Origin of the sequence: Thiofilum flexile DSM 14609, from assembly GCF_000380185.1 — a bacterium.
Classification (GTDB): Bacteria; Pseudomonadota; Gammaproteobacteria; order Thiotrichales; family Thiotrichaceae; genus Thiofilum; species Thiofilum flexile.
Genome location: NZ_KB904746.1, coordinates 115343 through 173013, shown reverse-complemented (window position 1 = coordinate 173013; position 57671 = coordinate 115343). Strand labels below are relative to the sequence as shown.

The 57671-nt window shown below is 44.8% G+C and carries 58 protein-coding genes (2 of these 58 running past the window's edge); 23 read left to right on the top strand and 35 right to left on the bottom strand.

Annotated elements, in window-relative coordinates; genetic code table 11:
- Positions 1-756: the 3' portion of a tRNA dihydrouridine(20/20a) synthase DusA gene (dusA, locus tag A3IK_RS0100790; protein WP_020558050.1), read on the top strand. It extends 210 nt beyond the left edge of the window; 756 of the gene's 966 nt are visible here — the last part of the coding sequence; its start codon lies beyond the left edge, outside the window; it ends in the stop codon at positions 754-756.
- Between the two features lie 159 nt (positions 757-915).
- On the opposite strand, the gene A3IK_RS0100785 is transcribed toward dusA, so the two are convergent.
- The 3 genes from A3IK_RS0100785 to A3IK_RS0100775 form a co-directional block, all read right to left on the bottom strand.
- Complete coding sequence (locus tag A3IK_RS0100785) at positions 916-1110, bottom strand: hypothetical protein (protein WP_020558049.1); 195 nt, start codon at positions 1108-1110, stop codon at positions 916-918.
- A gap of 105 nt (positions 1111-1215) precedes the next feature.
- The gene (gene cas6 / locus A3IK_RS0100780; protein WP_020558048.1) at positions 1216-1899 is read right to left on the bottom strand and encodes a type I-MYXAN CRISPR-associated protein Cas6/Cmx6; all 684 of its coding nucleotides are present in this window, start codon (positions 1897-1899) and stop codon (positions 1216-1218) included.
- 2 nt (positions 1900-1901) lie between these two features.
- A complete protein-coding gene (locus A3IK_RS0100775; protein WP_020558047.1) occupies positions 1902-2102 on the bottom strand; it encodes a hypothetical protein in 201 nt (66 codons plus the stop codon).
- A gap of 103 nt (positions 2103-2205) precedes the next feature.
- Here A3IK_RS0100775 and A3IK_RS0100770 point away from each other — a divergent pair, with 103 nt between their 5' ends.
- Complete coding sequence (locus A3IK_RS0100770) at positions 2206-3537, top strand: polysaccharide deacetylase family protein (protein WP_020558046.1); 1332 nt, start codon at positions 2206-2208, stop codon at positions 3535-3537.
- A gap of 114 nt (positions 3538-3651) precedes the next feature.
- On the opposite strand, the gene A3IK_RS0100765 is transcribed toward A3IK_RS0100770, so the two are convergent.
- The 4 genes from A3IK_RS0100765 to A3IK_RS0100750 form a co-directional block, all read right to left on the bottom strand.
- Positions 3652-4617 (bottom strand): calcium/sodium antiporter, encoded by a 966-nt coding sequence (locus tag A3IK_RS0100765; RefSeq protein ID WP_020558045.1) that lies wholly within the window; start codon positions 4615-4617, stop codon positions 3652-3654.
- 115 nt (positions 4618-4732) lie between these two features.
- A complete protein-coding gene (locus A3IK_RS18105; protein ID WP_020558044.1) occupies positions 4733-5371 on the bottom strand; it encodes a hypothetical protein in 639 nt (212 codons plus the stop codon).
- Entirely contained in the window at positions 5343-5825 is a 483-nt protein-coding gene (locus tag A3IK_RS0100755; RefSeq protein ID WP_020558043.1) for a hypothetical protein, read from the bottom strand. The genes A3IK_RS18105 and A3IK_RS0100755 overlap by 29 nt, the downstream gene beginning before the upstream one ends.
- 135 nt (positions 5826-5960) lie before the next feature.
- Entirely contained in the window at positions 5961-7817 is a 1857-nt protein-coding gene (locus tag A3IK_RS0100750) for a sodium:solute symporter family protein (protein WP_020558042.1), read from the bottom strand.
- Between the two features lie 366 nt (positions 7818-8183).
- Between A3IK_RS0100750 and glnL the strand changes: the two genes are divergently transcribed.
- The 3 genes from glnL (at position 8184) to A3IK_RS0100735 (ending at position 12235) form a co-directional block, all read left to right on the top strand.
- On the top strand, positions 8184-9254 hold the full coding sequence (gene glnL / locus A3IK_RS0100745) for a nitrogen regulation protein NR(II) (protein WP_020558041.1): 1071 nt from the start codon (positions 8184-8186) through the stop codon (positions 9252-9254).
- Complete coding sequence (gene ntrC / locus A3IK_RS0100740; protein ID WP_020558040.1) at positions 9239-10648, top strand: nitrogen regulation protein NR(I); 1410 nt, start codon at positions 9239-9241, stop codon at positions 10646-10648. Before glnL ends, ntrC begins: the two co-directional genes overlap by 16 nt.
- Before the next feature lie 213 nt (positions 10649-10861).
- Positions 10862-12235 carry a hypothetical protein gene (locus A3IK_RS0100735; RefSeq protein ID WP_020558039.1) on the top strand — a complete coding sequence of 458 codons (1374 nt, stop codon included), beginning with the start codon at positions 10862-10864 and terminating at the stop codon, positions 12233-12235.
- A gap of 95 nt (positions 12236-12330) precedes the next feature.
- Here A3IK_RS0100735 and glnA read toward each other — a convergent pair whose 3' ends face one another.
- The 6 genes from glnA to A3IK_RS0100705 form a co-directional block, all read right to left on the bottom strand.
- Positions 12331-13746 carry a glutamate--ammonia ligase gene (gene glnA, locus A3IK_RS0100730; protein ID WP_020558038.1) on the bottom strand — a complete coding sequence of 472 codons (1416 nt, stop codon included), beginning with the start codon at positions 13744-13746 and terminating at the stop codon, positions 12331-12333.
- 305 nt (positions 13747-14051) lie between these two features.
- Positions 14052-14294 carry a sulfurtransferase TusA family protein gene (locus tag A3IK_RS0100725; protein ID WP_020558037.1) on the bottom strand — a complete coding sequence of 81 codons (243 nt, stop codon included), beginning with the start codon at positions 14292-14294 and terminating at the stop codon, positions 14052-14054.
- Positions 14295-14315: 21 nt separating this feature from the next.
- Entirely contained in the window at positions 14316-15269 is a 954-nt protein-coding gene (locus A3IK_RS18100) for a homoserine kinase (protein ID WP_020558036.1), read from the bottom strand.
- A gap of 4 nt (positions 15270-15273) precedes the next feature.
- Positions 15274-15651 (bottom strand): hypothetical protein, encoded by a 378-nt coding sequence (locus A3IK_RS18095; RefSeq protein WP_020558035.1) that lies wholly within the window; start codon positions 15649-15651, stop codon positions 15274-15276.
- 3 nt (positions 15652-15654) lie between these two features.
- Positions 15655-16380: an LOG family protein gene (locus tag A3IK_RS0100710; RefSeq protein WP_020558034.1), complete on the bottom strand. Its 726-nt coding sequence runs from the start codon at positions 16378-16380 to the stop codon at positions 15655-15657.
- A gap of 33 nt (positions 16381-16413) precedes the next feature.
- Entirely contained in the window at positions 16414-16656 is a 243-nt protein-coding gene (locus tag A3IK_RS0100705) for a BolA family protein (protein ID WP_020558033.1), read from the bottom strand.
- A gap of 221 nt (positions 16657-16877) precedes the next feature.
- Here A3IK_RS0100705 and A3IK_RS18090 point away from each other — a divergent pair, with 221 nt between their 5' ends.
- Together A3IK_RS18090 and A3IK_RS0100695 are read left to right on the top strand one after the other, a co-directional pair.
- A complete protein-coding gene (locus A3IK_RS18090) occupies positions 16878-17297 on the top strand; it encodes a Crp/Fnr family transcriptional regulator (protein ID WP_245539438.1) in 420 nt (139 codons plus the stop codon).
- An 84-nt stretch (positions 17298-17381) separates the two neighbouring features.
- Complete coding sequence (locus A3IK_RS0100695; protein WP_020558031.1) at positions 17382-17774, top strand: PD-(D/E)XK nuclease family transposase; 393 nt, start codon at positions 17382-17384, stop codon at positions 17772-17774.
- Positions 17775-17831: 57 nt separating this feature from the next.
- Here the strand turns inward: A3IK_RS0100695 and pip are convergent, their stop codons facing one another.
- Both pip and A3IK_RS0100685 read right to left on the bottom strand, forming a co-directional pair.
- Entirely contained in the window at positions 17832-18794 is a 963-nt protein-coding gene (pip, locus tag A3IK_RS0100690) for a prolyl aminopeptidase (protein WP_020558030.1), read from the bottom strand.
- Positions 18794-19678, bottom strand: a complete 885-nt coding sequence (locus A3IK_RS0100685) for a PPK2 family polyphosphate kinase (RefSeq protein ID WP_020558029.1) — start codon at positions 19676-19678, stop codon at positions 18794-18796. Before A3IK_RS0100685 ends, pip begins: the two co-directional genes overlap by 1 nt.
- A gap of 158 nt (positions 19679-19836) precedes the next feature.
- On the opposite strand from A3IK_RS0100685, the gene A3IK_RS18085 reads away from it, so the two are divergent.
- The gene (locus A3IK_RS18085) at positions 19837-20610 is read left to right on the top strand and encodes a tRNA 2-thiocytidine(32) synthetase TtcA (protein WP_020558028.1); all 774 of its coding nucleotides are present in this window, start codon (positions 19837-19839) and stop codon (positions 20608-20610) included.
- 158 nt (positions 20611-20768) lie between these two features.
- Positions 20769-22706, top strand: a complete 1938-nt coding sequence (acs, locus tag A3IK_RS0100675) for an acetate--CoA ligase (protein ID WP_020558027.1) — start codon at positions 20769-20771, stop codon at positions 22704-22706.
- A 73-nt stretch (positions 22707-22779) separates the two neighbouring features.
- Here acs and A3IK_RS0100670 read toward each other — a convergent pair whose 3' ends face one another.
- Positions 22780-23082, bottom strand: a complete 303-nt coding sequence (locus tag A3IK_RS0100670; protein ID WP_026220757.1) for a DUF2288 domain-containing protein — start codon at positions 23080-23082, stop codon at positions 22780-22782.
- Between the two features lie 93 nt (positions 23083-23175).
- Complete coding sequence (locus tag A3IK_RS0100665; protein ID WP_020558025.1) at positions 23176-24471, bottom strand: NAD(P)/FAD-dependent oxidoreductase; 1296 nt, start codon at positions 24469-24471, stop codon at positions 23176-23178.
- 129 nt (positions 24472-24600) lie between these two features.
- On the opposite strand from A3IK_RS0100665, the gene A3IK_RS0100660 reads away from it, so the two are divergent.
- Entirely contained in the window at positions 24601-25938 is a 1338-nt protein-coding gene (locus A3IK_RS0100660) for a glutamine synthetase family protein (RefSeq protein ID WP_020558024.1), read from the top strand.
- Positions 25939-26000: 62 nt separating this feature from the next.
- Here the strand turns inward: A3IK_RS0100660 and A3IK_RS0100655 are convergent, their stop codons facing one another.
- The 4 genes from A3IK_RS0100655 to ubiE form a co-directional block, all read right to left on the bottom strand.
- Positions 26001-26810, bottom strand: a complete 810-nt coding sequence (locus tag A3IK_RS0100655) for a DUF6174 domain-containing protein (RefSeq protein ID WP_020558023.1) — start codon at positions 26808-26810, stop codon at positions 26001-26003.
- Positions 26811-26968: 158 nt separating this feature from the next.
- The gene (locus A3IK_RS0100650; RefSeq protein ID WP_020558022.1) at positions 26969-27529 is read right to left on the bottom strand and encodes a ProQ/FINO family protein; all 561 of its coding nucleotides are present in this window, start codon (positions 27527-27529) and stop codon (positions 26969-26971) included.
- A 475-nt stretch (positions 27530-28004) separates the two neighbouring features.
- Entirely contained in the window at positions 28005-28796 is a 792-nt protein-coding gene (locus A3IK_RS0100645; RefSeq protein ID WP_020558021.1) for an enoyl-ACP reductase FabI, read from the bottom strand.
- Positions 28797-28859: 63 nt separating this feature from the next.
- A complete protein-coding gene (ubiE, locus tag A3IK_RS0100640) occupies positions 28860-29609 on the bottom strand; it encodes a bifunctional demethylmenaquinone methyltransferase/2-methoxy-6-polyprenyl-1,4-benzoquinol methylase UbiE (protein ID WP_020558020.1) in 750 nt (249 codons plus the stop codon).
- Between the two features lie 195 nt (positions 29610-29804).
- Between ubiE and A3IK_RS21230 the strand changes: the two genes are divergently transcribed.
- Positions 29805-30278, top strand: coding sequence for a hypothetical protein (locus A3IK_RS21230; protein ID WP_020558019.1), 474 nt, complete (start codon positions 29805-29807; stop codon positions 30276-30278).
- A 5-nt stretch (positions 30279-30283) separates the two neighbouring features.
- Here the strand turns inward: A3IK_RS21230 and A3IK_RS0100630 are convergent, their stop codons facing one another.
- From A3IK_RS0100630 to pilB, 3 genes are all read right to left on the bottom strand, one after another.
- Positions 30284-31156: a prepilin peptidase gene (locus A3IK_RS0100630; RefSeq protein WP_020558018.1), complete on the bottom strand. Its 873-nt coding sequence runs from the start codon at positions 31154-31156 to the stop codon at positions 30284-30286.
- 41 nt (positions 31157-31197) lie between these two features.
- Positions 31198-32421, bottom strand: coding sequence for a type II secretion system F family protein (locus A3IK_RS0100625; RefSeq protein WP_020558017.1), 1224 nt, complete (start codon positions 32419-32421; stop codon positions 31198-31200).
- 100 nt (positions 32422-32521) lie between these two features.
- Positions 32522-34276 (bottom strand): type IV-A pilus assembly ATPase PilB, encoded by a 1755-nt coding sequence (gene pilB, locus A3IK_RS0100620; RefSeq protein ID WP_020558016.1) that lies wholly within the window; start codon positions 34274-34276, stop codon positions 32522-32524.
- 192 nt (positions 34277-34468) lie between these two features.
- On the opposite strand from pilB, the gene A3IK_RS0100615 reads away from it, so the two are divergent.
- Positions 34469-34702 carry an antitoxin gene (locus A3IK_RS0100615; RefSeq protein WP_020558015.1) on the top strand — a complete coding sequence of 78 codons (234 nt, stop codon included), beginning with the start codon at positions 34469-34471 and terminating at the stop codon, positions 34700-34702.
- Complete coding sequence (vapC, locus tag A3IK_RS0100610) at positions 34699-35121, top strand: type II toxin-antitoxin system tRNA(fMet)-specific endonuclease VapC (protein WP_020558014.1); 423 nt, start codon at positions 34699-34701, stop codon at positions 35119-35121. Before A3IK_RS0100615 ends, vapC begins: the two co-directional genes overlap by 4 nt.
- 63 nt (positions 35122-35184) lie before the next feature.
- On the opposite strand, the gene A3IK_RS0100605 is transcribed toward vapC, so the two are convergent.
- From A3IK_RS0100605 to A3IK_RS21870, 4 genes are all read right to left on the bottom strand, one after another.
- Positions 35185-35643 (bottom strand): pilin, encoded by a 459-nt coding sequence (locus A3IK_RS0100605; protein WP_020558013.1) that lies wholly within the window; start codon positions 35641-35643, stop codon positions 35185-35187.
- 216 nt (positions 35644-35859) lie between these two features.
- Positions 35860-37338: a sigma-54-dependent transcriptional regulator gene (locus tag A3IK_RS0100600; RefSeq protein ID WP_026220756.1), complete on the bottom strand. Its 1479-nt coding sequence runs from the start codon at positions 37336-37338 to the stop codon at positions 35860-35862.
- Between the two features lie 18 nt (positions 37339-37356).
- Entirely contained in the window at positions 37357-39003 is a 1647-nt protein-coding gene (locus A3IK_RS0100595) for a two-component system sensor histidine kinase NtrB (RefSeq protein WP_020558011.1), read from the bottom strand.
- A complete protein-coding gene (locus A3IK_RS21870) occupies positions 38961-39215 on the bottom strand; it encodes a PP0621 family protein (RefSeq protein WP_425425397.1) in 255 nt (84 codons plus the stop codon). Before A3IK_RS21870 ends, A3IK_RS0100595 begins: the two co-directional genes overlap by 43 nt.
- 60 nt (positions 39216-39275) lie before the next feature.
- On the opposite strand from A3IK_RS21870, the gene A3IK_RS0100590 reads away from it, so the two are divergent.
- Genes A3IK_RS0100590 through A3IK_RS18080 form a run of 3 tightly spaced genes read left to right on the top strand, consistent with a single transcriptional unit; the run spans position 39276 to position 42906 of the window.
- Positions 39276-40916 carry an NAD+ synthase gene (locus A3IK_RS0100590; RefSeq protein ID WP_020558010.1) on the top strand — a complete coding sequence of 547 codons (1641 nt, stop codon included), beginning with the start codon at positions 39276-39278 and terminating at the stop codon, positions 40914-40916.
- Between the two features lie 28 nt (positions 40917-40944).
- On the top strand, positions 40945-41283 hold the full coding sequence (locus A3IK_RS0100585) for a P-II family nitrogen regulator (RefSeq protein ID WP_020558009.1): 339 nt from the start codon (positions 40945-40947) through the stop codon (positions 41281-41283).
- Positions 41284-41289: 6 nt separating this feature from the next.
- Complete coding sequence (locus tag A3IK_RS18080; RefSeq protein ID WP_020558008.1) at positions 41290-42906, top strand: GNAT family N-acetyltransferase; 1617 nt, start codon at positions 41290-41292, stop codon at positions 42904-42906.
- A 23-nt stretch (positions 42907-42929) separates the two neighbouring features.
- On the opposite strand, the gene A3IK_RS0100575 is transcribed toward A3IK_RS18080, so the two are convergent.
- The 3 genes from A3IK_RS0100575 to A3IK_RS0100565 all read right to left on the bottom strand — a co-directional run bounded on the left by A3IK_RS0100575 (position 42930) and on the right by A3IK_RS0100565 (position 44624).
- The gene (locus A3IK_RS0100575; protein ID WP_040848415.1) at positions 42930-43187 is read right to left on the bottom strand and encodes a hypothetical protein; all 258 of its coding nucleotides are present in this window, start codon (positions 43185-43187) and stop codon (positions 42930-42932) included.
- A 107-nt stretch (positions 43188-43294) separates the two neighbouring features.
- Positions 43295-44152 carry a 3-hydroxybutyryl-CoA dehydrogenase gene (locus A3IK_RS0100570; RefSeq protein WP_020558006.1) on the bottom strand — a complete coding sequence of 286 codons (858 nt, stop codon included), beginning with the start codon at positions 44150-44152 and terminating at the stop codon, positions 43295-43297.
- A gap of 16 nt (positions 44153-44168) precedes the next feature.
- Positions 44169-44624 carry a hypothetical protein gene (locus A3IK_RS0100565; protein ID WP_026220755.1) on the bottom strand — a complete coding sequence of 152 codons (456 nt, stop codon included), beginning with the start codon at positions 44622-44624 and terminating at the stop codon, positions 44169-44171.
- 191 nt (positions 44625-44815) lie between these two features.
- On the opposite strand from A3IK_RS0100565, the gene A3IK_RS0100560 reads away from it, so the two are divergent.
- The 5 genes from A3IK_RS0100560 (at position 44816) to A3IK_RS0100540 (ending at position 51253) form a co-directional block, all read left to right on the top strand.
- Entirely contained in the window at positions 44816-45256 is a 441-nt protein-coding gene (locus A3IK_RS0100560; RefSeq protein ID WP_020558005.1) for a MerR family transcriptional regulator, read from the top strand.
- A gap of 296 nt (positions 45257-45552) precedes the next feature.
- On the top strand, positions 45553-46716 hold the full coding sequence (locus tag A3IK_RS0100555) for an isovaleryl-CoA dehydrogenase (protein ID WP_020558004.1): 1164 nt from the start codon (positions 45553-45555) through the stop codon (positions 46714-46716).
- A 26-nt stretch (positions 46717-46742) separates the two neighbouring features.
- Entirely contained in the window at positions 46743-48350 is a 1608-nt protein-coding gene (locus A3IK_RS0100550) for a carboxyl transferase domain-containing protein (protein ID WP_020558003.1), read from the top strand.
- 10 nt (positions 48351-48360) lie between these two features.
- Positions 48361-50352, top strand: coding sequence for an acetyl-CoA carboxylase biotin carboxylase subunit (locus tag A3IK_RS0100545; protein ID WP_020558002.1), 1992 nt, complete (start codon positions 48361-48363; stop codon positions 50350-50352).
- A gap of 4 nt (positions 50353-50356) precedes the next feature.
- Positions 50357-51253 (top strand): hydroxymethylglutaryl-CoA lyase, encoded by an 897-nt coding sequence (locus A3IK_RS0100540; RefSeq protein WP_020558001.1) that lies wholly within the window; start codon positions 50357-50359, stop codon positions 51251-51253.
- Here A3IK_RS0100540 and A3IK_RS0100535 read toward each other — a convergent pair.
- Positions 51250-52083: an SWIM zinc finger family protein gene (locus tag A3IK_RS0100535; RefSeq protein ID WP_020558000.1), complete on the bottom strand. Its 834-nt coding sequence runs from the start codon at positions 52081-52083 to the stop codon at positions 51250-51252. The genes A3IK_RS0100540 and A3IK_RS0100535 overlap by 4 nt on opposite strands.
- 2 nt (positions 52084-52085) lie before the next feature.
- The gene (locus tag A3IK_RS0100530; protein ID WP_020557999.1) at positions 52086-55274 is read right to left on the bottom strand and encodes a DEAD/DEAH box helicase; all 3189 of its coding nucleotides are present in this window, start codon (positions 55272-55274) and stop codon (positions 52086-52088) included.
- Positions 55275-55438: 164 nt separating this feature from the next.
- Between A3IK_RS0100530 and A3IK_RS18075 the strand changes: the two genes are divergently transcribed.
- A complete protein-coding gene (locus tag A3IK_RS18075) occupies positions 55439-55753 on the top strand; it encodes a hypothetical protein (protein WP_110690208.1) in 315 nt (104 codons plus the stop codon).
- 54 nt (positions 55754-55807) lie between these two features.
- Here A3IK_RS18075 and A3IK_RS0100520 read toward each other — a convergent pair whose 3' ends face one another.
- Complete coding sequence (locus tag A3IK_RS0100520) at positions 55808-56041, bottom strand: hypothetical protein (protein ID WP_020557997.1); 234 nt, start codon at positions 56039-56041, stop codon at positions 55808-55810.
- Between the two features lie 171 nt (positions 56042-56212).
- Positions 56213-56533 carry a hypothetical protein gene (locus tag A3IK_RS0100515; protein ID WP_020557996.1) on the bottom strand — a complete coding sequence of 107 codons (321 nt, stop codon included), beginning with the start codon at positions 56531-56533 and terminating at the stop codon, positions 56213-56215.
- A 240-nt stretch (positions 56534-56773) separates the two neighbouring features.
- Between A3IK_RS0100515 and ilvD the strand changes: the two genes are divergently transcribed.
- A protein-coding gene (gene ilvD, locus A3IK_RS0100510) for a dihydroxy-acid dehydratase (RefSeq protein WP_020557995.1) crosses the window boundary here: on the top strand, positions 56774-57671 show its start. It continues 959 nt past the right edge of the window; the window shows 898 of its 1857 coding nt (coding positions 1-898); the start codon lies at positions 56774-56776; its stop codon lies beyond the right edge, outside the window.

Below are 57671 nucleotides of genomic sequence, written 5' to 3'. Positions count from 1 at the left end.
ATGGCACAATGTGCTCAACTAGCAGAGCAAGCCGGCTACTATGAGGTTAATATCAATGTGGGTTGCCCGAGTGAGCGCGTACAGAAAGGGGCTTTTGGGGCTTGCCTCATGGCAGAGCCTGAACTGATTGCCGCCAATGTACAAGCGATGCAGGCCGCTACTACCCTACCTATTACCGTCAAACATCGTATTGGTATTGATGATCAAGAAGACTATGCAGCTATGCACCACTTTGTACAAACCGTGGCGGCAGCAGGTTGTAAAACTTTTATTGTCCATGCCCGCAAAGCATGGCTAAAGGGGCTAAGCCCAAAAGAAAACCGGGAAATTCCTCCCTTACGCTATGAGTTAGTCTATCAACTAAAACAAGATTTACCCGAACTAGACATTATTATTAATGGCGGTATCACAACCTTAGAACAGTGTCTGGAGCATTTAAACTATGTTGATGGCGTTATGATAGGGCGGGAGGCATATCATAATCCGTGGCTATTAGCACAAGTTGACCCGCTCCTGTATGCAGTACCTGCAAGATTTACTAAGCGTAAGCAGGTGCTAACGGCCTATCTAGACTACATCGAGCAACAACTTAGCCTAGGAGTGCCTTTACAACATTTGACTAAACCTATTTTAGGACTCTTTCAAGGTTTGGCAGGTGCTAAACGTTTTAGACGCCATATTAGTGAGCAGGCGCATAAAAAAGAGGCGGATATTCGCGTGGTGATGCAAGCCATGAGTTATGTGAGCGAGGATTGAAACGGTGGTGTCGCCCTTGAGCAAGCGTAGGCGGGTATTTCTTCCGCAGCCGCTGTGAATACCTCCCTGTACGCTACAAGGCGGCATCCCTGCCGCCAAGACTGCTCCAGAAATACCCGCCTATGCTTGCTTTTGTATGCTTCGACAGGATGTAGGGACTTATTTCCAGAAATTCGCTTCTTGTGAAGCAAGCTCACGTACTTCAGCGGCTAATTGGGTATAGCGTTCTCGATAGGTTTGCCACTCACCTACATAATAGTCTTCAGCATTAAATTCACCTGAGTGTTCGTAAGCAATGAATTTAGACTGCATAGCTAGCATTTCTTGAATCAATTCTTGTTTGCGTGTGCTCATTGTCGTTAATCTCTTAGTGATAGACTACCTAGCAGCATAAATCGCATATACCGCTATGCCTACTCCTCAATGGGGATAGGGTAATCTGTTTAACGCAGGAGGGATTTAGCTATTCTGAGCTTGAATACCTTTATGCGGCAGGAGGATCCCACAGCCCATGAGGCGCTCTGTGCCTAGGCCATATTGCTGTAATTTAATTGAGGTAGCGTGATCTAGGTCGGCGAGCATTAATTGCCGCGTGAGCAGCGGGTGTTGAGGGTGGTATAGATAATGGGATTTACCGCAGAGCATTTTTTTTATGTTAACCCCCGTAAGTTGTTGAATCTCATCTGCCATCCGTTGTAGCAATTGCTCCTCTGTTTCATTCGGTAAACAAGCAATATAACGCGCAAAGACGACCGCTTGATGCTGTAAGTGCCGCACCTTGGCTGCCCCTAGGGTGAGGGTATAAGAGTCTAACAGAAGGGTCTGTCCGGTTAGTTGCTGGGCTTGTGCGAGGCGCGTGTTGGGTAGGCGCAAATAGAGTTTCGTACGATGTGAGGGAATAAGGACTTGTTCCTGATGGTGATCAGGGCGCATCCAGCCATTACTACTCTCGGCTACATGAATCGAGTGAATACGAGCTAGAGGCTCCTCGGCAAGCCAAGGTAATATGGTTAGTAACGCGGTTTGTAATGCCCAAGCATGATCAATAGGGAGCTGTTTACACTGCATGGTAAACCCTAGATCAACAACTTCATCAGACACCGTATGCGGTTGGGGTTTTGTATCTTCTTCTTGCCAAAACATTATTAGCGCCCTGCCTCCATAAAAGCTTGTTCTAATTGTTCATACCAATCCTCTGGACGATCGTGATAGGCTGGTGGTTCTATATCAATTTGAAAGTGTAATTGACCTGTTGCTATAGCCATGGCCTGAATCGTTTGTTTTAATACGGCAAAGGTCAGAATTTCATCACCTGAGCGTAATAATATCTCGCTGAGTACTAACATAGCGCTTACCTCCTGCTATAAAAGTGATTGAAACGGTTTGAATAAACATTGTCCATAGTCTATTAGCAATAGAGATAGTTCTATTAAATCCAAGGAAGTGAGCATGGCAGATCAAAGTGGAAGTTGGTGGCAAATATTACTCGGCAAGTTAGGAATACAACCTGTTACTTCACCGCAACCCTCAAACACGGCTGACACAGCAGCCCTAAGTCCAGAAGAGGCTCAAGCCTATGAGGACTTAAGAAATAGCCTTAATGTGGTATTTGATAACGAGTCTAATAGAGAACCAACGGCTGCTGAGACGAGTGTTACAGAAAGCACCTTGCGTTCGGCGGAGGCTCCTACTCTGCGGGCTGTACCTCTCCCTATCAGTCGTCCCGGGCAGCTATTAAACCTACCCGACCCTAAAGGTATTGCACGTTATACTATTACGGGGCGCGTCTGGCCTAATAATCTTGGTGAAGCCAGTATTTGTATGTGGAAGGACGATAAGTTAGCCGCTTTTAGTCTGACGATTGATGATAACCATATACAAGATCATCCGTTTTGGACACAACTCTGCGATGAGTTTGGCTTTAAGGCCACTTGGTTTGTTATTGGCAATCAGGTTAGCTGGCAAAATGAAAGTTGGGCGAATTGGCAAGCGTTATTAAATGCAGGGCATGATATTCAATCACATGGTTATAGCCATCTATGCGATGCGATGTTTTATATCCAGCGTGAGTATAGGCAGTCGGTTGAAGTCATGATGGATAATTTAAAAGATGCTCAGGTGGTAACACACGCTTATCCCTTTGGGTTTAAAACTAATAAAGTCGGTTCAAGGTGCGAGTGTATTAAAACACTCAATGATCGTGCTGAGGCTGCCAAATATTTCCTAGCAGCACGTGATGTAATTGGAGCGATTGCGGCTATTAATAAAGTTGATTTTATGGCTGTCCCTTCGATTAGTAATTTACGCAACTTTTTTAATAGCACAACGACTTTTGCTTATTTTGATAGTATTTTTGATGTGAATAATAAAATCAATTATCGCGCTTGGTATTGTGGTCATATGCACCATTTGCCGGATCAAGCGACTAAAGATTATATGCGTCAAGTATTCCAACATTTAAAAAAGAAGTCAGCCGATGTTTGGGTGGGTACTTTTACTCAAATCGCTAAATACGCTCAACAGTATGCAACTGCAAAAATTAGCAATTTAACCGTGCAAAATAAGCAAATCCGCTTTGAAGTCACAGATCAAATGTATGATGGGTGGTTTAACTTCCCCCTCACGATTAAAATCCGTTTAGATACCTCATGGGGCACAAATCTTAAAGCCGTGCAAAATGGTAAAATAATACCAGTACAGGTCATTACTTATGTCGGTGCGCCTTATGCGCTAGTAGATGCTGTACCCGATGCGGGTTTAGTGATAGTAACGCCAGCTTAGTGAGCGTTAGTTATCAGCCAAAAGCACCCTGTCTCTGTCAGATTGAGTACAGTAATACCGTACTCAATCTGCATATCTGCTACTGTGTATGAAGCGCTAATCAGCTTAATAAACCTACAGTACCGATTTAATCAGCCAGCCGGTATAAATCAGGTAAATCGCTAGTAAAACTCCACCCTCGATACGATTAATTTGTCCACGTTTATGCACACCATAACCAAAAATAAACAATAAAATCGTTAATCCCAACATTAATGTCCAATCACGAGTCAGCACTTCACTCGCTACAGTAATCGGGTGAATAGCCCCAGCAATACCGACGACACCTAAGGTATTAAATAAGTTAGACCCTACTATATTACCCACAGCAATATCATGTTCATTTTTACGTGCGGCAATAATCGAGGTGGCTAACTCAGGGAGGGACGTACCTAATGCAACAATGGTCAGACCGATAATAAGATCACTAACCCCTAATTGCTGCGCGATATTAACAGCACCCCATACTAATAAACGCGAGCTAATAATTAATAAGAGTAGCCCTATAATTAACCATACCCAAGCTTGTTTTTTGCTCATGGTTTGATTTTCAAGCTGGTGTTCGGTATCAAGCGCTAACTCATCTGAGGTTTTATTACGATCTAGATAAATAGACCAACCGATTAATCCGGCAAAGATAACTAATAATAAGCCAGCATCTAAACGGCTAATATTACCATCCGAAATGATCCATCCGCTTAATAAAGTCACTATTAATAAAACAGGTAACTCTTTGCGAATAATACTAGAATTAACCATAATAGGAGCGATTAAGGCGGTAATACCCAGAATAGCGGCAATATTAAAAATATTAGAGCCATAGGCATTACCTAATGCTAATCCCGGACTACCATCGAGTGCGGCAATAGCTGACACCACCATTTCGGGGGCAGAAGTGCCAAACCCCACAATTAACATGCCAATTAATAAGGGTGACATACCCATGTATTTAGCCGTGTTAGCAGCGCCATCCACAAAGCGGTCAGCACTCCACACTAAAATAATCAATCCTAAGACAATTGCTGCAAGCGATAACAGCATAATAAACTCCCGTGATAGTAACAGGGTATTATTATGTCAGAATCCCTATTAGGCCAGTATAAAGCTACTATTTTTAGGTATTTGTCTATATACAGAGCGCTAAAAAGGGGGTGATTTAAGAAGGATGTTGGTAGTCGTCTTCTAGTCTATAGTCGTAATCATCCGTTTGGTTGAGTGTATAAGGGTCTAAAATGACCAGCTCCTGAGTTTGGGGACGACGCATGAGATTATCGCCATGTAAGTCCCACTCAATATAATCTTGGTTTTCACGAAAATAGCGACATAGTTGACGAATATCTTGTGCGAGTACCAGACCATATTTCTCTTCGATCCACTCAAGGGTGAGATGACGTTTTGCCTCATCGAGCCAATTTAACCCATGCACCCGATTAGTAAAAAATTGCTCGTCTGCTTCGGAGAGATGAGTGAGTTTTTCCATGATATAGATTAAGCGATAATCTGGTTCTTCATGGGTGCGGAGTTGAATAATATCAGGATTAAGCACTTCGTTTTTGAAACCGTCTAATACACCTAATAAGGTAAAAGCGGGAGTGCTTTGAATATGTTTATGTTTAATAGCATCGCGATAGTATTCTAAACCTAGGGAGAATTTTTCTAGAATGACATAATCGCCATGATCATAAACATTAGTCAGAAAAGTATTCATACATTTTTCGCAAAAGATCTGCTCAAAGTCATTTGCTAAAAAACGTTCTAATAAGCCCTCAGTGGGGATTGTTATAGGTGATGCCATTTTGCCTCAATAACGCGCAGCCTTCTTTGCAGATTGCTGGGAAATAATCATCAAGCCATAAGTGTACATCGATTTTATGGCGTTTGAGAAAGGCTTGTTTGGCATACCCATCGGTGGCATAGATAGAGATGTCATGGCGCTCTAGGGCGTGGCGTATTTCGGTCAGGTTATCTAGGCTGGGAGAGCGTAGGGTACAGATGATGGGAGTCCAGCCATATTGTTGATAGGTATCAATGAGTTGTCGATAAAATACTAGGTCAGCGGTGATGGTATTATCCCAATCAATCGCTACAATTTTTGAGCGTGGCTTATCTAGTAAGGCATACACATCAATAGTAAAAGCATCATAGTATTGGGTTAAGGCATGACAAGCAGATTGTTGAATAGCGTGTAAAAGCAGCTCATAAGCTGAGGTGTGAGTGTTTTGATAGTAAAATGTAATGGGCATCTGCATGTTATCTATCTCCTCCTGAGAATTAGAATTTTAATAGCTCTAGGGAGATAACTCAAAAGGAATTTACGGGAGTCATTTAACCATGCTAGCTAAATGACTCCTACAGATTAAGCCCTTATTTTGTCATAGGACTAGCTATCGTGCTGGGGCGTGCATTTCATCAATAAGATGCTGGGTTCCTTGTGGAATAGGGGGAGTCAGAGCGGATACGGTGAAGGCTACCGCAATATTAATTACAGCACCCACCACGCCAAAGGCCTCTGGTGCAATACCCCATAACCAATATTGAGCCGTATTAGGTGCCATGGCGGTTTCGGGAATAAATCCCCAGCCTTTAAACCAAATAATATAGGCAACAATTACCACAAATCCGGCAAGCATGCCGCTAATCGCGCCATATTTATTGATTCGTTTGAAAAAGATACCCAGCCATAGGGTAGGAAAGAGGGAAGCTGCCGCTAAACCAAAGGCAAAGGCTACCACCTCTGCCGCAAAGCCGGGCGGTTTGAGTCCCCAATAACCTGCCATAAGAATAGCCAGCGTCATGGCAATGCGCCCAATCATTAGCTCAGCTTTTTCACTCAAATCTGGCTTGAGCACCGATTTAACTAGGTCATGGGAGATGGCTGCGGCAATAGTGAGCAATAAACCCGCCGCCGTCGAGAGAGCCGCTGCAATCGCTCCAGCAACCGTGAGAGCGACTAACCAATTGGGCATCGCCGCAATTTCAGGAGTTGCTAACATAATCATATCGTTAGGCAACACTAGCTCATTACCTTTCCAGCCATACTGTGGGAAGGGGCTTTGCTCATGTGCTTGTTGGGAGGCGATTAAATTGGCTTTGGCTTGAGCAATTTGGGTCTCCGTGCCAGAAGCGCTAATTTGTTTAAGTTTGGCTTCATTTTGACTTAAGCCCTTATCATCATAATATTGAACGAGGCCATCCTGATTTTTATCATCAAACTCAATGAGGCCGATCTGCTCCCAAGTAAACATCCAATTGGGTCTATAGTCATACACTAAATTAGCCTCTGGCTGACTAGGTGGTTTAAGTTGAATCGCATCAGTAATATCAAGCCGTGCCATAGCGCCTACCGCAGGAATAGTGGTATAGAGAATGGCAGTAAACAATAAAGTCCAACCCACTGAACTACGTGTCCCGCGTACCGTGGGAACAGTAAAAAAGCGCACAATGATATGCGGTAATCCGGCGGTACCCATCATTAGTGTCAAAGTTAATAACACCATATTAAATTTATTAACATCAGTACTGGTATAGGCTTTAAAACCGAGATCCGTAATAGCTTGGTCTAGTTTATCGAGCACATACAGAGAAGGATCGCTGCTTAAATGGCTGGCTAGACCTAGTTGAGGTATTACTTGCCCGGTGAGTTGAATAGAAAGAAAAATAGCAGGAATAGTATAAGCAAAAATTAACACGACATATTGAGCAATTTGAGTATAGGTAATCCCCTTCATACCTCCCATTACAGCATAAATAAAGATAATAGCCATACCTATTAATAATCCTTGCTCAACAGATAAATCTAAAAAGCGAGCAAAGATCACACCGACCCCTTTCATTTGCCCTATAACATAGATAATAGAAATAGTTAATAGGCAAACTACAGTAATTAAGCGTGCAGTATTGGAGTAATAGCGCAACCCAATAAAACCCGGAACGGTAAACTGTCCTAGTTTACGTAAATAAGGCACAATTAATAAGGCAAGTAAGACATAGCCTCCCGTCCAGCCCATAATAAACGCTGAACCCTGATAACCACTAAAAGCTAAAATACCTGCCATAGAAATAAAAGAGGCAATTGACATCCAGTCGGCGGCGGTTGCCATGCCATTAGCTATGGGGTGAATACCCTTATTAGCCACATAAAATTCGCTCGTTGTCCCAGCACGCGCCCAAATGGCAATCGCCAAATACAAGCCAAAACTAATCCCAACGATAATGTATATCCAAAGCTGCAAATCACTCATGCTATCCATCCTTGCATCGGTGAAAGTTACTAATGTCCCTCAAAAAGCCCAACAAAGCGGTGTGGGTCTGAATACTTTTTATTAATTATAAGATAGAAAAAAATGAGTGCGCGGTGAGAGTCGTACTTTAGTGATAATTATTTGTATGTTTAACATAGGGTTATGATAGCTTGATAAATGGAGCAGATCGTGGGTATGCAAAATGAGATAGTAATGCTCAAAAAGAGTGCTCTACTAGGGCTAAACTTTGATAGAGCAAGCTTATAACGCTTAGCATAGTTATAAGATCTGAGATATGGCGTGATACTTGCATCGGATAAGGCAAAATCACCTAGCTAATGCATACTTAAAATAGGTAAGTCCTTAATGAGAGTAATCAATGATCTGCTGAATATTATGACCAGCGCTATTGTGGTCTTAGATCATAATCTGCATATCACCTACATGAATCAATCAGCAGAAGTATTATTAGGACAAAGTGTCCAACGTTCTTTGAAGCACCCCTTCTTACAGTTAGTAAAGGGTGACGCCTTTGCTGAGCAATTACAGTTAGCCCGTGGTCTGCGCGAACCTCATGTGATCCGTGAGTGTGCGGTTGATTTAATCGGTTTAGAAAATATTACCGTCGATTGTATTGTGACCCCACTCTTGGATGCCGACGAGGGTGAGCTGCTTCTAGAGCTATGGCGCGTTGATCGCCAGCTTAGAATTGTACGTGAAAAACAGCTACTTACTCAGCAGCAAGCCATCCATGAAATGATCAGAGGGATTGCCCATGAAATTAAAAACCCCTTAGGTGGATTAAGAGGTGCTGCTCAATTATTAGAAAGCGAGCTACCCGATCCCGCCTTAAAAGAATATACCCAGATCATTATTACCGAAGCCGATCGCTTGAAACGCTTAGTCAATAATATGCTCGGTCCTCGTCAGATCCCGAATATGGAGTGGGTGAATATTCATGAGGTGTTAGAGCATGTGCGTCATCTAGTCAGCAGCGATAGCACTAATCAAGTGCAGTTTGAGCTGGATTATGATCCGAGTATTCCCGATGTCATGATTGATCGCGGGCAGCTTATTCAGGTATGCCTCAATATAGTGAATAATGCGGTGCGTGCCACGCACTATAAAGGGACAGTGTGGTTACGTACGCGTGTCATACGTCAATTTACCATTCGTCAAGAACGCCATCGTCTAGTTCTGAAAGTTGAGATTGGTGACGATGGTGAGGGCATATCTGAACATTTACGCGATAAATTATTTTTGCCGATGGTCAGTGGCTATGCCGATGGGACGGGGCTGGGTTTATCTATCGCGCAATCCATTATGCGTCAATACGGTGGAGTTATTCACCACGAATCAGAGCCGGGCAATACCTGGTTTTCTATCTTAATCCCTTACTCATACGGCAAGGAGAAAGCCTTATGCCCGAAAACATGATTTGGATTGCCGATGATGATCGCTCGATCCGTTGGGTATTAGAACGTGCCCTACAGCGTGCGGATATGAAAGTACGCAGCTTTGAAAGTGGTGATCAAGTACTCGCAGCCCTGCGCCAACAACAACCCATTGCGCTATTGACCGATATTCGTATGCCCGGTTTGGATGGCATTGGTTTATTAGAACGTATGCAGCGTGACTATCCCAATATCCCCGTCATTATTATGACCGCGCATTCCGATCTCGATAGTGCGGTATCGGCTTATCAAGGAGGCGCTTTTGAGTATTTACCCAAGCCCTTTGATGTCAATGAAGCGGTCGATTTAGTACGCCGGGCGAGCCATGTCTATGATAAGGCCGTACCTAAGCCTATTGATAATGACATGTTGGTATCGCGCGATATTATTGGTCAATCACCCGCGATGCAGGATGTATTTCGGGCTATCGGGCGCTTATCTAAATCCAGTATTACGGTATTGATTACAGGGGAGTCCGGGACAGGTAAGGAGTTAGTCGCGAAGGCACTACATACCCATAGCCCGCGTGCGAATAAGCCCTTTATTGCCCTCAATACGGCTGCGATTCCGCGCGAATTATTAGAGTCAGAACTCTTTGGGCATGAAAAGGGGGCTTTTACCGGAGCCTATGCCCAGCGTAAAGGGCGCTTTGAACAGGCTGATGGCGGGACTTTATTCTTAGATGAAATCGGTGATATGCCTGCCGAGTTACAGACACGCTTATTGCGGGTATTAGCTGAGGGCACCTTTTATCGCGTCGGTGGGCATACGCCAGTACAGGTCGATGTAAGGATTATTGCTGCAACCCACCAAAAGCTAGAAGAGTTAGTCCGTAAGGGCATCTTTCGGGAGGATTTATTTCATCGCTTGAATGTGATCCGAATTCATAATCCGCCCTTGCGTGAGCGACGCGATGATATTCCCCTATTGCTGGTGAATTGCCTCCATCGAGCCGCAGAAGAGTTACAGGTGGAGACGAAAACGCTCTCTACCGCCGTCTGTGAGTATATGCAGACCTTGCCATGGCCTGGCAATGTGCGCCAATTAGAAAATACCTGTCGCTGGTTGACCGTTATGGCTTCGGGTCAAGAGGTCGTCATGGATGATCTACCTACTGAGCTGCGCTACATTGATCCCCCGAATCAAAATGTAGAAATTCCCGCTGATTGGAGTAAAGCCCTAGCACATTATGCTGAGCATCGCTTAAATAATGGTTCAAAAGCGTTATTAGATGAATTATCCCCTGTTTTCGAACGCGTCTTATTACAAGCGGCATTAAATAAAACCGGCGGGCGCAAAATTGAAGCAGCCGAACTATTAGGGTGGGGGCGTAATACCTTAACCCGTAAATTAAAAGAATTAGGTATTGAGGAGTGATGGGTTAGTGATAAGACTGGCTAGGTTGAGGAGGTTAATACGCTTTTGCCGTTTATCTTGTGTAGTAGAGCATTAATCGGTTATTTCCCTTAGATTCGGGTATTTATTTTATTTTCTTCTAGCCTCATAACCATAAGCTTGGCGTATAGAGTGTGCGTTGGGTTTAAATTATTTAAAGGTTAATAAATAATCAGCGGTTATAGGATACAGAAAATGGATACAACTACCGGTCTAACTACCCTCAATGCGACTACCCCTACTACTACGGGTACGGGTGGTACAACAACAGCGACACCTAGTTCTACAGATGTGTCACAGTTTTTAACAGCAATGGGTATGCCTGCAGATGCTTCGGCATTAAGTGGTGAAGAGTCAGCTACCTTACAACAAGTGATGAGTATGGCTCAGCAAGCCGGTATTGATCCTAACACCTTAGCCACTATGGCGGCTCAGGCTGGCGGGACTGGTACAACTGCTACAGGGACAACTGCAGCGGCAGATACTGCAGCAGCAACCGCAGCAGGTGCTACGACAGCGGCAGCCGCTGCTAATCAGGATATGCCTGTTTCTAGTGCGCCGGTTACAACAACAGATGCTGTTCTCTTGAGTGCAGCTAATCCTACAGCAACTAGTACTTTGACAAATCCTGTAGCCTCTAATACGACAACCACTGGAGCAGGTACAGGCACAGGGGCAACTGCTACTAGTTCTACAGGTCAGTTAGATGCACTTTTAGGTAGTGTCGGTGGTGTAAATGGCCTAAAAAGCATGTTAAGTGCTTTAGGTATCGATAGTGCCACTGTTGACAGTTTGGTTAATGGTATTGCATCAGGTGATGCCAATGCGATTAATTCCTTAATGAATATCTTAAGTGGCACTAGTAGCACAGCTACTGGTACAGCAGGTGTAGGTACAACTACAGGGACTGCTGGAACAGGTTCAACTACTACTGCAACTGGAACAGGAGCAGGCACAGCTGCTACTAACGCTGGAACAGGTACAGGCGAGCTAAATGCCCTATTAAGTAGTGTTGGTGGGGTAAATGGTTTAAGTAGCTTATTGAGCGCCCTTGGTATTGATAGCAATACTATTAATAGTCTAGTCAATGGTTTAGCATCGGGTGATGTGAATGCCATGAATAGCTTAATGAGTCTTTTAAACTCTGCTAATGGTGCAACTGGTTCTACTAGTGGAACAGGGGTGCCCAATAGCTCGGTGAATGGTAATGCTCCTATTGGGGGTAATATGCCAGTGAATGCTAACCCTCCAGTGAGTGCTAACCCTCCAGTGAGTGCTAACCCTCCAGTGGCTGCTAATCCTCCAGTAAGTGCTAATCCTCCAGTAAGTGCTAATCCTCCAGTGAGTGCTAATCCACCAGTGGGTGTTAATCCCCCAGTGAATGGTAATGCTCCTATCGGTGGTAACGTTCCGGTCGACGGTGGTGGTAGAGGTTCACATGGTGGTCATTGGGGCAGAGGCCATGGCGGCTGGGGTGGTGGTATGGGCTGGGGTTTTAATATCCAAGTATCCTTCCCAGGTAGTCATGGTGGTTGGGGTGGCGGGATTAGAGGTGGCAGATTCTGCTAATCTTTAAAATACGCAGGGTTTGAAATACCCCAGCAATAAAAAACCCCGCAATTAAAGCGGGGTTTTTTATTAAGGAGCTGAAAAGCTAAAGTGCATTAGCAGCTATAGTACATTTCAAACTCAACCGGAGCCGTAGTCATACGGAAACGAGTCACTTCAGCCATTTTCAGTTCAATATAGGCATCAATCATTTCGTTAGAGAATACGCCACCGGCTGTTAAGAACTCACGATCTTTATCTAAAGCATCTAATGCCATATCTAAAGAGTGGCACACTTTAGGAATGAGTTTGTCTTCTTCTGGTGGGAGATCGTATAGATCTTTGTCCATTGCCTCACCCGGATGGATTTTGTTTTTAATACCATCCACACCCGCCATCATTAAGGCAGCGAAAGCGAGATAAGGATTAGCACTAGGATCTGGGAAACGTACTTCAATACGGCGACCTTTAGGGCTAGAGACGAAAGGAATACGGATAGACGCAGAACGGTTACGTGCTGAGTAAGCTAACATAACAGGGGCTTCAAAGCCGGGTACTAAACGTTTGTAAGAGTTGGTGCCTGGATTACAGAATGCATTTAACGCTTTAGCGTGTTTAATAACCCCACCGATATAATACAGTGCAGTTTCAGATAAACCTGCGTACTCGTCGCCTGCGAAGGTGTTCACACCATCTTTCGCTAAAGACATATGAACGTGCATACCAGAACCATTATCACCTACGATAGGTTTAGGCATGAAGGTTGCTGTTTTGCCATATTGATGGGCAACGTTATGAATGACGTATTTTTGACGTTGAGTCCAGTCAGCGCGTTCTACCATAGTGGTGAAGCGTGTACCAATCTCGCATTGACCGGCATTAGCTACTTCGTGGTGATGAACTTCAACCGGAACGCCGACTTCTTCAAGGATATTACACATAGTCGCGCGAATATCTTGGAAAGAATCAACAGGTGGCACTGGGAAGTAACCGCCTTTTACGACCGGACGGTGACCCATATTGCCTTCTGGGTATTTTTTAGCTGAGTTCCATGCGGCTTCAACAGAGTCGATTTTGACGAAGGTGCCGCTCATATCGGTGCCCCAACGGACATCATCGAAAATGAAGAATTCAGGTTCTGGACCAAAGTATGCAGTATCAGCAATACCGGTTGATTTTAAGTAAGCTTCTGCGCGTTGTGCGATAGAACGTGGGTCACGCTCATAACCCGACATGGTAGCAGGATCAACGATCGTGCAAGTCAGGTTAATGGTCACATCTTGGAAGAAAGGATCAATGAATGCACTGTTGGGATCTGGCATCAGAATCATGTCGGATTCATTAATGCCTTTCCAACCAGCAATAGAGGAACCATCGAACATTTTGCCGTCAACGAAGGTATCTTCACTGACTTGATGAACGGGTGCAGTCACATGGTGTTCTTTACCACGGGTATCCGTAAAACGAAAATCAACGTACTTCGCATCACTTTCCTTAATCAGGTTCATGACGTCTTGAGCCGTTTTAGCCATGCTGGTCTCTCCTAAACTAGAGCAATCTAAATAACAAATAAAGAACTGACAGTTCGATCCAAAGCCCTTTTATAAGGCACAGAGCAAGCTTGCTGTGACTTTTTATTAGGCTGCCTTAATCACAATAACGAATTAAAGCAATATATATGCCAAGCACTGAAAGTCGCTAATCAAATGCTTGAGCATGATACTCAATTAAACGAAGCACATTATAAGTGCATTATTACAATGTGATGCACACTATAAGTGCTTTTAGGCTTAATCTAAGCTGAGTAGGGCAGTAATAGTGCCTACTATCGATGCCCTTAAGTCTTTTGTCCGGTGATGAGGGTAATGTGATATTCACCTTCAACGGTTTCCGTATTAATAACCGTATGACCATGAATGCGTGCCCATGCTGGAATATCATGCAATGCCCCCGGATCGGTGCATAATACCTTAATGATTTGTTCAGCGGGTAGTGGGGCGATGGCATCTTGAGTGCGAATGACGGGTAAGGGGCAAAGCAAGCGACGGGCATCAACAATAATTTCAGCAGGCGTAGACATAACAACCTATTCATGTAAGGTTTATAAAGTTCGCCAGTGTGCCTCAAGTCGTGGGGTAGCTTCAATGATGCTCAGGAGTTTAATTTTAAATTCATTAGGATCTTTTAAAAAAGTTAAAGCTCCCGCTGGGGGAGAGCGCTGGGAGAGGGTACGCGATAACCAAAAACGTAAGGCGGCAGCTCGCATGGCTCCTACTATAGTGCGGCGCTCAATGGGGATGAGTTGACGCACACTTTGATAGCCTTTAAGGCAAGCACTGAATCGTTGGGGCTGGAGTTGATCGTTGTCATAGCACCAGTCATTAATAATAATCGCTAGGTCATATATCCAAGCGTCATAGCAGGCATAGTATAAATCAATAATGCCAGTTAAGTGATTGTCTATCCCTAAGGCATTATCACGGAATAGATCCGCATGAATCGTACCCTGTGGTAAAGCGCTCCAATCTAATTGTGCTTGATAGCGCAGTTCGGCTTGTAAAATCTCTCGCTCAGGTTTGGGAAAATCATTAAGCAGGGCTAAACCTGTCTGCATGCGCCACTGATGCCCTCGATCGGGTGCGCGATAGAGGGGAAAGTGTTGAGCGCTAAGGTGCATCCGTGCTAACCACTGCCCTAATTCATAGCATTGTTGATTGCTAGGCGTTTGAATGGTAGTACCTGATAAGCGTTGCACTAACGCAGCCGGTTTCATTTTAAGGTGAGACAGTAGCTGGCCTTGATGCGTAGGAAATGGGCGAGCAGTTGGAATACCACGCTCAGCCCAAAACTGCATGAGCTGTAAAAAGTACTCTAGTTGGTGTGCAGGGTGTTGCTCAAATAGCGTGAGTACGAAAGCACCTTGCGAGGTCGTGACGAAATAGTTGGTATTTTCAATGCCAGACAAGATACCTTGATAATCTATCAATGTACCGACCGCATACTGATCTAAAAACGCTATTAATTCGTCACGAGTAATACTGGTATAGACCGACATAAACTTACCAAGAAAATACTTTCCAACTAGGAATCATGAGTTGTTCGTTTTGGTGTTCATTACTTCGATGCTGATTACTTCCGACTAATACATAGCCACTCCCGCCCCGTGTAACATAGCGAGCCTCAGAGTGAATAGCCGGTGTAATCGATTCCTCAATAGTGCCAAAACGATCCGGTGTAGAGATATTTATAGTACGTGTTCGGCCTAATGGCATTGTCGTTGTGGTGACTGTTGTAGCAGAGAGCACGGGTTCAGGCATGGAATTGCTATCAACTATGGTGACAGATTCAGCAGGTGGAGTAGAACCAAACGTGGCATTAGTATTATCAGCATAGGCCGTAGCACTCAGTAGACTGACTAAGGCAATAAGGAGGCGCATAGTTTAAAGCTCCATGTAACGATCACGTTCTTCACTGCTAGGACCCGCAATCGCACGTTCATAATGTTGGAAAATATAGTCGACAATGGCATCCGCCTCATCAAGGAGCACAAATAAGTCCATGTCTTGAGGGGAAATTGTACCCTGAGTAACCAATGTGTCCCTGAACCATTGCAGTAATCCCGACCAAAAGGGGGTATGGACTAAAACAATAGGAATGCGCTGCGTTTTTTGCGTCTGTACTAAGGTCAGAATTTCCGCCAACTCATCCAAAGTCCCAAAGCCACCGGGCATCACGACATAAGCCGAGGCATGTTTCACAAACATCACTTTACGTGAGAAAAAGTGGCGAAAATAGAGCGATATATCCTGATAGGCATTGGCTTGTTGCTCATGAGGGAGTTGGATATTTAACCCAATGCTCGGCGATTTACCCGCAAAAGCGCCTTTATTCGCCGCCTCCATTAAACCAGGCCCTCCACCACTGACTACGGCAAAACCTGCATTAGACAGCTTCTGGGCAATTTCCTCTGTCAATTGATAGAGCGGATCATCCGGTTTAGTACGTGCCGAGCCGAAAATACTCACCGAGGGACTAATCCGCGCTAAGCGTTCAAAACCCTCTACGAATTCCCCCATAATTTGGAAAATCTTCCAACTTTCGCGAGCCAGCTCTTGATCATTGATAGGTTTTAATACCGGATGATTCGCTCGATTTAGTTTATCCATTGTTATTATTCCTTAAGTTATTGAGTAAGAAGTTTAGGATTGAGCTGCCTCGGCTGGCGTTTCGGTGTAAAGTGTCAACGCATGGAGTTGTCCCGACGTTATTACCTCAGAGAGAGCCGCATAAACGCGTTGGTGGCGTTTTACTTTATTTAAGCCATTAAAACTGGCACTGATAATACGGGCTTCATATTTATAACCGTCTCCTGTCACGATGACCGTTGCATCGGGCAGGTTGGTTTGAATTAGCGCCTGAACTTCGTCATTAGTGATGCTCATTTTGTGCCTGACTCCTGAACAAAAGCTGAGTATACCTAGGTCGAGTCAATAATTTGAGTTTCTAGACTCAAAATCGCAGAATTCTTATTCGTAGGCATGGGTGTAAGGGAGAGAGTGAGATGGATATGGTCAAAGCGATACGTGAGACATGTGTAGATTTTTGTAAAGCATTAACTCCAGATGAGATACAACGTTTCGTCACCTATACACAGGAGAGGGTAATGGGTGGGAACGTTATTATTTCGGATATTGGTGCGATTAATGATTCGTTCTTTTTGATTATTCAAGGGGGCGTTCACCTTTATCAGGTCGAAGGTGATAAAGAGTTCGAGGTCGGTTCGGTCAAGGCAGGGGGATTGGTGGGGGAGATGTCCTTTTTTGATCGTAAACCCCGCACGATTCGCCTGAGAGCTTACGAAGAGGGAGCGATATTATTAGAAATTAATCGCCAGCGTTTTAATCGTATGCGTGTGGATGAGTCTTATATTGCCACTAATTTATTAGAATTTGTGATTAGAAGCCTCGATTGGCTGATCCGCAATTTAGGTGAGGAAAACGCCAGACTCTATAAATTGGTAGCACAAAGTAATCAAGCACTGGAAGCACATTTAACGAAACCGACTCCACCCCCGATTTTATAGTCTATTCTCTTAAAATTAAATCAATTAGCAAGGGGTGATTATGAAGGATCTGGCTCCTCGGACAGTTATGGCAAAAAATCAACTATGCCTTTAAACAATCTGCATGAATTGGAAACCATCCCAGCAGAACTACAAGAGAGTGTGTTTCAACGCATGTTCGATATTGCCCAACTCTCACAATTCAGTGTCGAGGAACGCACCGCCTATGAAGACAGCTTAAAACATTACCGCGACCTTAAAAATGCCACTGATACCGCTCACTCGGAGGGGATAGAAGAGGGTTTTGAGTTAGGATTGGAGAAAGGCAAGGAATTAGGGAAGCAAGAGGGTTTAGAAGAAGGTAAAGAGCTAGGGAAGCAAGAAGGGCTAGAAGAGGGTAAACGTGAAACAGCTCGCCGTATGTTAGCCAAAGGCATGACGGTTGAGCTGGTAGCGGAGTTAACCGGATTATCGGTAGAACAAGTGCAACGTTTTTGATCTAAGCGATACTAGGGCAGCGCCTAGTATCGAATAGTTTGAGTACTAAAAAAATCATTAGCTGAGCTGGCACCCTAACCGATAGCGCTCGGTCGCTTGTATTAGCGCGGATTGAATGGCGGGTTCGCTAGCGGCATGTCCGCAGGCTTGAATAATCTGCAATTGCGCTTTAGGCCAAGCCTTTTGCAATTCAAAAGCTTGGTCTAGTGGGCAAATCATATCGTAGCGCCCGTGAATAATGACCCCGCTAATGTCGGCAATTTTATCCGCATTATTAATGAGCTGATCGGGCTTAAGGAAACCATTATTGATAAAATAATGTGCCTCCAACCGTGCCACGCTTAAAGCCGTATGCGCATTAGTGAAGTGCTCCACGGTACTATCTTTAGGAATAAGATTAGCTGTTAAACCCTCCCAGTTTGACCATGCTTTAGCGGCTTGCATGCGAGCAATTTCATTATCACCCGTGAGGCGCTGATAATACGCTTTGAGCATATTACCGTGCTCAGCTACGGGAATAGGGGCTAAGTAATGCTTCCAATAATCAGGATAAATGCGACTTGCACCCTGTACATCCTCATAAAACCACTCAATATCATAAGGACGACAGAGAAAAATCCCGCGCAAAATTAAATGCAGCACACGTTCAGGATGAGTTTCAGCATAGGCTAGACCTAGTGTTGATCCCCACGAACCGCCAAAGACGACCCATTGCTCAATACCCAAATGAGTACGGATTTTTTCCATATCCGCGACTAAATCCCAAGTGGTATTATTTTCTAATGACGCATGCGGGCGTGAGCGACCACAGCCGCGTTGATCAAATAGAATAATGCGGTAATGTTCGGGATTAAAAAATTGCCGATGCCAAGCCTCGCAACCTGATCCAGGCCCCCCGTGCAAAAATACCACGGGAATACCTTCGGGTGTGCCGCACTCCTCAACATACAGTTGATGCTCATCACCTACGTCTAGATAGAAATGATAGTTTTCACGAATGGCAGGAAATAAAGTGCTCATTAGTCTTGTTCCTGTGCTAAGTCTTGGCGGGCTTGCTCAAATAGTGCTTTATCCTTGTCTGAAACGCTAGGATAAGCAAGGGGCAATGCTTTTAAAGTCTCCGTAATAATTTCAGCCACAGCCACCCGCATATAGTGTTTATTATCGGCTGGAATCGCATACCAAGGCGCATACTCGTGCGAGGTTTCATCCAGAGCATCTTCATAGGCTTGCATATAGTGATCCCAATATTTGCGCTCGGCTAAGTCACCTAGGGAAAATTTCCATTGCTTTTCTTTATCATTGAGCCGATCTAGAAAACGTTTTTTTTGCTCGGCTTTTGAGACATTGAGGAAAAACTTGAGTACCACAAAACCATTTCTAGCTAGATGCTTTTCATGGTCGCGGATGGATTCGTAGCGCTCTTGCCAAAAGGTTTGTAAGGCTTCCTCGGTTTTAGGCGTTTCGGGTAACTGTTGTCCTGCTAAGTATTCAGGATGCACCTTCACCACTAAGACTTCTTCATAGTAACTGCGATTAAAGATACCAATACGCCCCCGTTCGGGTAGCTGTAATTCGGTGCGCCAGAGGAAATCATGTTCTAGTTCAATGGTTGAGGGTTGTTTAAAAGAGCTAATTTGAAAACCAGCAGGATTGACACCCGTAGTGACGGCGGCAATGGTGCCATCTTTACCAGCCGCATCCATGGCCTGAAAAACTAACAAAAGGCCATAACGATTATCAGCATAAAGTTTTTCTTGCAACGTTGCTAGTTCTTCGGTGAGGTCGGCGAGGCGTTTTTTCAGCTCTTCTTTACTAGGTGTATTAGCGGGTGGTTGGGTACTGTAGTCACTGAGTTTAAAGTTTTTGAAGGGAACACGGTGTTGTTGTGGAAATTCATGCATAAGCGCTTACCCTAACAGTATTTGGTTATTAGTAGGAGTAGTTTAGAATACTGTGCCTATCAGCGATAAGCTACTAACTCACAATTAATCTTCGCCTAGTTGTACCAAGGAGGTAGCTAGGCTGACAAGATTAATTCACCTACTAAAATGTGACTATTATGAATGCCGTATTCCAACAAGATGATTTCAATACTCCCGCCTTTGTTAAACCCCCCAAGTCTTTACTACGCCTAATCGGTAAGGCAATAGGGGATTTTGGTTTAATTCGGGATGGGGATAGGATTTTATTAGGCTTATCGGGTGGAAAAGACTCGCTGTCATTGCTGCATTGCCTACATCATTTTCAGCGTCACGCACCGATTCAATTTGAGTTTGGAGCGGTCACTATTGATCCGCAATCCGGCGCATTCGATCCTAGCCCCTTAATCCCTTATCTAGCCTCATTGGGTATCCCCTATCACTATGTGAAGGAGCCGATTTTAGAGTTGGCAGAAACCCATATGCAAAATGATTCCTACTGTGCCTTTTGCTCACGGATGAAACGGGGGTTAATGTATAAGACTGCGCGTGAGCATGGCTATAACGTCTTAGCCTTAGCTCAACATCTGGATGATTTAGCAGAAAGCTTTTTAATGTCGGCATTTCATGGGGGTAAGCTTAAAACCATGAAGGCACATTATCGGATTGAGGCCGGGGATTTGCGCGTGATTCGCCCGCTGGTTTATGTGCGTGAACGCCAAACTGCCGATTTTGCTAAAGCTAGTGGTTTACCCGTCATTGTTGAGAATTGCCCGGCTTGTTTTGCCATGCCGACTCAGCGTCACCACACTAAACTTTTGCTGCTGAACGAGGAAAAAAGTCATCCCAAATTATACCGTAATTTGCTCAGCGCCATGCGTCCTTTAATGCGTGAAGGGATAGAGCAAGTTTAAGATTGTCGACATTTCAGGAAAATTGCCTTAATCTTTAGGGGGAGAGAGAATAGCGGTATCGCACCGATAATTACTGTTGCCAGCAACCTAGTAGGCATTTATACCAGCACCACCACACCGCTTGTAAAATTTAATACCCTAGTGAGGAGTCGACATCCATGTCTATAAAGACCTATCCAGTTCCAGCTGAATTTGCTGCTCAGGCTAATGTGAATGCTGAGCAATATGCTGCCATGTATCAACAATCTGTGGATGATCCTGAGGGGTTTTGGGCGGAGCAGGCAGATAAGTATCTGACTTGGCAAAAGAAGTGGGATAATGTTTTAGACTGGAACTTTGAAGGTGATGTTCACATTGCATGGTTTCAAGGCGGCAAGTTAAATGTTGCTGAAAATTGCCTAGATCGTCATTTAGCAACGCGCGGTGATCAGGTCGCCATCATTTGGGAAGGGGATAGCCCGAATGAAGATCGCAAGATCACCTATCGTGAGCTGCATGAAGAAGTTTGCAAATTTGCGAATGTATTAAAAGGCCGTGGGGTTAAAAAAGGCGATCGTGTTTCTATTTATCTGCCCATGATTCCTGAGGCAGCGGTAGCTATGTTGGCTTGTGCGCGGATTGGTGCGATTCACTCGATTGTATTTGGTGGCTTCTCACCCGATGCCTTACGGGATCGGATTCAAGATGCCGAGTGTGGTGTGGTGATTACCTCTGATCAGTCCATGCGCGGTGGTAAACGAGTACCTTTAAAGAATAATGCCGATAAAGCCATTAGCGAATGCCCAACGGTGCATACCTGTATTGTGGTTAAGCGTGGTGGTGATCCGGTAAAATGGCATGACCATGATGTGTGGTATCATGAAGCCATGGCAAGCGCTTCTAGCGACTGTCCTGCTGAAGCGATGGATGCCGAAGACCCCTTATTTATTCTATATACCTCTGGTTCTACGGGTAAACCTAAAGGGGTTCAACACACCACGGGTGGGTATCTATTACAAGCAGCCATGACTCACAAGCTAGTTTTTGATTATAAAGACGGTGAGGTTTATTGGTGTACTGCGGACGTAGGTTGGGTAACAGGTCATTCTTATATCGTCTATGGCCCTCTCACTAACGGCGCGACCTCCTTAATGTTTGAGGGTATCCCCACTTATCCCGATGCAGGTCGTTTCTGGGATGTGTGTGATAAACACAATGTGTCGATCTTCTATACCGCACCTACTGCAATCCGTATGTTAATGGGGGCGGGTGAGAAATTTGTTGAGCGTGCCAAACTCGATAAATTACGAGTTTTAGGTACAGTAGGCGAGCCGATTAATCCAGAAGCGTGGGAATGGTATAACCGCGTAGTAGGGCGTGATCGTTGCCCTATCGTAGACACTTGGTGGCAAACCGAAACGGGTGCGCATATGTTGACACCATTACCGGGCGCAACACCTTTAAAACCCGGCTCTGCAACGAATCCTTTCTTTGGCGTGCAACCTTTATTGGTTGATGACAAAGGGGTTGAAGTGAAGGGTAATGGCGTCGAGGGTAATCTCTGTATTCGTTTCCCATGGCCTGCTATGGCACGTACCCTATACAAAAACCATGAGCGCTTTGTGGAGGCTTACTTCTCCATGTATCCGGGGTATTACTTCACAGGGGATGGCGCTCGCCGCGATGAAGATGGTTACTATTGGATTACAGGGCGCGTGGATGACGTCTTAAACGTCTCTGGTCACCGTATTGGTACGGCTGAAATTGAATCCGCGCTTGTTCTTCATCCTAAAGTCGCTGAAGCGGCGGTGGTGGGTTATCCACATGAGTTAACCGGACAAGGTATCTATGCCTATGTCACGCTGATGACCGGAGAAGAGGGTAATGCTGCCCTTGAGAAAGAGTTAGTTGATTTAGTGCGTAAGGAAATTGGCCCGATTGCCAAAATCAATCTGATTCAATGGTCGCCAGGCTTACCCAAAACTCGCTCTGGTAAAATCATGCGCCGCATTTTACGGAAAATCGCGGCTAATGAATTAGAGAATTTAGGTGATACTTCAACCCTAGCCGATCCTACAGTCGTAGATGATTTGATTGGTAATCGGGTGAATAAATAATACCGATTAGCTAGGTGGAGAACGGAGTGAAGCACTGAAATAAAGATTTCGGTGCTTTTTTTGGGGATTATGCTTAATCTCGTTCTTGCACTAACACCCACGGTGCTATTACCACCGCCCACAGCTTAGAATCATCAGCTACCCAGCTTTTAGCCGTTGTATCTTCTAGATGTTTGACTAGCCCGTTTTGTGTCCACTCACCAAATTTAGCCACATTATCCTCCACTAAAGCCTCCGCAACAGCTAATAGATCTAAGCTACTAGCAATATGCAGCACTCGCCCTCTAGCAAAAAAGCGCTCTATTTCAGGCCAAGTGATGCGTGCGGTTTCAAGGTTCAGTCGGGCTTGTAGGGGAATGGAGTATTGAGTTGTCATAGGGGGTATTAGCAAATAGTAGAAATGATTCAGTGTGGCACGAACGCGCATAAATATGAAGGTCGGATAAGACCTATCAACGTCTAGACATTCTTACAGCCAATCCCGCATGCGATACCAGCCCATCGCTGCGACTAGAGCTGGTGTTTTTAAGTATTTACCCCCCCAAAAGCGCCGATGTTTGATGTTGGCAAATAAATCAAAGCGTTCCGCTTGACCACTAATCGCCTCGGCGACTAATTTTCCAGCCAAGCCCGTTAAAGCCATACCATGCCCCGAATAGCCTTGGGTAAAATAGATATTGGGGGCTAAGCGTCCAAAATGCGGGGCGCGATTTTGGGTAATAGCCACATAACCACCCCAGCAAAATTCCGTTTTTACCTTAGCTAATTGCGGGAAAACGGTGAGCATACGTTGACGCATGGTTGCTGCTAAATCACGGGGCGGAAGGCGTGAGTAACTGACTCCACCACCAAATAGTAAGCGATTATCCGCAGAGAGCCGGAAGTAATCGACCACAAACTGTGAGTCAAATATCGCATTATGCTGAGGTAATAAGCTCTGAGCTAACTCACTGTCTAAGGGTTCGGTGGCTAAAATATAAGTACCTACCGGCATGATATAAGATTGTAAGGGTTCACCTAAGTGTTCTATATACGCATTCGTTCCTAATAAAACCGAGTCAGCCGTAATAGCACCTTCAGGCGTTGCTATTTTGATTTTGGAGTGTGGGGTGATACTGAGGGCTGGCGTATTTTCAAACTGTAGGACACCATGTCGTTGCGCAGCATCCGCTAAACCAAGCGTATAATTTAGGGGGTGTAAATGCCCGCTACGAGAGTCTAGGAGTAGGGCTTGATAGCGTTTGCTTTGAATATAAGACGGTAGCTCGACACCTTCGATCCATTGTAAGTGATCATAGCCATACTCTTCGGTCAGTTCCTGTTGATATGCTTTTAAATCACGGACATGGCGATTTTTAAGGGCTGCAATGGCGACACCGCTTTGTAAGTCGCATTGAATCTGATGCGCTTGAATGAGCTGTCGGGTCAGGTCTAAAGCCTCTAAACTCATAGCAAAGATAGCTTGAGCGGCTTCCTTACCCAATTGTTGTTTAATCGTGTCATTACTACAGGCTAGACCAAAGATAAGCTGCCCACCGCTGCGCCCAGAGGCACCAAACCCAAATTGTCGTGCCTCGATTTGTACCACTTTATAGCCGCGTTGAGCGAGATGCAGGGCAGCAGAGCAACCACTAATCCCTCCGCCAATAATTGCAACATCCGCCTGTAGCTGTTCTTGTAAGGGGGGGCGGTGTTGAAAAGGATTACTGCTTGCTTGGTAATAGGAGGCGGCACGTTCGGCGGGATTGCTAAGCGGGTGTTCCATAAAGCCTATCCTAATTTTTGTGATCACATTTTTATATTGTGCTAGCTATTTATAAATAGGTTCAAGTGGTAAAGTAATCTCAGTCCAGTATCTAGCAAATTTATATCAAAATGTTTAGGAGAGTAGGACATGAACAGCGAGTTAGAGAAGTGGATGCATAAGCATCAAATAACTGAGGTAGAGTGTCTTATTCCTGATATTACGGGCAATGCACGCGGTAAAATTATTCCGGCGGCAAAGTTTTACAAAGACGAAGGCATGCGTATGCCTGAAACCATGTTTATGCAGACGGTGACAGGCGATTGGGCCATTGGGGATGATGGTCATGATGCTTTAGAAGTGGATATGATTGCAATTCCAGACCCCTCTACTGCGCGTTTATTGCCTTGGGCACCGCAGCCTACCGCACAAGTGATTCATGATTGTACCTTGTCCAATGGTACACCCAGTGCTTTAGCTCCGCGCAATGTATTAAAACGTATTTTGCGAGAATATGAGTTATTAGGTTTAAAGCCCATTATTGCGCCAGAAGCCGAGTTTTATATTACCAAAATCAACACCGATCCTGATTACCCCTTAGAGCCGCCAATTGGACGGTCAGGGCGCAAAGAGATTGGGCGTCAAGCCTATAGTATCGATGCAGTGAATCAATTCGACCCCTTGTTTGAGGATGTCTATGACTATTGCGAGGCGCAAGAGTTAGATATTGATACCTTGATTCATGAAGCCGGTGCGGGACAAATGGAGTTTAATTTTGTCCACGGTGATCCTTTGAGTTTAGCCGATCAGGTTTTTGTCTTTAAACGTACTATGCGCGAAGCCGCCTTGCGCCATAATATGTATGCGACTTTTATGGCTAAACCGCTGCAAAATGAACCCGGTAGCGCTATGCATGTGCATCAAAGTATTGTGGATGCTCAGACCGGCTTGAATATCTTTTCTAATCCAGATGGCTCAGTGAGTGAGCGCTTTTTGCAATTTATTGCCGGGCAACAAAAGTATTTACCTGCCGTCATGGCGATTTTAGCGCCTAATGTGAATAGCTATCGACGGATTGCCCGTTTTAATGCCGCACCTATTAATACCGCGTGGGGTTATGATAATCGCACGGTGGGCTTACGTGTACCGCATTCTGATCCTAGTAATCGTCGGGTGGAAAACCGTTTAAGTGGCGCAGATGTCAATCCCTATTTAATGTTTGCGGCCTCATTTGCCTGTGGTTTATTGGGTATGCGTCAGGAATTAAAACCCACCGCACCGATGGAAACGAGTGCTTATAATCTACCGTTTGGTGTACCACGAGATTTACGGGATGCCTTAATAGCCTTGGAAAATTGTGAGCCGGTGGTTGAGCTATTAGGTGAGCGTTTTGTAGAGGTGTATTGTAAGGTTAAGCGTATGGAGTATAACGCCTTTTTCCAAGTGATTAGCTCATGGGAACGGGAATATTTATTATTAAATGTTTGATGTGGTTGTAAATAGAGTGAGAGTATCTAGCTCTCATCTCTATTATAAGCTTTAGCGCCTAATTACGGCAGGATTTTAATATTGCTAACGGTATAAGCAGTTTCTTCATCCGCGATCATAGAGCTACGATCAATGAAGATGGATGCGGGAGCACCTGTGTTCGAGTCATAGGTGACATTCACCCGTTCAGCATTACCATCGTAGGCATCTTGAATAGTCTTAAATAAGTCATTCATTGTCACGCGGGAATAATCGGCTGCTGCTTCACCCGTATCGGCATAGGCCGCATTCGTGATGGCACCATTGCGCACACTAATATTTATCGGACGCCCGGCATTAATCATAAAGCCATTATTAGAGACCGTAAAATCATAGTTACCACTCTTGGCTAAGTCATTCCACTTTGCTCGGTTGCTCTGTAGAGTTTGTGAGCCTGAGGTGGTGGATGTTTGGTTTAAAGCTTGTACATCCGCTGCACTGAGTGTGCGCCGGGTTATTTCTCCGCCAGTGAAACCTCCTTTGATAATTGCGATATCACCTTGCGAAATAGCGCCACTTTGATCCATATCTTTAATCGTGACCGTAAAAGGTGCATTACGACTATAGCCCATTAGTTCTAGCAAATTACCTTGTTGAGTTCGGTTTACTGTCAAGGCAGGTGCCGTTTCTGGGGTTACTGGGGTTGTAGGTTGATTAGGATTAGTACCTTGCAAGGTCGCTAATAAGGTTTGTAGTAGTTGAATCAACTGAGTGAAATAGCTTTGATTAATGCCCATATTCGCATTCACAGGGTAGTTAGGTGTGAAATAGCGGGGTCTGAAAGCTGGGGTATTCACAGTGAATGTGGTATTAGGCAATCTATTAATGTGCATGATGTACCTCCCTCTAAGTACTCGCAATAACTTAATATGCTGTACTTAAAGTGTAGGTTGCAGCTTAGGAAAAGAGAGCACTACCAGACCAAGAGTCTGTTTTTCGGGCTAAAGTGCCACAAGAGCGAATTATTTAGACACTGACTCTTGTGGTGCTATTAGTAACGCGGACGCGGACTAGGGCGTTTAGCAGGCCCTGGGCGGCGAGCTTTGGGGGTTTGGGCTAGCGCAATTTCATCTAGTGTACGTTGAGCATGTTCCTTTTCAGAGGCTTTAATCTCTCCCATTGCTTGACCATCTAAGCTATAACGCTGATTTTCAATTAATATCTGCTGTAAGTACTCTTTTTGGTGGGTATGGTGCCACAGCACACGATGGAGTACGCGCTTAGACACAGGAATTTGTACCTGATCAAAGTGCTGTTGTAAGGCTTCTTCAATACCTATAGCCAAGGGCTTATGTTGCTCCCAAATAGGGAAATTATCGGCAAGCTCGGCGGTAAGATCTACTGCTTGCTGTTCCGCTGGGGTTAGTTTCTTAACAGGCCTCCGAGGGGGGGCATTACGTGGGGGGCGAGCCGTCGCTAGTCTTTCCGCCACAATATCTTCACGACGAATAACACGTCGTTTATTGGGGCGCTTTACTGTACTTTCACTATCGGTATCAGTATTTAAAGCTAACTTTGGTTTTAAGCTTAAGGTTTTCTTTTCTTTATCCATGGATGCAATCATCAAGTCATTATCTGACCCCGATTAAATTACCTAGGATCAGAGGAGTTAGCAATCTTTAATTACACGATCTAAAGTTTTATTAGTTAATTAATTAAACAGATTAAAACGATCAGATCATTCAATAAGATTATTAATGTATCAAGTGTTAAACTATTTAATCGAGTGTTGTCAAACAAATGAGTGTGTTTATGTCCAAGTCTAAAGCTATAAAGGCAGATGCCCCTACGTCTTTGAGTTGTCCATCCTGTCAGTGCAAAGTCGTGGCAAGAAGGCAGCGTTCTACCTTAACCAAATGGTTTTCCAAGCAAAAACATTATATTTGTCGATCTTGTCATACAACCTTTCGTGAGGATGGTTCTATTATCAGGGCTCGAAATGAGACAAATAAGGTTATTGATTTATAACTAGATTAGCTACATTAATATTAAAGGTGGGTAATATATACCCACCTTTAATAGGTGAATTAGGCTGTTTCTAACCCCGACATACCTAAAATATTCCACCCAGCATCCACATAGGTGATTTCTCCGGTAATACCAGAGGCCAGATCAGAGCATAAAAACGCTGCTACATTGCCTACTTCCTCAATAGTCACATTGCGGCGTAGGGGCGCATTTTTGGCGAAATGATCGAGCATTTTACGAAAACCAGTAATGCCTGAGGCAGCGAGGGTACGAATCGGGCCTGCTGAAATGGCATTGACGCGAATCCCTTGTGGGCCTAAATCGGCTGCCATAAAGCGTACTCCGGCCTCTAAACTGGCTTTAGCCATACCCATTACATTGTAATTAGGGATAGCCGCCACTGCACCTAAATAGGTAAGGGCTAAGAGTGAACCATTACGGCCTTCCATCATTGGTTTGGCATAACGTGCCATGGCTAAGAAGCTGTAAGCACTAATATCATGTGCTAAGGCTGAACCTTCTTTAGTGGTATTGTCGACAATACTGCCCTCTAATTGCTCTTTAGGGGCAAAGGCTATGGCATGTACCACACTATCTAAACCATCCCAATGTTGCTTAAGTTGGGTAAAGGTTTCAGCAATTTGCTCATCCGTTGCCACATCGCAGGGAATGACAATACTAGAACCTAATTCCTCCGCGACTTTTTCGACCCGACTTTTTAGTTTGTCATTTTGATAGGTAAAAGCTAATTCAGCCCCTTTGCGGTGCATTGCTTGGGCAATGCCATATGCAATAGAACGATCACTGGCAATGCCTGTAATTAACACCCGTTTACCTGTTAGAAAGCCCATAGCTACTCCTTAAAATGCTCTCAATGCCTCAAAGCGTCACAGTATAGCGAGTTTGCTTCACAACTACAGCTTAAAGCCCTTATGTAGTGCGACGATTCCTCCGGTCATATTGCGATAAGTGACCCGCTCAAAGCCCGCTGCTTCCATCATGGTTTTGAGTGTGTCTTGATCAGGGTGCATGCGAATCGATTCGGCTAAGTATTGATAACTCTCTGCATCATTGGCGATTAATTTACCCATCAGCGGCAGTAATTTAAACGAATACTGATCATAAATAGGAGCCAGTCCGGGAAATACTGGCTTAGAGAATTCTAATACTAATAAGCGCCCACCCGGTTTTAGTACCCGTAACATAGAGCGTAGGGCTGCGTCTTTATCAGTGACATTACGCAAACCAAAGGCAATGGTAATAATATCAAAGTGATTATCCACAAAGGGCAAGCATTCCGCATTAGCCTGTACGAATTGAATATTACCCCCTAAACCCATATCAATGAGGCGACGTTTACCATTCGCCAGCATAGAAGCATTAATATCTGAGAGTATAACCTCGCCGGTATCACCTACAATTTGCGCAAACTTCGCCGCTAAATCTCCTGTGCCTCCGGCTAAGTCTAATACCCTTTGCCCTTTACGTGCTCCGGCTTCATCGATGGTAATACGCTTCCATAAACGATGAATGCCTAAGGACATGACATCATTCATCACATCATATTTATCGGCAACCGAATGAAATACGCCGGCTACTTTTTGAGCTTTCTCGGTGACGGGAACCTGTTGAAACCCGAAATGGGTAGTATCTTGTTTATCCATCATGGACTCGTGGCTGCATAAATTATGCGACTATTTTAACAGGATTTAGCGGAGGGGTAATAAGCTAATCCGGCATTTTTTGCTAAAATTTTAGCTAACTCGCTAAATAAATAGACTTTATTGAGTGTGTTTTGGCTGACTGTGTGCTATCAATTAAGGGGTTAGTATTGTGCAATTGAATAAAAGGATGACATCATGAGCTTCAAATCTACTCATGTAATTGCAGCGGCTTGTTTGGTTTTAGTGAGCTGGAGTAGTGCCAGTTATAGCGCTGAAAGAGCCGTTTCGGTATTAGATGATTATTACCAAGCTACCCCACCCAATAGTGCTTATTTAGGAAAAATGAAACCAAAATGGGCAAATTACATTAAGGCACGCCAAGCTAGACCCGATACCGTTGATCTCATGCCTGCTCCTATTAAGCCAGTATCCCGCTTAGCTCCTGTACCGCGTCCTAATCCTCAAACGGTGCGAGTAACCCGTGTGTCCCCCAAATTTGTTAGAGTGCCAACCGTGCACGTCAAGCGAGTGTCCCCCAAATTTGTTAGAGTGCCGCAGATGACGCCTAAGGCAACGGTAAGACGCTTTATGGCACCTAATAGACCACTAGCACAGCCCACTCCGGCGGGTTCCACAGAACGTGCATTGCCGTTCTGGAACGATTTATAGGGTTATTAAGGGAAAAAATAATTCCTAGTCAAGGTCGTAAGGGTGGGTTGCCAAAAGAGTGCAACCCAGCCTGCTACCACCAACCAAGGGCCAAAGGGTAGAGGAGTACTAGTCTCTTGGCGTTTGAGCAGCATCCAAGCAAGGCCAAAAATAGCTCCAAAAGCAGAGGCGCTGAAAATGACAAAAGGCAAAATGGCCCAGCCTCCCCACGCGCCTAATGCCGCTAATAATTTAAAGTCCCCATAGCCCATCCCTTCTTTACCGGTTAAGAGTTTGAAAATCCAAAAAATACTCCATACCGATATATAGCCTATCATTGCTCCCATCACGCTACTGTGTAAATCGGTAAAAACCCCATAGTAATTGACTAAAATACCCGCCCATAATAAGGGTAAAGTTAAATGGTCGGGTAAGAGCATAGTTTTTGCATCAATCATAAATAAGGCGATTAATACCCAAGTAAAGGGAAGAAAAACAATGAGTTGTATGGAGTAGCCAAATTTCCAAGCGGCTAAAATACCTAATAAGGCGGTTATGGCTTCAATGATAGGGTATTGAATAGAAATAGGCGTTTTACAACTAATACAGCGCCCTTTTAAAACTAAATAGCTAATCAGCGGAATATTTTCCCAAGCACTAATCGCATGACCACAACTAGGGCATTGTGAGCGGGGTACTACTAAATTAAAAGGCGCGTCATATAGCGTATCACTGTTATCCCCTAAAAACTCTTTACATTCATGCTTCCATTGTCGTTCCAATATAATCGGTAAGCGATAGATAACCACATTTAAAAAACTACCGATTAATAATGAAAATAGCCCTACTGTTACTAATAGCCAAGCACTATTAGTACTTAATAAAGTAATAAAATCCATACCCTATCCTAATCCTTATACAGAAGCCCTAATATTTTTAATTAAATGACGGAGCCTAATTGGAAAATAGGCAAGTACATAGCAATAATGAGTCCGCCTACTAATACCCCTAATACTGCCATAATAAGGGGTTCAATTTGTTTTGCTAAGGAGTCTACTAAATTATCAACCTGCTCTTCATAATAGTCAGCCGCTTTGCCGAGCATTTCTTCTAAACGCCCTGACTCTTCCCCAATTTTGGTCATTTGCAAAACTAAACTCGGAAAGACCTGAGCCGTTTGCATTGCCGTATTGAGTTGCACCCCTTTAGAGGTATCATCTTTAATTCTTAAGGTAGCATCGCGATACAGTGCATTACCTGTAGCACCTGATACTGCATCCATCGCCTCTACTACAGGGACACCGGCGGCAAACATAGTAGACGAAGTACGACAGTAACGTGCAATAGCGGATAAATTAAGAATATTACCTACAATGGGGAACTTTAAAAATAAATGATCTATTTTATCAGAGAAGGCAGGGGAGCGGCGTTTCATTTCAAGAAAGCCATACACAAATATAATTAACCCCCCCAGAGGGAAATACCAATTCGCTTGTAGCCACTCCGATAAACCAATTACCCATAGAGTAAAAGCAGGTAACTCTGCACCAAAACCCGCGAAAATATCTTTAAACTGTGGAATAACAAAAATCAACATAATCGCGGTGACAATAATAGCCGCTATAATAACAATAATAGGGTACATTAAAGCTTTTTTGACTTTAGCTTTGGTGCTTTCTGTTTTTTCTTTATAGAGTGCTACCTTATTTAGCATGGTCTCTAAAGTACCTGCTTGCTCACCGGCTTTGACTAAATTTACGAATAGAGAATCAAAATATTTAGGATGATGGCTTAAGGCGACCCCAAAGCTAGATCCGCCCTCAACATCGCGTTTGATATTTTTGATTAAATTAGACATAGCAACATTATCGCCACTATTCCCCACCATTTCGAGCGCTTGTACCATAGGTACACCCGAACTCATCATCGTCGTCATTTGCCGAGCAAATTGAGTGATATGGAGTGATTTAATGCTAGGTGGAATCAGCGGGACGGGCTTTTTGTAGATACGTAGAGGGTTAATACCTTGGCGACGCAAATTAGCCCGTAACAGGTTAGCATTCAGCGCAGGGCTTTCGCCCTTGATTTTAACTCCATTTTTATTCGTACCTTCCCAAGCAAAGACACGCGGTTCGGGTAGTTTTTGATTCGTGTGAGTTGCCATACGTCGCCATTATTATTCTTATTAATAAGTTGTATCCTAACACAATGACCGTAAAAATGTGTTCTAGAATCGATGATCGGGACTATATTGATTTCATGAACTAGTCTTTAGTAACCCGTTCAATTTCTTCTAGAGTAGTCATGCCCGCGCGAATTTTATTGAGTCCCGATTGGCGTAGGTCTAATACGCCCTCGCTGTGTGCCTGTGCTGCTAGATCCATGGAATTGCCGCCGTCCATTACGATCCGAGCCATTGATTGAGAAATCGGCATAACCTGATAAATACCTACGCGCCCTTTATAGCCATTCGAGCAGGCATCACAACCGACTGCTTTGTAAACCTTTAATACACTCAGCTCCTCTGCTTTAAAGCCCATGCCTAGTAATACGTCTTGGGGGAGTTCATGGGGACGTTTGCATTTATCGCATAAGCGCCGCGCGAGCCGTTGGGCAATAATCAGATGCACTGAGGTGGCAATATTAAACGGTGCTACCCCCATATTCATCAGGCGGGTGAGTGCTTCAGGGGCGCTATTGGTGTGTAGGGTCGAGAGTACTAAGTGTCCGGTTTGGGCGGCTTTAATAGCAATTTCAGCCGTCTCCAGATCCCGAATCTCCCCCACCATGATGATGTCAGGGTCTTGACGCAAGAAGGAGCGCAGTGCATCGGCAAAGGTTAAACCTACCTTAGGATTCACATTGACCTGATTAATACCGGGCATATTAATCTCCGCCGGATCTTCCGCAGTGGAGATATTTTTTTCGGGCGTATTGAGAATGCCTAAGCCGGTATAGAGCGTGACCGTTTTACCGCTTCCGGTAGGGCCGGTAACTAGGATCATACCATCGGGTTTACTCAAGGCTTTCATAAAGTCCGTTTTTTGTTTGTTATCAAAGCCGAGCTTATCTACTCCAAGGGTGGCGTTTGATGAGTCCAAAATCCTCATGACCACCTTTTCGCCATGTAATACGGGCAGGGTATTCACCCGAAAATCGATATCTTTGCCACTTTTGAGTGTAATGCGAATACGCCCGTCCTGCGGTACGCGACGCTCGGAAATATTCATCCGTGCCATAACTTTCAGGCGAGCGACTAATTTATGGGCAATATCAATGGGCGGGGTAGCGATAACCTGCAACATACCATCAATGCGAAAGCGGATGCGCAGCGTTTTTTCATAGGGTTCGATATGAATATCGGACACTTTGGAGGTGATGGCATGGACGAGGAGCTTGTCCACAAAGGAGACAATTTCGACTTCTTCGCCTTCATTTTTGGTGCGTAATTCGTGAGTGTCGAGGGCAATATTTTGAATAATCGCATCATTGGAGATCATCATCCCTGTATCAATGATCGCATTATCCCCCGAAGCGGCAGCGGCGGCTAAGCTTTCACTATGATGCAAATAGGAGTTGAGCTTATTGTATTCCACGAATACCGGATCAGGCGTCAAACCCGTGGCGAATTTGACATCATCCATATGCGGCAAATGAGCAGGATCGGCGACAGCAACGAATAAACGTTGCCCCATACGATAGAGCGGTAAGAGATTTAAGCGCTGCTTTTGCTCATCGTTGATGAGGCTAATCACATCGGGCGCAATAATAATCGCATCGAGATCGACATAGCTTAAACCGTATTCAAGGCTAGCCGCTTTAGCAAGCAGAATAGGAGAGGTAATCCGCATCCGAATCATCTGCGCCATAATGGTGGTATGTTCAGTGCGTGCAGTATTTACTATCTCATGGGCTTGCTCTTCGGTAGTCGCTTTGAGTTTAATCAGTTGGCGAATAAACCCCGGAATAGCCGGTTTAGGCGAATTAGTGCTGGTGGATACGGTTGGTTTGATAGCCATATGGTTATTATTATCACTACAGTAGAGTTGCCTGAATGCTCGGATGTAGTCTAAGGGAAGGGATATTGCTTGGGTCTGAATGATATGCCAAATCAGTCTAGTGTGCTTATGGTTAGAGTGCTAGTGAGGTAGCAGTTGTATTTTACTTTGTAATGTATATACTTAAATGTATATATTTAAAAAGGAGAGATTATGCTAATCACTCGTGTATTTCAAAGCGGTAATTCTCAAGCTGTGCGTATCCCTAAGGAATTTCAGTTTGAGGAGTCTGAGGTAGAAATTTTTCGCCGAGGAGATGAAATTATTTTGCGTCGTCGAGTAGATACCTTAGGTGATGTGTTGGATATTTTTGCCGCTTTTCCTGATGATTTTATGGCAGAAGGCCGACAGGATGTGCCTCCTCAAGAGCGGAATTTTGAACAATGAAGGCGTGTTATTTACTAGATACGGATATGTGTATCTATTTAAAAAATAGGCGACCTCCACAGATTGCAGAACGTTTTCGTACCTTAAAACAAGGCACTATTGTGATCTCTATGATTACTTATGGTGAGTTGATCAATGGCGCATTAAAAAGTAATCAGCCAGAAGCTGCCTTACATAATTTGCGGTTACTGAGTGAGCGTTTGCCAGTGCAACCTTTGTCGATTGAGGTTGCTCAACATTATGGTACGTTACGAAGTCGCCTAGAAAAACAAGGTTTACCTATCGGTGGAAATGATATGTGGATTGCGGCTCATGCTTTAGCTCTGGATTTGATCTTGGTGACTAATAATACTCAGGAGTTTGAACGGGTAGAGGGTTTAAAGATTGAGAATTGGCTGTTAGATAGATTGCCACATTAGAACGCTGAATAAATAAAAAAGGGTTCTCAGTTGAGAACCCCTTTGAGTGCCTAGGCCTAGAGCTTATGGACGGCAAGTAGCTGGGCGATATTTCACATCAAGATCACCACTTTTATCACCAGAACAACTCCAAGTGATAGAACCCTGCTTTGTTACATCTGTATCGACAGTTGGGGTAAGAATTAAGGTTGCAACCTTAGTCTCATCACCAGTTATTTTTTGGTTGTAAGTAATGGTAATAATACCATCTGCTACCTCAACACTTGTTACAGCATTACCATGAATATCTTCAGGGTCTGCTGCTAAACCGGCTGCAGCATTATCAGCAGGCCAAGAGCCTTTGTCAGCATAATATTCAGTAACAGCCATCTTAGCGGCACCTGCTAAGCTTAAGCCTTCTGATACGTGAGCGCGTTTGGTGTAGTCTTGGTAAGCAGGTAAAGCAATCGCTGCTAAAATACCGATAATCGCAACTACAATCATTAACTCGATTAACGTAAAACCTTTTTGTGCATTTTTCATCATTATATTCCCAAATTAGAATTATTTATTGTTGAGAGTCTTAAAATTTTTGAGAGACATTTACCCTATTGCACAGAGCATGCCAACTCTTTTGAAGAGTCTAAATGGTTGTTTTATATTATATTTGTAATAGTCCCCTATAATGGTTAGTTTTTATTTATTAAAATCATTTGTCACTATATGACAATTCTATGTCACCCTTGTCAGAACGTAACCTTAACGAACATCTAAATCATACTTTTGAATGCGATAACGTAATTGCCTAAAACTCATCCCTAATAATTCCGCTGCCTTCGTGCGATTCCAACGAGTTTGATCTAATGCTTTTAGAATAATGGCCTTTTCATCGGCTTCGCTTCCGCCCGGATTCCATTGCAAACTCGGATCAGCATCATTCTCGTCTAAGTCCATATCCGTAGTATGAGATTGATTATCCTCATAAAGCGCTTCATGGCTTGAAAGTTTTGCAGTTAAGCTCGCTGCGATAGCACTGATATGGGTTTGATTCGGCAGAATAGCTTGTGGTAGTTGTAAATCCTCCGGTTCAATGGTGTTGTTGTCACATAAAGTACAAGCCCGTTCGAGGATATTTTCCAGCTCGCGCACATTGCCGGGGAAGTCATAACTTTGTAGGGCTTTACGGGCAGAGGCTGCCAATTTAATCGGCGGCATAGTCCAACGTTGCGCAATTTTTCGTAAAAAATAATCAGCTAATAATAAAATATCATCCCCGCGTTCACGCAGTGGTGGCACTTTAAGCTTAATGACATTGAGACGGTAATATAAATCTTGCCGGAAGCGACCGGCTGCTACCTCATGTTCAAGGCTTTTATGGGTAGCACTTAAAATACGTACATCCACCGGCATTTCAGCTAAACCCCCGACAGGTTTTATCGCTCGTTCTTGAATTGCCCGTAGTAATTTCACCTGCATAGTTAGGGGTAAATCGGCTACTTCATCGAGAAAGAGTGTGCCTTGATGCGCGGCTTGGAAGAGGCCAATTTTGTCCGTCATCGCTCCGGTAAAGCTGCCTTTTTTATGCCCAAAGAATTCGCTTTCAACCAGATTCTCAGGAATAGCACCACAGTTGACGGGAACAAAAGGAGCCTCTTTGCGCGGGCTTTGTAGGTGGATTTGATGCGCGACTAGCTCTTTACCACTGCCCGATTCGCCGTGAATATAGACGGGTGCTTGGCTGCGGGCTAGTTTGGTAATGGTGGCTTTGAGCTGTTGCATAGCTTCAGAGCGCCCTAAAATGCGGCTTTGCTCACCGGTATCAGGCTCGACTTCGGCAGTCGGCGTAATGGATTCGGACGTGTTTTGTTGAGCGGATAATTTCAGGGCGGTTTGAATTAACTCTCGCAGTTTAGGCAAGTTTACGGGTTTAGAGACAAAGTCGAACGCCCCCGATTTTAATGCTTCAATCGCAGTATCCATGCTACCAAATGCAGTAATCACCGCAACTGGCAAGTGTGGCTGCTCTTTTTGAATAAAGCGCACAATATCAATGCCACTGCCATCAGGTAGTTTCATATCGGTGAGGCAGAGGTCAAAGCGCGTTTGCTTAAGGTGTTCTAGTGCCTCAGTGACATTGCCTGCGGTAACCGTATCCAAACCCATCCGTAATAGCGTGATTTCGAGTAACTCACGAATGTCAGGTTCGTCATCAATAATGAGTACGCGTTGTGGTGTCATAATTTTAATATTCGTCAATTAGCGATGCGCACGGGAGAAAACAATCCGAAAGCAACTGCCTCCGGTCGGTAAGGCGACATATTCCAAGTTAGCACCATTACTTAAACACAATTCACGCGACATAAACAACCCTAATCCCGTACCTCTGGTACTAGTGGTAAAAAAAGGTTCAAATAAGCGTTGGCGCAAGTCTTCAGGAATGCCGCGACCATTATCAATAATATTTAACATCACATCCCGTGTATGAGTCGGTGTACCGCCTTGTATATCTAAATGTAATTTGGCAGGCGTATCATGGGCATACTTTAAGGCATTACGGCATAGGTTCCACATCACTTGATGCAGATGTGCCGGGTCAAACTCAATAGTGGTATCCGCAGGCTCAATAAAAAGCGCAATTTGATCGCGTTGCAACTGGCTTTGAATTAAAAAATCCCGCAAAAATTCGTTTAACCACGGCTTTAATGCGATGCGCTCCCGCTTAGGGTGTTTTTTGCGCGATAAGTTCAGCACACTTTCAATGGTAATATTCATGCGCTTAGCATTAGATTGAATAATTTGTAAGAGACGCTTATCCGCCAGATCGAGAGGAGACTCACCCATGAGTTGTGCAGCATGACTAATTGCTCCTAAAGGATTGCGAATTTCATGGGCAATACTCGCGGTGAGTTGACCTAGAGATGCTAATTTAACGCCTTGTAGCTTTTCACGTTGTTCGCTGGTGTCCTCAATACTAATGAGCGTGGTTTGTCGTGCTTGACTCCCCATTTGGGTAAAGCGGGCGCGTAATTCGGTGGTGTGTTGATGGCGTATATCAAAACTTGCTGGGCGGGGACTGATTTTTTCGAGCCAATGTTGCAGATGATGATTTAATTCTGGTGCAAATACGGCTAATGGTTTACTGCGCCAATTGCCCGGATTACCTAATAAATCCCAAGCCGCTGCATTCATATGGCGAATCACGCCGGTATGCTCCACCACCACAATACCCGATTCAAGACGATCTAAAATCGACTGATTCAGTTGTGAGAGATTCGCCAAATCTACCCCACGGCGTTGGGCTAGGGAGGCCATTTCACTCGCCTTGCGTATCCAGCGATTCCCCAACCAACTGGCTAATAAAATAAAGGCTGCCAAAATGCCACTATGTGTCAAGGAGGAGGAATCACTTTTATGTAAATCAGAGGCTAAAACAATCTCCATACCGATTAAACAAATGCCCGTAATCGCCGCCAGCAAAATAGAGTAATGTCCGGGGACACAAATATAGGGAATGAGTACCGGAATGACTAATAACACGCCTAAGCCAACATTTACCCCACCACTGCTATAGAGCAAACCTAATAAAATAGCGATATCAAATAACACATAGAGTACGCCTTGAATGGCTAACTCCGGCCATTCAAAGTAAGTGCTCAGATTGCTAATAATGGCAATAATCAAATAGCTTGCCGCCAGCCACGAAAATAGGTGTGGATCATGGGTGCCTAGTTTAATGGCATTGTGTTCGGTAACGACGGTTAATAATAATAATCCTGCCAACGCCAGACGATAGACATGATATAAACGTAGTAAATTCCACGGATCATCATGGAGAAAAAAAGGTGCTATATGCTCATGACCTACTGCTGGCTCTTCATGAGACGTGCGTGCTCCAGACAACAAAAGAACCGGCCCCCCTCTGCAACAGCCTCAGGCTCAGGAATATGCAAGCTACAATAAGTACAGCGCACCATCTGCTGAGGTGGCGATTTTTGCTGAGTAGTAGCTGATTTATCCAGAGTGTTTTTTTGAATAAGTTTCTTGCGTTGCCATGATTTTAACAATAGATAACCAACTGCCAGCAGAACAATAATAAAAATGATACGGCTTATCATGATGTTTAAAGGAGATTCCGGTATAGTCTGAAGATCTTCATACTACTACTGAATCGAACCGTGCAAAATAATAATCCTAAACTACGTATTGCGCTTGCTCAGCTCAATGTCTGTGTAGCCGATGTTAAGGGCAATGTCGCCCTCGTCACTGAAGCCATTCAGCAAGCCCAAGCCGCCCAAGCACAAGTACTCCTGTTACCCGAATTAGTCCTCGCAGGCTATGCACAGGATGATTTAGTGTTGCGCCCCGATTTTATGCAGCAAATGGAGCAAAGTGTACATGCTTTGGCACAAATCGCGCCGGAGCTTTGGGTGATTATAGGTGTACCCTTAATGCGTGAGGGCAAGATTCGGAATGCCGCCTGTGTGTTAAAGGGGGGGGAGGTTGTCCACGAATACTTTAAGCAAAAACTGCCTAATTACCATGTCTTTGATGAAAAGCGCTGGTTTATTGAAGGTGATGAGACCTGTGTCATTGATATAGACGGTGTTAAAGCGGGTATTTTGATTTGTGAAGATATTTGGCACGATGAGCCTGTTGATAAAGCAAAACAAGCTGGTGCTGAGGTGATTTTAAGCCTAAATGCCTCACCTTTTCGTTATGACAAGCAATTTGAGCGGCGGCAGTTATTTATCAATCATGCTAAGCGTACTCAATTACCCTTTGCCTATGTCAATTTAGTTGGCGGACAAGATGAGCTGGTATTTGATGGTGCCTCTATGCTGTCCGATCCTAGCGGCAAAACGATTTATCAAGCGCCCATTCTCAAGCCCCATTTTGAGGTCATTGATTGGGAGTTTACCCGCACCGATTTACCTGAGGCTCCCTTTCCTTATACGGTAGAGGAGCAGGTTTATCAGGCTCTGGTGCTGGGCGTGCAGGATTATGTGCGTAAAAATGGCTTTAAAAAGGTTTTATTAGGATTATCGGGTGGGATTGATTCGGCATTAACTCTCGCCATTGCCGCCGATGCCTTAGGGGCTGAACATGTGACCGCCATTATGATGCCTTTTCGCTATACCGCCGCTATGAGTCAAGAAGATGCGGCTAAGCAAGCGCAAATCATGGGGGTGGAATATCATAATTTACCCATTGAAGACACTTTCAAAGCCTTTGAAGCCACACTTGCCCCTGTGTTTGCCGGTAAAAAAGCGGATGTGACCGAGGAAAATCTACAAGCGCGGATTCGTGGGGTATTGTTAATGGCGATGTCGAATAAATTCGGCAGTTTATTATTAGCCACTAGTAATAAAAGCGAGACAGCAGTCGGGTATGCCACACTATATGGCGATATGGCAGGGGCGTTTTCCCCCTTAAAGGATGTATATAAAACCCTCGTGTATCGTTTAGCGCAATACCGCAATTCATTAGGCACGACACCGATTATTCCCGAACGGGTGATTACCCGTCCCCCTTCTGCGGAATTAGCACCCGGACAGGTAGATCAGGATTCTTTACCGCCGTATGATGTATTAGATGAAATTTTACGCCGCTTTATGGAGCTAAATGAGCCATTAGAGGCGATTGTTGCCGCAGGGTTTGAGCGCGAAACTGTTCGACGTGTGGTCAATTTAGTGTTATTGAATGAGTATAAACGTCGCCAAGCCTCGCCCGGAGTGCGGATTACGGTTCGAGCTTTTGGTAAAGATTGGCGCTATCCCATGACTTCAGGTTGGCGACGTAATTTGCCTTTAGTATAAAGAAGATAAAGTTAATTGAGGAGTGACTATGAAACTGATACAAGCGATTATTAAGCCCTTTAAACTCGATGATGTACGTGAAGCACTCACCGAGATTGGGATCACGGGGATGACCGCCATTGAAGTTAAAGGATTTGGACGGCAAAAAGGCCATACTGAGCTTTATCGTGGAGCGGAGTATGTGGTCGATTTTCTGCCAAAAATCAAACTAGAAATTGTGACTACCGACGATAAAGTTGAAGCAGTGATTGATGCTATTTTAAAAGCTGCGCAGACCAGCAAAATTGGAGATGGCAAAATTTTCGTATTACCCGTGGATCAAGCTATTCGTATTCGCACGGGTGAAGCAGGCGCGGATGCCGTTTAGGGTAAAATGCAGCGGCGTATCTGGGTGCTCAGTGGTACACATGACTGGTGTCAACAAACCGCGCACTACTTACTGAGTACTCATGATCCTAAGGCTATTAGATGGATACCTATCCACAAAGCGCCTAGTGTTTTAGGGCTAACCTTAGATGCATTAGTGTTTGATGCCCATCAAGGACTAGATAGTAATGCGCTAGCCCTCAGTGCGGGTACGACTCGTGGTGGTGGAGTATTAATAGTACTCACTCCCGCTTTGCAAGAGTGGGCAAATTTTCCAGACCCCGACTATAAGCGTTTTATTCCCTATCTATTTGAAACAGCTCCTATACAAGGGCGTTTTATCCAGCGTTTTCTAGCCTATTGGCAATCCTGTGCTGCTATTAATTGGCTAGATACAAGTACACCTTTGCCTACACCATTAAATCCAGCCCCTATGGTTATTAATAACTGGCAATTCACTCAGGATCAAACGCAAGCACTTAAGCAGTTAAAAACACACGAGGGGATTAGTTTAATATTAGCTGATCGGGGGCGGGGTAAATCCACTGTATTAGGTGCATTAGCGGCTCAGTTAACTAGTGAGGGGTTAAAAGTTTTAATTACTGCCCCACGTAAAAGTGCTATTCAAGCCTTAGAGACAGAATATTATAAAACACAAAATAGCCCACTCAATTTTTTAGCTCCAGATGAGTTATTACAAACCTTAGCACCTAGTCAGGTATTAATGGTGGATGAGGCGGCGAGTATTCCTATTCCGCTCTTACTACAAATGTGCGACCACTATTCACGAGTCATTTATGCCACGACAGTACAAGGGTATGAGGGCAGTGGACGTGGTTTTATTTTAAAATTTAAAAAACGATTAGCAGAGCATCATGCAAATTGGCAATTGATTACACTGAAGCAGCCAGTGCGCTGGGCTAGTGATGATGACTTAGAGGCACTATTAAATAATTCACTATTATTAGGGCAGAGTAATTTACAAGAGCATAAAGCTTCATATGATAAGAGTCGCTCTTTATATTATCGAGTCGTGACTCAAGCTGAGTTATTAGATAATGAGCAACTATTACAAAAAATATTTCTTTTATTAGTAAACGCCCATTATCAAACTCGCCCTTCTGATTTACGCCAGCTCTTAGATGCACCTAATGTTTCAGTACATATTCTCATGCAGGATCATGAGGTATTAGCAGTAGCTTTATTATCACGAGAAGGTGGTTTTGACCCAGCAATGACTCAGTGGGTATTAGAGGGTAAACGGCGACCACAAGGGCATTTGTTGCCGCAAACTTTAACTTGGCATGCAAAAATTCCACGAGCGGCTGAATTAAGCTGTGAGCGCATTATGCGTATTGCGGTATTGGATCAATATCAGGGGCAGGGATTAGGTCAGTATTTAGTGGGCTATTTAATTGACTATGCAAGGCAAAAACAAGTGGATTATATGGGGGTGAGTTATGCTGCGACACCTGAGCTAATTCGGTTTTGGGAACAATTAGGTTTTGCATTAATACGTAAAGGCTTTAAACGTGATAGGGCGAGCGGAGCTTATGCCGCCGTGCAGGTACTCACATTAAATACCCGCGCGGCAGAAGTGTTAACTCAAACTATAAGCCATTGAGTCTCTAAGCTTATAGTTTTGTGTTAGCGCCAATGACGGGGTGGCATTGGGCGACAGCCCTTACCATAACAGCCGCCACGGGGTGGTAAGGGGCGGGCATAGCGCGGGTTATAATAACGCGGGCCATAGCCATAATAAGGACGATGATGACCACGACCATAGATCGGAGTGGCGACCGTCACACTAGCATAGGCGGGGCCATGATAGGGATCGTTACAACCCGTCATAAACAAGGCTAAGCCAAGGGGAGCTACTAGAGCAGCAAAGGTTTTAAGTTTCATGATTTTTACCTTTTCAATCACTTCTGTTACTTGACTTAGACGCTTAGGAGAATACATCTGCTCAAACTAAATGGATATTAGGATGGGTTAAATACTACCCCTTACTCTTATTTCTGCTCATAGACATAAAAACCACGTCCTGTTTTGCGTCCTAGATAACCGGCATCTACCATACGGCGCAGTAAAGGGCAGGGATTATATTTACCATGACCAAAACCCTCATGAAGTATTTCCATAATCGTTAGGCAAGTATCTAAACCGATTAAGTCAGCCAGTGTTAAAGGCCCCATAGGATGACCCATGCCTAGTTTCATAATCTCATCAATGGCCTCAGCAGTCGCCACCCCTTCATATAAAGTATAAATAGCCTCATTAATCATTGGCATTAAAATCCGATTAGAGACAAAGCCCACACTATCATTCACCGTAACAGGCGTTTTTTCGATACTTTTGGCTAAATCGGTGACGATTTGATAAGTCATTTCACTGGTTTGTAAAGCGCGAATAATCTCGACCAAATTCATGATCGGAACGGGATTCATAAAGTGCATACCGATTACTTTATCGGGGCGCTTCGTTTCACGCGCAATACGTGTTAAGGAAATAGAGGAGGTATTAGAGGCCAAGAGTGTGCTGGGTTTACAAATACTATCTAAACGGCGGAATAAATCGGCTTTTATTTCCAAACGCTCACTAGCAGCCTCCACCACAATATCAACATCAGCTAAGGCTTTTAATTCTGTGGTAGGCTTAATATTAGCTAATATGCTTGATTTTTGATCTGTTGTAATCGATTCTTTTTTAATAAGGCGCTCTAGGCCCGTGTCAATGGTTTTTAGACCTCGGTTAATAATGGTTTCATTGAGGTCATTTAATACTACTTTAAAGCCATACATAGCAAACACCTGAGCAATACCATTACCCATTGTCCCCGAACCAATAACACCGATAGTTTTAATAGACATGTTTAGCTCCTACATATTACGACGCTATTGACCATTGAGGATGTGTAAGGCATGAGAACGTTGCCCTAGCGAGCAGTGCTGCTGCGACTAACATCGTAAAAATCTCTTGATTATCAATAACCGCTTGTTTAATAGTATTTAAGGCAGAATCTGAATAAGCTAAACGTTTAATTTGACTTTGTTTTTCTCTATCATGGGTGCAAGCCGATTCAGTTTTACACGCTTCCAACCCTACAGGGTTAGTAAAAGTATGACCCCTAACGGTGGGTAAACTGCCCTCATATTTTTTATACTCATAGTAGTACATAGATTCATTTTTAATTTTACCACGCAGATAGTCAGTTTCCATAGCACCTAATACAGTAACTCGTGCAATAGGGCATTCAAGCCCACTTAATGCCTTGATAAGTCTTATATTTGATAGGGTATTTTGTGGGGAGTGAATACCTAAAACCGTAGGTAATACCGACATAGTAAGCAGCTGTCCCTAGCGTTGGGTGGTAGGTATGCAAATATAAAAGTTGAAGGTGGTTTAAACAAGTGTCAACTGTGCTATTTGCGCTATGCAATCGTTTGTTATAAATTATCTTACGTTAACGTAAGCGTCAAATTTTTTAAATTTAGTTTAACCATCCTAGTTAAATTCACGGATGTTGTGCAAGCATGGAACCAAAAACCTATACCATTTCGGATTTGGCTAAGACATATGATGTGACTCCGCGAGCCATTCGGTTATATGAAGAACTCGGCTTATTAGCGCCCATAAGGGATGGTAATCGACGTATTTATTCTGATCGAGATCGAGTGCGCCTACGTTTAGTTTTGCGAGCTAAGCGTATTGGGATCAGTCTTGCAGAGGCCAAAGAGCTATTTGATCTTTATGATTCTAATCAATTAGGTGCTCATCTACCACATGATCAATCGGGTGAGATCAAACAGCTAAAATATTTATTGACCAAACTAGACGAGCGTTTAGAGTCCCTGAAACAACAGCGTTATGATGTGGATATGTCCATTGCTGAAATTGAGCGTGTTTATAATAGAGCAACCGCTACTTTAAAGATTCTAGAAGGTGATGATTCTTCAGGTACTTCATTAACCTAAAGACTTAAATGCAATAAATAACGACCCTAGCGATTGTATTTTAATTGACGCTTACGTAAGTGCAATCTAAGATGATTAACTGATAGTTAAATCAATCAGCCTAACTACCTTTTTAATTCAACTAAAAAAATGATAGTAAGTAGGTATATCAAAGTAATTGGGTATTTCTTACGCAGTCGCTGTGAATACATCCTTGTACGCTACAAGGCGGCATTCATGCCGCCAAGACTGCTCCAGAAATACCCAATTACTTTGGCTCAAGTACTTAGTAACGCTAGAGAAGGAGAAGGTTAATCATGAGTTATTATCCTACTTTAAACTTTGCTCTAGGGGGAACGATAGAGCTATTGCGCGATGCAGTACGTGACTTTGCGAGTGCTAAAATTGCCCCTCTTGCCGCAGAAGTGGATCGTTTGAATGAGTTCCCTAATCAGCTTTGGCCTGAGTTTGGTGCAATGGGCTTATTAGGGATTACTGCGCCTGAGGAGTATGGTGGCAGTGGTATGAGTTATCTGGCTCATATTGTGGCGATGGAAGAAATTAGCCGCGCCTCCGCGTCCATCGGTTTGAGCTATGGCGCACACTCTAATCTCTGCGTGAATCAAATTAATCGTCATGGCACCGAAACCCAAAAACAAAAATACCTACCCAAACTGATTAGTGGTGAGCATATTGGTGCTTTAGCCATGTCTGAGCCGAATGCGGGTTCAGATGTTGTGAGTATGCGGATGCGGGCTGAGAAAAGAGGGGATAAGTATATCCTCAATGGCACGAAAATGTGGATTACCAATGGCCCTGATGCGCATGTCATTGTGGTGTATGCCAAAACCGATCCGCAAGCAGGCTCTAAGGGTATGACGGCCTTTATTGTAGAAAAAAGCTTTGGTTTTACAGTAGCACAAAAGCTCGACAAGTTAGGCATGCGCGGCTCGAATACGGGAGAGCTAGTATTCGAGGATGTTGAAGTACCTGAGGACAATGTACTCGGTCAAGTGGGGCGCGGGGCAGCGGTATTAATGAGTGGTCTTGACTATGAGCGAGCCGTTTTAGCGGGCGGGCCTTTAGGCATTATGCAAGCCTGTATGGATGTGGTGCTTCCCTATATTCATGAGCGTAAACAGTTTGGGCAAAGCATTGGTGAGTTTCAGCTCATTCAAGGCAAATTGGCGGATATGTATACCACACTCAATGCTTGCAAAGCCTATGTGTATGCAGTCGGAGCAGCCTGTGATCGTGGTGAAACAACCCGCAAAGATGCAGCAGGGGCGATCTTATATTCCGCTGAAAAGGCTACTCAAATGGCGCTCGATGCCATTCAAATTCTGGGGGGAAATGGTTATATGAATGACTATCCGACCGGACGCCTATTGCGTGATGCTAAGCTCTATGAAATAGGTGCGGGGACTTCCGAAATTCGGCGTATGCTGATTGGGCGCGAGTTATTTAATGAAACCCACTAACGGGTGACACTATAAGGGGGGAGATCATGGCTATACTCAGCAGCACAGTGAATCCACGTTCCGAAGAATTCCGTCTCAATGCCGCCCATATGCAAACTCAGGTAGATGATTTATATGCCAAGGTTGCACAGCTTAGTTTAGGGGGCGGGGAAAAAGCGCGACAAAAACATCTAGAGCGCGGCAAGTTATTACCTCGTGAACGTATCCAACTACTCCTCGATAAAGGCTCACCGTTTTTAGAACTATCTCAATTCGCCGCTTTTGGTTTATACAATAATGAAGTACCCGCAGCGGGTATTATTATCGGCATTGGCCGTGTAAGTGGGCAAGAGTGTATGGTGGTAGCCAATGATGCCACCGTAAAAGGTGGGACTTACTTCCCTTTGACTGTCAAAAAGCATTTACGTGCTCAAGCGATAGCCCTTGAAAATCACTTACCCTGTATTTATTTGGTCGATTCTGGTGGGGCCTTTTTGCCCCTACAAGATGAGGTTTTTCCAGATCGAGAACACTTTGGGCGCATTTTTTATAATCAAGCCACGATGTCTGCTTTAGGTATTCCACAAATTGCGGTCGTGATGGGGTCTTGTACGGCAGGAGGTGCCTATGTGCCTGCTATGTGTGATCAAAGCATTATTGTCAAAGAGCAAGGGACTATCTTTCTAGGTGGCCCACCGCTAGTACGCGCGGCAACGGGGGAAGTCGTCAGTGCCGAAGAGCTAGGGGGTGCTGATACCCATGCCCGTATTTCAGGGGTTGCTGATTATTATGCTTTAAATGATACCCATGCACTCTCTATGGTGCGTGAGATGGTCACTCATCTGAATCGGGTCAAAAAGCCTACTATAGCGCTAAAGCCGCCGCGTGATCCCTTGTACTCATCAGCAGAGTTATATGGCCTTATTCCTACCGATGCCCGTAAGCCCTTTGATAGTCGTGAGGTGATTGCACGCCTAGTGGATGGTAGTGAGTTTGATGAATTTAAAAAACTCTATGGTAGTACCCTGATCTGTGGCTTTGCTCATATTCATGGCTATCCAGTCGGGATAGTAGCTAATAATGGTATTTTGTTTTCAGAGTCAGCACTCAAAGGAGCACATTTCATCGAACTGTGCGCTCAGCGCAAAATCCCACTGGTTTTTTTACAAAATATTACCGGTTTTATGGTCGGTAAGAAGGCCGAACAGGGTGGGATTGCTAAAGACGGTGCCAAAATGGTGACAGCAGTAGCCTGTGCCAAAGTCCCTAAATTCACCGTGATTATTGGCGGGAGTTTTGGAGCGGGTAACTATGCTATGTGTGGACGAGCCTATGGGGCACGATTTTTATGGATGTGGCCGAATGCCCGTATTTCAGTCATGGGTGGAGAGCAAGCCGCAAAAGTATTGAGCCAAGTACGCAGTGATACCTTAGAGGCTCAAGGTAAAAGTTGGAGTGCAGAAGAGCAAGCCGAATTTGAGCGCCCCCTACGTGAGCAATATGAAAACCAAGGACACCCGTATTATGCTAGTGCTCGCCTCTGGGATGATGGGATTATTGACCCCAAAGATACCCGTCGCGTATTGGCACTAGGTTTATCTACCGCCCTCAATGCCCCGATTGAAGAGACGCCTTTTGGCGTATTCAGGATGTAAGGAGATCATCATGTTTACTAAAATCCTGATAGCTAATCGTGGTGAAATTGCCTGTCGTATTGCCCGCACCGCTCGCCGCTTGGGGATAAAAACCGTTGCAGTCTACTCTACAGCAGATGCTAGGGCTGAACACGTTAAGGTCTGCGATGAAGCCTATTGGATTGGTGAAGCTGCAGCTACTGAGAGCTATTTGCGTGGGGATAAAATTTTAGAAATTGCTCACATAACAGGAGCGCAAGCTATACATCCGGGCTATGGTTTTTTGTCTGAAAATGCCGAGTTTGCTGAAGCGTGTCAAGCCGCCGGTGTGGTATTCATCGGGCCTCCGACCTCAGCGATTATTGCGATGGGGTTAAAAAGTGAGTCCAAGCGCTTAATGGCAAACGCACAGGTTCCGCTTGTGCCGGGCTATCACGGTGCTGATCAATCCCCAGAGCTATTACGTGAGCAATCACAAGCCATTGGCTACCCCCAATTGATTAAAGCCAGTGCCGGTGGGGGCGGTAAGGGTATGCGCATAGTCCAATCATTGGACGAGTTTGATGCTGCATTAGCCGCTGCTAAACGTGAAGCGATAGCATCGTTTGGTAATGATGCCGTACTCATTGAGCGTTATTTGGTAAATCCGCGCCATATAGAGCTGCAAGTATTTGCCGATACGCAGGGTAATGTTGTCCATCTATTTGAGCGTGATTGCTCCATTCAACGTCGCCATCAAAAAGTCATGGAGGAGGCACCTGCACCGCATATGAAACCAGCACTACGTCATGCGATGGGACAAGCGGCTATTAATGCGGCTAAGGCTATTGCTTATGTGGGGGCTGGAACCGTGGAGTTTTTGCTGGATCAAAGCGGTGAGTTTTTCTTTATGGAGATGAATACCCGTTTACAGGTTGAGCATCCCGTGACTGAAATGATTTCAGGGCAAGATTTGGTTGAGTGGCAATTACGTGTGGCTAATGGTGAGCCACTCCCTTTGACGCAAGAACAATTAAAAATCAACGGTCATGCGTTTGAAGTGCGTATTTATGCCGAAACACCGGAGCACGATTTTTTACCCTCAACGGGTACCGTACAAGTATTGATTACCCCTGACACTAATCACTCAGTACGTATTGATACGGGTATCAGAGCGGGGGATGAGGTCAGTCTGTTTTATGATCCTATGCTGGCTAAATTGATTGTATGGGGGGCAGATCGCACACAGGCATTGCAACGGTTACAAGCCGCACTGAGTCATTACTATATGGGGGGCTTGAATACTAATCTGGCGTTTTTAGGCCAGCTTGCACGTAATCCAGACTTTGTGGCAGGTAGCGTCCATACAGGTTTTATTGAGCAGCATAGGGCAGAGTTATTCCCTGCACCTAGTACACCACCGGATGAAGTCATGGCAGCAGCCGTAGTGCGTGAGCTAGCTCATAGGCAAACCCTATCATCACAGACACAAAGCCAAACCTTAGACCCTCATTCCCCTTGGGCGCTAGCGGATGCTTGGTGGGTGAATCAATTACCTATTGATACCTTTACCTTTCAAATCGGTGAAGCACTTTACCCCATGCAGGGAGTGAAACGGAGTGAGGCTTATTATGTGCAGCTAGCTACGGGTGAAAAGCTTTTACGCGGGGAGTGTATTGGGGGTGATGAATGGCAAATCGTACTGGGGCAAAAAACGTATCGTATTCGGATTGTGCCTGTGGAGAGTGCTTGGTTAGTGTTTTGGGAGGGGCGAGTATGGCAGTTGCATGTCTATGATCCTCTACAGGCAGTCAATGAGCACACTATACCGAGCGGTGGGTTAACGGCTCCTATGCCGGGGGTAGTGTTGGAGCTATTGGTCAAAGTGGGTGATCCGGTCAAAGCGGGGACAGCATTAGTGATCATGGTTGCCATGAAAATGGAGCACACCATAACCTCACCACAAGATGGTAGCGTGCAGGCCATTTATTTCCAAGTCGGTGATCAGGTCAAAGAGGGTGATACCTTATTGAGCTTGGAGTAAGACGATGAGTTTACCCATCTATGTCAAAATCGTCGAAGTTGGTGCACGCGATGGTTTGCAAAATGAACCTACCCTAGTACCGATTGAGATCAAAATAGCCCTAGTTGAAAAGCTGGTCGAGGCCGGATTATCCGTGGTAGAAGTGGGGAGTTTTGTCTCACCTAAATGGGTGCCGCAAATGACGGGTAGTAGCGAGGTGTATACCAGCATCCCAAAGCATGAGGGTGTGAGTTATCCCATGTTGGTACCCAATGCTAAGGGTATGGCTGAAGCGCTGGCAGCGGGGGTAAAAGATATCGCTATCTTTGCCGCTGCCTCAGAAACCTTCACCCAGAAAAATATTAATTGCAGCATTAGCGAGAGTCTAGAGCGCTTTCAAGTCGTGATGGAGCAAGCTAAAGCCCATGAGGTGAGAGTGCGGGGCTATGTATCGTGTGTATTAGGCTGTCCGTATGAGGGGGATATTGCGGTTAGCAAAGTGGTAGAAGTCGCTAGTGCTTTGTATCACATGGGCTGCTATGAAATATCACTAGGGGACACGATTGGGGTAGGTACGCCTTTAAAAGCGCAACGTATGATTGATGCAGTTACCCAACAGATTCCCATAGAACATTTAGCCGCACACTTTCATGATACCTATGGGCAGGGTCTCGCCAACCTATTGGCAGTGATGCAGCTCGGTATCTCTGTGATTGATAGCTCTATTGCTGGTTTGGGGGGGTGCCCCTATGCTAAGGGGGCGAGTGGCAATGTGGCGACTGAAGATGTGCTCTATATGCTCAATGGTATGGGTATTGAAACAGGTGTGGATTTAACCCAATTACTCCTCGCTAGCCGGTATATTGCAGACTATTTAGGTCGCTCACCGGCTTCTAAGGTCGCTAGGGCTTTAATGCCTTAAAACACTCCTTTATTTTTTTTGATCATCAAGTCATAGACCTCCTCCATCGCGCTAATAAATGAATTATTACGGGTCCAAAAAGCTGGATAATCTCCCGCCTTTTTCAACAATACCGCAGAAGTGACGGCTTGGGTTTGGGTGCTTACTAGTGGTAGTGCTTGTTGCCCGTGCCAAAAGGTTTTTAAACTGGGATTATTTAATGAAACGGTTTGGGGGGCGGTATAGCGCTGGGTGTGATAGATCAGTGGGAGTTGCTGATCGGCACGTTGATCGAGTAGAGCCTGTCCTAAAGGGGATTGAGCGAGCTTTTCTTGCAGTTTGGTTATATCCATGCCGCGTAATTGGAAAACTAAGAGCGGGTCACGATCTAAGAGCGAGGCAATTTTATAATAGACCCCCGCTACATGCTTACAAGGCGAGGCATAATCAGGACAAGAGCATTCACTAATCAGGTCATCCCGCCTTTTAGGTAACAGCTCAAGCCCTTTTTGAGAAAAAATATCCTCAATATGATTCGGCACTTCCCCTAATAATAATTGCGACAAACACGCCGCATTCTCACTAATCAACGCTACTAACTGCTCCCAGTCTTTGGCTGAGAAGGTTTTGAGTTGTACGCTGGTTTTGTACTGTGGCTCTTTGTAAACGCCGAAATAGGGGTTCACATTACCGCGCACGGTGGCAGTGATCTTAGTGCCCTCAATCGTAAAGGTTAATAAACGATTGGGCCCGGCATAACTACGCCCCCGCGCTAAGCGCCCGCTATCCATACTAATGGAGAGCACATTGAGGAATTTCTCACCCCACCAAGTTCGAGTTAAGCTTGCCATCGTTAAGCCTCCATAATCGTGGTGCGATTGAGCTGAATTAGTTGATAAAAGGCAGCATTATCCATTTCAGTCAGCCAGGTTTCATCAGTGCCTACAATGCTATCGGCGAGTGCTTTTTTATCAGTAATCATTTGATCAATGCGCTCCTCTAACGTGCCGAGCGTTACCATTTTGTGAGCAAATACCGTTTTTTGTTGCCCAATACGATAGGCACGATCAGTAGCCTGATTTTCCACTGCGGGGTTCCACCAGCGATCAAAATGAAACACATGATTAGCGCGGGTGAGGGTAATACCGACACCACCGGCTTTTAACGAGAGGATAAAAATACCGGCGGGGGTATCGGGGTCTTGGAAGGCTTCAATCATTTGCTCGCGTTGTTTGCGGCTGGTCGCACCGTGCAGATAATAGATGGGGCAGGCGTATTTTTCGCGTAAGGTTTTTTCGAGCTGGCTGCCTATTTCAGTAAATTGAGTAAATAGCAGCATACTATCCCCCGCCTCTAATGCTTCCTCTAACATCTCCTGTACCCGTGCTAGTTTATGCGAGCGCTCAGCACTAAAAACACTCCCATCTTGTAGGAATTGAGCGGGATGATTACAGATTTGTTTCAGGCGCAACAGTGTAGATAGGATTAAGCCCCGACGCTGCATCCCTTCAACTTCTTCTAGTTTACGTTGTACCTCATCCACCGTAGCTTGGTAGAGCGTGGCTTGTTCTTGGGTGAGATTACAATACACGTTTTGTTCTAATTTATCGGGTAGATCACTAATAATGGATTTATCCGTTTTAAGCCGCCGTAAAATAAAAGGCTGCACGAGGCGTTGTAATTGTTGGGAGCGTTGAATATCGCCCTCGCGTTGAATTGGGGTTTCATAAGCCCGTTTAAACTGAGTGGCCGCCCCTAAATATCCCGGATTTAAAAAGTGAAATAAAGACCACATATCCATGAGGCGGTTTTCTATAGGTGTGCCGGTCATAGCGATACGATGGGGGGCATTGAGGCTATAAATCGCCTTGGCTTGGGCGGATTTAGGGTTTTTAATGTTTTGAGCCTCATCAATAATAACGCGTTGCCAAGGCTGCTTTTTGAGGAGTTCACTGTCTTTGCGGGCAATGGTAAAGGAGGTAATAATCACCTGATGTGCCGCGACATTAGCCTTAAAGTCGGCCGCTACTGTGCTGCGTTTACTGCCATGATGAATCAGGCTACTCAATGATGGGGCAAATTTTTGTAATTCCTTTTGCCAGTTACTTAAGACCGAAGTCGGCGCAATCAAGAGAGTAGGCGCTAATTTTTGTTCGGGTTTACGCTGAGCCTGTTCGTGTAGTAATAGGGCAATCACCTGAATAGTTTTACCTAAGCCCATATCATCGGCTAGACAAGGATTGAGCCCTAATGCTTCTTGGGTAGCGAGCCATGATAGTCCTTGCTTTTGATAGGGTCTAAGCTGTCCTTGTAATCCTTGTGGGTTGTCTAGTAGATCGGTGGCACGCGGTTGCTGTAGGCGGGTGAGTATATCGTTTAGGGCTTCGTCGAATACAAATTCAGTCATTTGCTCATTGGCTTCGGCGCGTTGCTTGAGCATGTCTTGGAGGGAGATAGGGGTAATCTCACCTTGCTCTTGTTGGCGCATGAGTTGCAGTAACTCATCCATATGCTCTCGATCTAGCTCCATCCATTCGCCGCGAAACTGGACGAGAGGGGTTTTAGCATTGACTAGGTTTTGCCATTCTTGCTTACTGACGGTTTCATCACCAATCGATAGTTCATAACGGTATTGCACGAGATCAGGTAGTGAAAAATAACCCTTAGCACTGTTTTGATCGGCGGCTGCTTTCGTTTTACCACTTGCTTTTATGCGTAAACGGGCGCGTTTACGGCCTTGGGGTGTCCACCAGCTAGGTAGTACAATTTTAAAACCTGTAGCTTCTAAGAGGAGGGCATCATTTTTAAGAAATTCATATGCCCCCTCAAGATTTAATGGTAAGCCATCGGGTTTTGAGGATTCTAAGGCCTGCCATAAAACCGGACACATACGCGCAGCATGCCCCATACTGACGAGGAGCTTGCGCTCAAATTGTTGTCCGAAGTGTTTATACCATTGTTTTTGTTCAGTACTAGACAAAGCCCACCAATCGGCTAGATCAATTTTCAATGAGGGGTCTTGGCTAGATTCGACAAAAAAGTTTAGCCACCAAGTGCTATCGCGACTCGTTTCATCTGAGGTTTGTAGCCGTAGTCCGAGGATAAAGTCTTGGCCTTGAGCGCTATTACTCAGTAAGGCTTGTTGCCAAGCATGCCACTGTCGCCATTCCTCTAAACTGAGGCCACTCTGTATCAGGGTTGAGCCAAAGTTATCGAAGAGCCACGTATCAGCAAGCTGCTTGCTGGCTTTTAGGGTTAGGGGGGTATTTTTGGCGAGCAGATTGATTTGCTGTTCGGAAAAATGACGCAACAGCGTGATAGGTTCCCAGCCTTGGAGAGATGCAGGCGGGTGGGATTGAGGCGGCTGAGTGTCATAGGTGGTGCATACTAATGGCATGGCATTAGCGAAATCGACTAAACCTTGTTCATAAATACCCACCTCAGCCGGTGCCCAACCAGTATAAAAATTGAAATGAGTTGGGGGCGTTTTGCTTTTTTTGGGGGCATTAGTTTGAGGACATTGCAGTATCGGGATGAATTGGTGCTGCCGTATTACATTGCGCAATTGTTGGGCGTATTGAATCCAAAACAATAGATCCGCTCCAAACCGTATCCCAGTCGGTAGAAAGTGCATAGCAAATTGTAATTCACGCAGAAAATATAAGGGCTGTGCGATGCTAAGCCCTTGAATAGTCCAGCTTTGCCAATGGTAGTCATCAGGGGGATAATGTCCGGTGAGCTGAGCCATTTCCATACTAGGTAAAGGAGACGCTTGTTTGTCTTCTGTAATGCTAGGTAGGGTGGCATAAAAGCGCAGGGCGGGTGCTACGTTGGGTAACAGCAGATCTTTATATACCGTAAGCTCACTCGTAAACCACTCTCTTAGTTCATCAGGTTGGGCTAAATGAAACGGGTGTTCATGAGGCTGTTTTTTACGCTTTGAGCGAGTCGCTGTTTCGACCCATACTACTAGTTGCCCATTATTATCAAACTCATGGGGGGTGATAGGAGAGGGTATCCATGTGCCATGACAGACATCCATAATCGACTCTTTATATACAAAAAATAATCAAAAGTAGGACTTGAATTATTTTAGCTAGTAGCTGTGCCCAGTAAAACTTTTACTATAGCTTTGATGAGACGCAATGCGCACTAACCCTTCAGTCGCATACTAAACCTATTTCAATATATCAGGTGGTGCGACCCGTGAGTAGCAAAACACTGATCCGCATAATGTATCTCGTGATTGGCATAGGTTTAGTCATGATTGCGGTAGGGGTGAGCCTAATCCTCTTTACAGATATTCCCATTAAACAAGGTGTAGCGGGGATTATGTTAGTGGCGGGGTTGATTGCAGGTGGTTTGTTTTTATCCTTACCTGCCAAATTATACCTAACCCTACAATTGATGCGCATGAATGACGAGCGTCTCCACGCTGAGCGCCAACACCGATCTGGCTCATTAGCAGCGGACACCTTGAAAAGTGAGTACACTGTACGAATGGATAAAGGTGCAAAATGAAAAGTAGTCAACCGACATTAATGCAGGATTTAGGGTGTCCATGTCGTTGCTCCTTCAAGCTAAGAATTTATAGGCAGTATATCCGGTTACAGGTACAGCTAGCTCTTCGATTGCTTGACGTTCACTGTTACCCTCATTACGGAAGGTGACAGTTGTGGTGTGCTGGCGTTGTTGAACAATTACGTCCTTTGTTGCAAGTGTGGTGTCGTTTTTCTCATCACGGTGAAAGGCAACTCCAGATTTGAAAGTGGCTTTTTCAATCCCCATTGCACCAAAAATGGCTGTCATTTCCTGTGCTTGAGCAACCGCGAGGTTGAGATCGCCTTTGGAGTTCGGAATCTCGCTAAAAGGAGCAATCTTTATTTCTTCAGACAGGAAGGCTCCTATTATTTATTTGGTGTGCTGATTCGCTAGTATCTGAATTGAGCGGTGCGGCCGCAGTTGAATGGGCTTGGCACTTTATCCTTCACGTGTCAGCTCTTCGAGTCGACGTCTGACCTCTTCCGTTCGGATGAAAGGAGCAAGCACTGGCCATTGCTGGAATGATTGTTGATAGAGAAAAACAAAGCCTGTTGTGAATCCAAGCGCCACAGCGACACCTGCCACAATATAGACGACAGCGCCACCACACGGAGCAATCTGAAGCAAGGCGATGCCTGCCGCGACAAGCAAGAGCCAGTTGGCGAAGGCAAGCAAGCGTGCGCGACGTAATCCGCTTGGACTGTCCTCAGCCCGTTTGATGAGAGCGGTGAGTAAGCGTACCTCTTCGGTGCGAGTCATGAGTATGGCGAAACCTAACAGGTTATTAGACAGAATCCTTGTATAACATATTAGTCCAGACTCCGTCTATGCCATCAAAAAAAGCGGTCTATCTTTTTTATAGAGGATTCCATTGAATGACGAGCGTCTGCAAGCCCAGCGCCAAAACACCCACGCACAAAAAGGCATGTGACGATAACCATAGGGCGGGTTAGAATACTATTTTTAGTGTTTTGTACCGATTGGTTTTAGGAGTTTTCCATGCCCGTTTACCGTTCCCGCACCTCAACAGGTGGTCGCAATATGGCTGGCGCTCGTGCGCTCTGGCGTGCCACTGGCATGAAAGATGAAGATTTTAGTAAACCGATTATTGCGATTGCGAATTCTTTTACCCAGTTTGTGCCGGGTCATGTGCATTTAAAAGACTTAGGCCAATTAGTCGCGCGTGAAATTGAAGCCTTCGGTGGGGTGGCTAAGGAGTTTAATACCATTGCCGTGGATGATGGGATTGCCATGGGACACAGCGGTATGTTGTATTCCCTACCCTCACGCGAAGTCATTTCTGATGCGGTAGAGTATATGGTCAATGCGCATTGTGCCGATGCCATTGTGTGTATTTCTAACTGCGACAAGATTACCCCCGGCATGCTCAATGCCGCTATGCGCCTTAATATCCCTGTAGTGTTTGTTTCAGGCGGCCCGATGGAGTCTGGCAAGGCTTTGATCTCAGGTAAGATGGTTAAGCTTGATCTAGTGGATGCTATGGTCTCAGCCGCTAATCCGAATGAAAGCGATGAAAACGTTAATAAAATGGAACGCTCGGCTTGTCCTACCTGTGGTTCTTGTTCGGGGATGTTTACTGCAAACTCCATGAACTGTTTAACCGAGGCATTAGGTTTGAGTTTGCCCGGTAATGGTTCGTTACTGGCGACCCATGCGGATCGTGAAGAGCTATTCAAACGTGCTGGACGTTTAGCGGTTGAATTAGCCAAGCGTTATTATGAGCAAGGCGATGAATCCGCCTTACCGCGTTCGATTGCGACCTTTGAAGCCTTTGAAAATGCCATGTGCTTAGATATTGCCATGGGTGGTTCGACCAACACCGTACTGCATTTATTAGCCGCTGCGCGTGAAGGAGAGGTGCATTTTACCGTAGCAG

Bases quoted from the DNA above. Each gene is read 5' to 3' on its own strand.
- A3IK_RS0100785 (WP_020558049.1), bottom strand. From the start codon at position 1,110: ATGAGCACACGCAAACAAGAATTGATTCAAGAAATGCTAGCTATGCAG.
- cas6 (WP_020558048.1), bottom strand. From the start codon at position 1,899: ATGTTTTGGCAAGAAGAAGATACAAAACCCCAACCGCATACGGTGTCT.
- A3IK_RS0100775 (WP_020558047.1), bottom strand. From the start codon at position 2,102: ATGTTAGTACTCAGCGAGATATTATTACGCTCAGGTGATGAAATTCTG.
- A3IK_RS0100770 (WP_020558046.1), top strand. From the start codon at position 2,206: ATGGCAGATCAAAGTGGAAGTTGGTGGCAAATATTACTCGGCAAGTTA.
- A3IK_RS0100765 (WP_020558045.1), bottom strand. From the start codon at position 4,617: ATGCTGTTATCGCTTGCAGCAATTGTCTTAGGATTGATTATTTTAGTG.
- A3IK_RS18105 (WP_020558044.1), bottom strand. From the start codon at position 5,371: ATGGCATCACCTATAACAATCCCCACTGAGGGCTTATTAGAACGTTTT.
- A3IK_RS0100755 (WP_020558043.1), bottom strand. From the start codon at position 5,825: ATGCAGATGCCCATTACATTTTACTATCAAAACACTCACACCTCAGCT.
- A3IK_RS0100750 (WP_020558042.1), bottom strand. From the start codon at position 7,817: ATGAGTGATTTGCAGCTTTGGATATACATTATCGTTGGGATTAGTTTT.
- glnL (WP_020558041.1), top strand. From the start codon at position 8,184: ATGAGAGTAATCAATGATCTGCTGAATATTATGACCAGCGCTATTGTG.
- ntrC (WP_020558040.1), top strand. From the start codon at position 9,239: ATGCCCGAAAACATGATTTGGATTGCCGATGATGATCGCTCGATCCGT.
- A3IK_RS0100735 (WP_020558039.1), top strand. From the start codon at position 10,862: ATGGATACAACTACCGGTCTAACTACCCTCAATGCGACTACCCCTACT.
- glnA (WP_020558038.1), bottom strand. From the start codon at position 13,746: ATGGCTAAAACGGCTCAAGACGTCATGAACCTGATTAAGGAAAGTGAT.
- A3IK_RS0100725 (WP_020558037.1), bottom strand. From the start codon at position 14,294: ATGTCTACGCCTGCTGAAATTATTGTTGATGCCCGTCGCTTGCTTTGC.
- A3IK_RS18100 (WP_020558036.1), bottom strand. From the start codon at position 15,269: ATGTCGGTCTATACCAGTATTACTCGTGACGAATTAATAGCGTTTTTA.
- A3IK_RS18095 (WP_020558035.1), bottom strand. From the start codon at position 15,651: ATGCGCCTCCTTATTGCCTTAGTCAGTCTACTGAGTGCTACGGCCTAT.
- A3IK_RS0100710 (WP_020558034.1), bottom strand. From the start codon at position 16,380: ATGGATAAACTAAATCGAGCGAATCATCCGGTATTAAAACCTATCAAT.
- A3IK_RS0100705 (WP_020558033.1), bottom strand. From the start codon at position 16,656: ATGAGCATCACTAATGACGAAGTTCAGGCGCTAATTCAAACCAACCTG.
- A3IK_RS18090 (WP_245539438.1), top strand. From the start codon at position 16,878: ATGGGTGGGAACGTTATTATTTCGGATATTGGTGCGATTAATGATTCG.
- A3IK_RS0100695 (WP_020558031.1), top strand. From the start codon at position 17,382: ATGCCTTTAAACAATCTGCATGAATTGGAAACCATCCCAGCAGAACTA.
- pip (WP_020558030.1), bottom strand. From the start codon at position 18,794: ATGAGCACTTTATTTCCTGCCATTCGTGAAAACTATCATTTCTATCTA.
- A3IK_RS0100685 (WP_020558029.1), bottom strand. From the start codon at position 19,678: ATGCATGAATTTCCACAACAACACCGTGTTCCCTTCAAAAACTTTAAA.
- A3IK_RS18085 (WP_020558028.1), top strand. From the start codon at position 19,837: ATGAATGCCGTATTCCAACAAGATGATTTCAATACTCCCGCCTTTGTT.
- acs (WP_020558027.1), top strand. From the start codon at position 20,769: ATGTCTATAAAGACCTATCCAGTTCCAGCTGAATTTGCTGCTCAGGCT.
- A3IK_RS0100670 (WP_026220757.1), bottom strand. From the start codon at position 23,082: ATGACAACTCAATACTCCATTCCCCTACAAGCCCGACTGAACCTTGAA.
- A3IK_RS0100665 (WP_020558025.1), bottom strand. From the start codon at position 24,471: ATGGAACACCCGCTTAGCAATCCCGCCGAACGTGCCGCCTCCTATTAC.
- A3IK_RS0100660 (WP_020558024.1), top strand. From the start codon at position 24,601: ATGAACAGCGAGTTAGAGAAGTGGATGCATAAGCATCAAATAACTGAG.
- A3IK_RS0100655 (WP_020558023.1), bottom strand. From the start codon at position 26,810: ATGCACATTAATAGATTGCCTAATACCACATTCACTGTGAATACCCCA.
- A3IK_RS0100650 (WP_020558022.1), bottom strand. From the start codon at position 27,529: ATGGATAAAGAAAAGAAAACCTTAAGCTTAAAACCAAAGTTAGCTTTA.
- A3IK_RS0100645 (WP_020558021.1), bottom strand. From the start codon at position 28,796: ATGGGCTTTCTAACAGGTAAACGGGTGTTAATTACAGGCATTGCCAGT.
- ubiE (WP_020558020.1), bottom strand. From the start codon at position 29,609: ATGGATAAACAAGATACTACCCATTTCGGGTTTCAACAGGTTCCCGTC.
- A3IK_RS21230 (WP_020558019.1), top strand. From the start codon at position 29,805: ATGAGCTTCAAATCTACTCATGTAATTGCAGCGGCTTGTTTGGTTTTA.
- A3IK_RS0100630 (WP_020558018.1), bottom strand. From the start codon at position 31,156: ATGGATTTTATTACTTTATTAAGTACTAATAGTGCTTGGCTATTAGTA.
- A3IK_RS0100625 (WP_020558017.1), bottom strand. From the start codon at position 32,421: ATGGCAACTCACACGAATCAAAAACTACCCGAACCGCGTGTCTTTGCT.
- pilB (WP_020558016.1), bottom strand. From the start codon at position 34,276: ATGGCTATCAAACCAACCGTATCCACCAGCACTAATTCGCCTAAACCG.
- A3IK_RS0100615 (WP_020558015.1), top strand. From the start codon at position 34,469: ATGCTAATCACTCGTGTATTTCAAAGCGGTAATTCTCAAGCTGTGCGT.
- vapC (WP_020558014.1), top strand. From the start codon at position 34,699: ATGAAGGCGTGTTATTTACTAGATACGGATATGTGTATCTATTTAAAA.
- A3IK_RS0100605 (WP_020558013.1), bottom strand. From the start codon at position 35,643: ATGAAAAATGCACAAAAAGGTTTTACGTTAATCGAGTTAATGATTGTA.
- A3IK_RS0100600 (WP_026220756.1), bottom strand. From the start codon at position 37,338: ATGACACCACAACGCGTACTCATTATTGATGACGAACCTGACATTCGT.
- A3IK_RS21870 (WP_425425397.1), bottom strand. From the start codon at position 39,215: ATGATAAGCCGTATCATTTTTATTATTGTTCTGCTGGCAGTTGGTTAT.
- A3IK_RS0100585 (WP_020558009.1), top strand. From the start codon at position 40,945: ATGAAACTGATACAAGCGATTATTAAGCCCTTTAAACTCGATGATGTA.
- A3IK_RS18080 (WP_020558008.1), top strand. From the start codon at position 41,290: ATGCAGCGGCGTATCTGGGTGCTCAGTGGTACACATGACTGGTGTCAA.
- A3IK_RS0100575 (WP_040848415.1), bottom strand. From the start codon at position 43,187: ATGAAACTTAAAACCTTTGCTGCTCTAGTAGCTCCCCTTGGCTTAGCC.
- A3IK_RS0100570 (WP_020558006.1), bottom strand. From the start codon at position 44,152: ATGTCTATTAAAACTATCGGTGTTATTGGTTCGGGGACAATGGGTAAT.
- A3IK_RS0100565 (WP_026220755.1), bottom strand. From the start codon at position 44,624: ATGTCGGTATTACCTACGGTTTTAGGTATTCACTCCCCACAAAATACC.
- A3IK_RS0100560 (WP_020558005.1), top strand. From the start codon at position 44,816: ATGGAACCAAAAACCTATACCATTTCGGATTTGGCTAAGACATATGAT.
- A3IK_RS0100555 (WP_020558004.1), top strand. From the start codon at position 45,553: ATGAGTTATTATCCTACTTTAAACTTTGCTCTAGGGGGAACGATAGAG.
- A3IK_RS0100550 (WP_020558003.1), top strand. From the start codon at position 46,743: ATGGCTATACTCAGCAGCACAGTGAATCCACGTTCCGAAGAATTCCGT.
- A3IK_RS0100545 (WP_020558002.1), top strand. From the start codon at position 48,361: ATGTTTACTAAAATCCTGATAGCTAATCGTGGTGAAATTGCCTGTCGT.
- A3IK_RS0100540 (WP_020558001.1), top strand. From the start codon at position 50,357: ATGAGTTTACCCATCTATGTCAAAATCGTCGAAGTTGGTGCACGCGAT.
- A3IK_RS0100535 (WP_020558000.1), bottom strand. From the start codon at position 52,083: ATGGCAAGCTTAACTCGAACTTGGTGGGGTGAGAAATTCCTCAATGTG.
- A3IK_RS0100530 (WP_020557999.1), bottom strand. From the start codon at position 55,274: ATGGATGTCTGTCATGGCACATGGATACCCTCTCCTATCACCCCCCAT.
- A3IK_RS0100520 (WP_020557997.1), bottom strand. From the start codon at position 56,041: ATGACAGCCATTTTTGGTGCAATGGGGATTGAAAAAGCCACTTTCAAA.
- A3IK_RS0100515 (WP_020557996.1), bottom strand. From the start codon at position 56,533: ATGACTCGCACCGAAGAGGTACGCTTACTCACCGCTCTCATCAAACGG.